A 57671-nucleotide genomic window follows, 5' to 3' on the forward strand; every position below is an offset into this window, starting at 1 on the left:
CTGTTCAACTGAACCTGCTCCCACCGGGCGTCCAGTTGGTAGGTTTCTGGCCTCTGCACCTGAATCCAGGCCACTGCGTGGTGGCCTTCATCGCCGATAGCTTCGCCATGTCCACGGTTCAACGGCAAGAGCCGGCCAGTCAGAGGATCTTCAAAGGCAAGAGTCACGGCAAACTGGCCGGGCGACGCGTCATCGGGAACAACCAGCTCTACCACGTGCTCTTTCTCCTCTAGCAGGGGCCAGTCGCTGGTAGCTGTATCGGCCGGACGGCTTCTGCTGCGCCACAGCACCGTGCCATCCGGTCCCACCAGCTGCACCAGCGCATGGTAGTCCTCGATCATTACACCTGTCGGCTCGATAAGGAGCGTGACCTGCTGGGTATCGCCAGGTACCATAACAGGTCGCTCAAAGCGATGTCCCCTCAATATGATCTGGTCATCGAAGATGGCTGCGGACCTGGGATCGTACGTCAGGAACTCGGGTGGGGTTGCTGCTCTTATGTCGTAAACCCGAGCCAGTTCCAGCCCGTGGCTTCGAACAACGTGCACAGGTTCAAGGGTGGACAAGAACGCCATCACATCATTCGAAGGCAGCCGCCTTTGCCACTTGTTGGCGTAGTGCACGGCGTAGTCGGCGCTGAACCAGTAATCGGGAGACCCGTATGGCCTTATCATCCGTGAGCCGCGCAGGAAATAGGACATGGGAGCATCGCCATACGACGAGATGACCCGCGTCTGTTCAGATCCTGACTGCTGGTTGATCCACTCGGCTGCCTCATTCAGCCCCTCTCCCCAGCCCACCCACATCACATCGGGCGCGGTTCGGCTGCCACCGAGCAATGGATTGTAATAGGTCAAATAATAGGGGAAGTGAACAAGAGTGAATATGCCGTGCAACAGGATCAAGCCTGCCAGCGCGATGGCTGCGACGAGGCCATTCCTGTGCGCCGCCAGATCGACCTCAGTGCCTTCCTGGCGGCCAGTTAAACGAAACAGCACCCAGACGGCCAGCCCCAACCAGCCAAGGAGTGCAACGGTGTCCAGTGCAGGAAACGCCGGCAGGATGTAACGGTCGAACATCTTGTCGCCGATGGACATCATGGCGATAAAAAAGAGAGCATAAAAAAATAGCGCCGTCGCGCTCCGCCGTCTCAAGGAGGAGTCCAGCGGCCAACGTCGCTGCCATATCAAGACGCCAGCCGCGACCAGGCCGATCACCGTGGCCGGCGTGGTTCGAAACAACCAGGCAACAGGATAGAAGAGAAGACCAGGGTCGGCGGTGATCTGTCCCATGAAGAAGTTCACGTGGCCCTTGTCGGAGTAGACGGTCATCCTCTCGATAATACGTTCCATTACACCGAACGAATCCACCCACATGGCAGGCCACAGGGCCACAAAGGTGATTAATGCCGCGGCGCCCCAGGCCAGGAACCCCAGGGGCATGCTTAGCGGCATCGGCTCGTCTGACCGCCGGCGGCGCAACCATTCTGCCAGAAACAGCAACCCGGCAGCTAAGGCCACGAACAACGCCGGGGTCTTTGTGAGCCCCGTCAACCCCAGGAGAATTCCTGAGGTCACCAGGATGTACCACCGCGGTCGTACATAGAGCCAGTCCAGAAACATCAACAGCGTCAATGTCGCCAGTGCGGTCAACAGGCCATCCACGTGAAGCATCCGGGAGAGGGCGACGTAGAATGGGTCCCAGGCAAAATAGAGGACAGCCAGGGCGGCAATCAAGGGACCGAACAGATCGCGGAGTGGAAGAAAACAAGCGGCAATCAGCAGCGAAATCGCCAGGACAATCCACCAGCGTCCCGCAGCAAGCAGATCCAGTGGACGGACGTTGCTGTTGTCCTCCAGCCACTCGGAAAGTTCATCGTGCAGTTCATTGTTCCAATCCAGCTGGTCTGTTGCCTGTTCAGCGTACTCGGGAAGACGTTGAAGAAAGCCCAGGGTACCTGCCCACGTGACCGTGACGCCGGGATGCTCGCGCTGATACGTGTTCTGGTATTGACCAACGGTGATCGCCTGATAGAAGTTGGCTGAGCGCGCCAACCATAGGTGTTCATCTGGCGTTGCGAAGACGTCAAGAGCCGCCGCACGGGGAATCCATGCAGCGAAAAACAACACGATGAACACCAAAGGAGTCTGGAAACGACGAAGCTGAGGGAACTCCATGCAACAGTATATCACGGCTCGCCCTACCCAACCAAACAGCACCGTTCCCCTATCGTGCCTCGTGTTCAGAATTGCTGGGCCGCTGAAAGAGACGCTTGACAACGGTCAGAACATCTGGCATACTGATTCCATCATGGCGAATCCGCTTCAGAAAGCACCATCGTTCACGAACCGGTGAATTTGTTCGTTGCCGAAAAAGGCTCCTGGAGGTCCCAACCACGTGAAGCCGGCTCCCTTTCAGTATGTTTCCCCCACATCCCTTGAAGAAGCACTGGTCAACCTGGCTGAGTATGGCTATGACGCCAAGCTGTTGGCAGGTGGTCAAAGCCTGGTACCCACCATGAATTTCCGCCTGTCACAACCAGGTGTCCTGATCGACCTCAACAACATTCCAGAGTTAGCCTTCATGAAATCGGATAGCGATGGCAGTCTGCACATTGGCGCCATGACGCGCCATCGCATCGTCGAAAACGCGGCCGAAGTGGCCCAATACGCCCCATTGCTCCATGAAACGATGCCCCACATCGCGCACCATCAGATTCGCAACCGTGGCACCATAGGTGGCAGCCTGGCCCATGCCGATCCGTCGGCCGAACTGCCCGCCGTTGCCATTGCGCTGGAAGCCCGGTTCCGCCTGCGTAGCCAAAGAGGGGAACGCTGGGTGGCAGCCAGGGATTTTTACATCGGCCTTTTCACCACCGATATGGCCATCGACGAGATACTGATCGAGGTGGCGATACCGCCGATGCCGCCCCGCAGCGGTTGGGCCTTCGACGAAGTAGCACGCCGTCCCGGTGACTATGCTATTGTTGGCACGGCTACCCAGGTCGTACTGGATGGCGCCGGTCGATGTGAGAAGGTTCATCTTGTTTTCCTGAGTGTCGGCGAAATGCCGGTCCCCGCAAAGCAGGCTGCCGCCAAACTGCTCGGACAGTTGCCCACGCCCGAGCTGATCGCGGAGGCCGCCAAAACTGCGGCTTCCCAGGATGTCGACCCGGTGGCCGATATCCATGCATCCCGAGCTTTTCGACGGCATCTGGCCGAAGTCCTGGCAAACAGAACACTGACCAGAGCCTTTGAACAGGCACTATCCAGCTGACAGCTGACTCCTTGAGGATAGACACCACAGACAATGACTGATCTGCAAACTGTCTCCGTCACAGTTAACGGCCAACCATACGAACGCGACGTCGAGCCACGCCTGCTGCTGAGTGATTTCCTGCGCCACGAGCTGCGGCTCACCGGCACCCATGTTGGATGTGAACATGGTTCCTGTGGTTCATGCACAATTCTGCTCGACGGCGACGCGGTACGCTCCTGCCTGCTGTTCGCCGTACAGGTCCACGGCCATGAGATAACGACTATCGAGGGCCTTGCACCGGAGTGGACTTCTGCCAGCGGTCTTGAGGCATTGCATCCTATCCAGCTTGCGTTTCGAGAGACCCATGGCCTGCAGTGCGGCTTCTGTACGCCAGGATTCATTTTGACCCTGGTGCCATTCCTGGAGGAGAATCCCAATCCCAGTGAAGAAGAGATCCGCCAGGCTATCTCCGGCAACCTTTGCCGCTGCACGGGGTATCAGGGTATCGTGGATGCGGTGAGGCTGGCCGCGCAGGAAATGGGGAATTTGCAAATTGCAGAAGAAACCAGAACGGACTGACGGCGAGCAATGACTACACGCTTTATCGGCAAACCACTTAAACGCAACGAAGACCCGCGCCTGCTCACGGGTCAGGCGCTGTTCACCGACGACGTCGATCTGCCTGACATGCTGCACGCGGCCTTTCTGCGCAGCGATCATGCCCACGCGCGGCTTGGCAACATCGACCTCTCGATGGCCCTTGAGGTGCCCGGTGTCGTGGCGATCTACACCGCCGAGGACATCGGTGACCTTTGGAAACCGGGGCCCCTGCTGGTGCAACCCCCTCCCATCGAAGGTCTGATCTTCAATACCCGCACCCATGTGCCGTTGGCCAGGGACAAGGTGTGTTATGCGGGCGAGCCGATTGCCGTGGTCGTGGCCGAGAGTCGTTATATTGCTGAAGACGCGCTCGATCTGATTTTCGTCGATTACGAGCCGCTGGAGGCCATTGTAGACCTGGAGCAAGCCCTGGCCGACGGTGCAGCCGTTATCCACGATGATCTGGGCCACAACCTGAATGCCCACGTAATCCAGGAAAAGGGCAACTACGCTCAGGCCGCGGATCAGGCAGACCTGATCGTAAAGAGAAGCTACGCCTACGACCGGGGAACCGCAGCCGCGATGGAAAACCGCGGCATCGTCGCCAACTGGGATGCAAAAACCGAGCAGCTGACCATGTGGGACACCACCCAGGCGCCCATTCCCATTCGCAACGGCATCGCGGCCATGCTGGGCCTTTCCGAACGCCAGGTGCGGGTTATCGCCCCCTTTATCGGCGGCGCCTTCGGCCCCAAGATCATGATGTTCTACCCGGAAGAGGTGATGCTGACCTGGATCACCATGCAGCTCAACCGGCCAATCAAGTGGATTGAGGACCGGCGGGAAAACTTCTTTGCTACTACCCAGGAGCGAGGCCAACTGCACGAGTCGGAGATCGCCCTCTCGAAAGATGGCAGGATTTTGGGCGTCAAGGATGTTTTCCTCCACGACGCCGGCGCCTATGCTCCCTACGGCCTGACTGTGCCAATCAACAGCCAATGCACGTTGTTAGGCCAATACGATATCCGGAACTACTATTCGGAGTTCAAGGCCCTTTTCACCAACAAGCCCATCGTGACACCCTATCGCGGCGCTGGCCGCCAGCATGGGGTGTTCGTAATGGAGCGATTGTTGGATGCCGCGGCCCGTGAACTGGGCATCGATCGGGTCGAGATTCGACGACGCAACCTGATCGCCCCCGACGCGTTCCCCTACAGTAACGACATCATCTTCCAGGATTTTGCTCCACTGGTCTACGACAGCGGCAACTACGAACCCGCGCTGGACCGGGCCATGGAGATGATCGACTATGAGAACTTCATCAATGAACAGCAGCCGCAGTTACGGGCCGAGGGCAAACATGTTGGTCTCGGAATCGTGACCTATGTTGAAGGAACTGGCATCGGCCCCTACGAGGGCGCCAAGGTCACCGTGGAAGCCAGTGGCCGGGTTAGCGTCGCTACCGGTATCGGCACCCAGGGGCAGGGACACTTCACCTCCTTTGCTCAAGTGGTCGCCGAACAGTTGAGCGTGCCTGTCGAAAACATCCGGCTGGTAACCGGAGATACATCGGAATTTTACTGGGGCGCAGGTACTTTTGCCAGCCGCGGCGCCGTGGTAGCAGGCAACGCCATTCATGCGGCAGCAGTGGGCGTGCGCAAGAAAATCCTCAGGAAGGCCAGCGAGGAGCTTGAGGTTGCCGAGCAGGACCTGGAACTGGTGGATGGCAGCGTGCGCGTCAAAGGTACGCCGGCCTTGGCCATTACCCTGGGTGAACTGGCGGCTCTCGCCAATCCGCTGCGCGGCGCGGTCAAGCCAGGGGATGAACCGGGCCTGGAGGCTACCGATTACTTTGGGCCAGAGCGCGGCGCCACCGCCAGCGGGGTGCACGCCATGATCGTTGAGGTGGACCCTGAGACAATGATGATCGACATCAAGAAGTATGTAGCGGTTCACGATTGCGGTACGGTGCTCAATCCGATGATTCTGGAGGGCCAGATACGGGGCGGTGTAGCCCAGGGTATCGGCAACGCGTTCTACGAAGAACTCTGTTTCGACCAGAACGGCCAGCTGCTCAATGCATCCTTCATGGATTTCCTGTTGCCCACCGCAGATACGGTCCCCCTGGTTGAAACCGACCATGTGGAGACCCCCTCACCCCTCAACCCGTTGGGCGTCAAGGGCGCCGGTGAAGCGGGGGCGATCCCGGTCGGTCCACTCTTTGCCCAGGCACTCGAGGACGCCCTGTCTGACCACAATCTGGAACTCAATGAGATCCCCCTGAGTCCCAACCGGCTGTTTGAGCTGGTTCAGAACGCCAAAAACAGGGCGCAGGGAGCAGGCGCTTAAGGAGTCGTTTTCATGCATCTTGAAGGCAGTTACATATTTTCGGCACCCCGCGAGGCAGTCTGGGAAGCGATCATGGACCCCGAGGTGATGGGCCAGGCGCTGCCAGGCGGAGAGAAGATGGAACGAACCAGCGAGTCTGAGTACCTGGGTGTCATGAACGTCCGCGTGGGGCCAGTGCAAGGCAAGTTCCAGGGCAAGGTCGAGCTAGGCGAAGTCAATCCTCCGGAAAGCTGCACGATCACTGTCAGCGGACGGGGAGCACCTGGCTTTATTTCTGGCACGGGTGCATGGCAGCTTGAAGAAGATGGCGACAGCACGATCATGCACTATGTGGGCGATGTGGACGTAGGCGGCAAAATCGCCAACGTCGGCCAGCGTCTGATGGAAAGCACGGCCAAATCGATCACCCGCCAGGGCCTGGAGTCGCTGGACGCCCAGATCCAAGCGCGGCTGGCTCCGCCGGCGCCGGCCGCTGCACCAGAGGCCGCTGCCTCCGAAACTGCACCACCACCTCCCCGCCAGGCGCCGCCCCCACCCTCCACGGCGCGGATTGCCATGGAAACCACCAAGGACGTGGCCAGCGACCTGGCCTCCGACTATATCCCCGCTGAGCAGCAAAAGAATCTCCTCTTTTTCGGCCTGGGCGCGCTGAGCATGTGGCTGTTTGTACTACTGGTGCAGTCGGTGCAGAAGCGATAGCAGACGAAACGTACGATCCCGAACGCCACCACCGGCGCCAGTGCAAGCAACAGGCTGATAGTTGGAGTCGAGGGATGGCATGTGCAGGGCGACCACAAGGGTACGTCCCTACCGCAACCTCCATTGGGCAAATATCGCAGAGGCCCGGCCCCTGGATCTGCAGAAGGGTCCCTGGGTCGGTGTGCAGGGCGACCACAAGGGTACGTCCCTAACCGCAACCTCCATTGGGCAAATATCGCAGAGGTCCGGCCCCTGGATCTGCAGAAGGGTCCCTGGGTCGGTGTGCAGGGCGACCACAAGGGTACGCCCCTACCGCAACCTCCATTGGGCAAATATCGCAGAGGTCCGGCCCCTGGATCTGCAGAAGGGTCCCTGGGTCGGGCCGGCGCCTCAACCGCTCTTGCGCCACCCGCCCAGCAACCGCCCTACCTCTGCCGTCATCTGGCTGGCATGGCGATACCGGCGCGGTGAGATCAGCTCCAGGTCGAGACAGAGCAAGAGGGTCTTGCGCAGGCCGTAGGTCAGGCCGTGCGCTTCGTAGTATTAAAACATGTGCCCCCGAGGCGATTCAGTGGGATTGAAAACCGGCCAGACGTCTCACATAAGGCAATTCTGGCACCTTGCTCGTGAACCGCTGATCTGCCGTCACATAGACCGCCGAAAGTTTCTCCGCTATGGCCGCAAATGTGGCATCATACACCGCCACATCGCTATCGCGGGCGATCTCCAAAGCGCGCTGCAAAACCCCGCTGGTGGGCGATAACCAGGTTATCTGCATGGCGAACAGGCGATACCACTTGACCAGCACGGAGGTGTCGATGACCAAAACCTGGTGGCTCATCGCTGGTCACGCCACTGGCGCAATATCTCCGTGCTGTCGACAATGAAATCATGACTCTTACCGACATGGTAGACCTCCAGTTAGCATAGATTTATTATATCAGAAATCTATATGCAGTCACTATTCAGAAACGATTCTTCACCGTAACCCCTGGTTGTTTCAGCTGAACTCCCGGCGGGCAAAGCTGGCAAGGGAGGCGGGTGGCCGGCCCAGCAGCCAGCGCAAGACGTTGGGGTTGCCGGTCAGGCCGTGCGCTTCGTAGTACTCAAACATGCGCAGCAGACTCTCCAACCGGTAGCCGTCCAGGCCACGTGCCACCGCCCCGGCCTGCCAGCCATCCAGCGGCACTTCGACCACGGTCACAGGGCGGCCCAATTCCTGGCCCAGGATCGCCGCCGTTTCGCGCTGTGACAGCGCCGCTTCCCCCACCAGTTCGTAGATGGCATCCTTGTGGCCCGGCTCCAGCAGTACCGTCGCGGCCGCGGCCCCCACGTCGTTTAGATCGACCAGAGCCAATCGCGCGTCGGCCCGGTAGGGCATGGGCAGTTCGCCCCCCTCGACGATGCGCTGCCGGTGGGCAAGCAGGTTCTGCATGTAAGGCGCGGACTGCAGGATGGTAAATGGCAGCCCCGACTGGAACAGCATCTCCTCGACCCGCAGCTTCTGCCAGTGGTGAGGCATCTCCTCGGTCTGCGGGTGAAGCACCGAGTGGAAGGCAAAGTGGCGAACATCGGCCGCCAGCGCGGCGTTGACCACTCCTTCTGCGATATCGACCTCCGCCGGATGCATGTTGGGGCAGATGTGATAGACGCTGTCGACGCCGCGGAAGGCCTGTGCCAGGGATTCCCTGTCCATCAGGTCGCCGGCGACCACCTCCTTCACCCCCAGCTCGCGTTTGACGGCCGCTTGCTGCGGGCGGCGCACCAACGCCCGAACGGCGGCATCGCCCGATCGCAGCGCCCTGATAACCGCCCGGCCAGTCTTGCCGGCTGCGCCGGTGACGAGGATCAGCGGCGACGATGAAAGCCCGTTCATGTCAGTTCGCCAGCGCGTTCAGGTTATCCAGCATTTTAGCCCAAGCCAGCAGGCGCTCATCCTCACCAAAGGCCGCCACCAGTTGCAGGCCCAGCGGCAGGCCGTCGGCTGCCTGGCCGGCCGGCAGTGTTATCGCCGGCATGCCGGCGTGGGTCCAGGGCAGATTCATGGCTGGATCACCGGTGCTCTCGATTCCTGCCGGCGCCGGTCCAGGTGCCGCGGGAGAGGCCCACAGGTCGATCCCCGCGGCGTTCATCTTTGCCTCCATCTCCTGACGCAACTGGCGGGTGCTGGCCAAAGCCCCGGTCCGCTCAGCCTCCGTGACGGTCTTGCCAATCTCGATGATCTCCGCGGTGCGCGGCCGGTAACGAGGGGCGTGGTCGGCGTACATGCCGGCATGCTCCTGCGCAAACTCGGCAAACACCAGACGCCGGTGGAGGTGGTTGATCCGTTCGATTTCCGCCAGCGCCGGCACCTTGCGAACGGCAATACCGGCCCTCTCCAGCCGGTCGAGCTGTTGCCAGAAAGCCCTCAATGCCTCCGGTTGCGCCTGGTCCAGATAGGAACCTACCGGCACGCCGAGGACCGGAAAACGGTCCTGCGGGGGAAGGGTCCGCCAATCGCGACAGAGCACCGCTGCCACTTGAGTCATCCCTGCCACATCCTGCGTGAACAGGCCCACATGGTCGATGGTCGGCGAGAAATAAACCAGGCCCTGGGTGGCAATACGATCCAGGCTCGGCTTGAAGCCAACCACACCGCAAAAGGCCGCCGGCCTGATGACCGAGCCAATCGTCTGGGTGCCAAGGGCCAGTTGGCAGAGTCCCGCAGACACAGCTGCTGCCGATCCGCTACTGGAACCACCGGGCGTATGTTTCAGGTTATGGGGATTACGTGTTGGCCCCGGCTCGTAGTAGGCAAACTCGGTCGTAACGGCCTTGCCCAGGATCAGCGCGCCTGCGTCGCGCAGTTGGGTCACACACATAGCTTCAGGACCTGCGAAAAGTTCGGCCGGCACCATGGTACCGGCTCCTGTCACAAAACCATCGGCGTGGAAAATATCCTTGACAGCCACCAAAACCCCATACAGCGGCGGCCGTCGGGCTGGTTCAGGATAACGGGCCTGCAGGGCCAAAGCCTCAGCGCGCAAACGCTGCCGCCGCGCAGGTTCGGGCAGCATGGCCGCCACCTTAGAATCGACCGTTTCAACGCGGTCGCATTGTTCATCCACGTAGGCGGGCAGATCAAGTTGGCCGCTGCGGAGCGGGGCAACGGTCTCCGCCAGGGAGGCCGGGTTGACAGTCATCAGGGACTCCTTGTTTTTTGCTTACTTCCTGTGCGGATAGGTCTTCGCAGATTGCGGGGTTTCGGAGTCTCGGAGTATCAGAGTCTCCGTGTCGCAGAGGAAGAATGTCAATATGTCACCACTTAGCTGGCTCAGACCTCTCGGTGGCCTTACCTAGCTCACGCACCGCTTGCTAGCGTCACGGTACGCGTGCTGGCGGCGTAACCGAGCCCTTCCTGCCCTTGGTATCCTTCGCGCTTCGCGTCCTTCGTGAGACTTCGCGCCTTCGTGGTCCAAACCGTCGCCGTGTCACCGCGTTCCGCCTGCTTTCGTGCTGGCGGCGTAACCGAGCCCTTCCTGCCCTTGGTATCCTTCGCGCTTCGCGTCCTTCGTGAGACTTCGCGCCTTCGTGGTCCAAACCGTCGCCGTGTCTCTGCGACCGCTGGCGCTTGACCCGCGGGTAAAGCCATACTACAATGCGTTTGCTTTGAGTGCAAGTCAGCAGACGAGCGAGGCCCTACCCAACTCGTTCTCACCAACCTTCAGGAGAGTGCCATGAAGATCTATGATCTGTCCCAACCCCTCAACCAGGATGTCTCTTTTTGGCCGTTTTATCCACCCTTCGAGGTAAAGTATTTCAAGCGCAAAGCGGAACATGGGGTGAATGCCCAGTATATCCAGACCTCAAACCACATGGGCACGCACCTGGACGCGCCGCGCCACTTCGTCACCAGCGGCAAGACTATCGACCAGATTCCGCTGGAATGGCTCTACGGAACCGGCGTGATCGTAGATATGAGCGATGTGCTGGACGAGCTGGACATCTTCACGCCCGAGATGATCGAGGAACGGGTCGAAGTTCGCGACGGGGATATCCTTTTCATCCATACCGGCTGGCACAGGTACGCCGAATTCGGCGACGAGCCGGATGAGGTAAAATATCTTCACCGCCATCCCGGTCCTCATTTTGAGATCTGCGACTGGCTGCTTGAAAAAAAGATCCACGTTTGGGGCGTCGACATGGTTTCGACCGACCATCCGATGAATCTGCCCATTGGCCGCTTTCTGGGCAAGGGTGGATTGGAGCATTGGCAGAAAGTCAGCAGCCAATGTGAAGCCAAGTTTGGTGCCGAAAACATGGAAACCCTGTTCCCCGACTCGGCCTACCAGCTCACGCATAACGCGCTCTTCCCCCACGACTGCATGCACGTGGAAAACCTTGGGGGTGCCATCGGAGCGCCCGAGCTGCAGAATCGGCGTCTCACGCTGGGCGCCTTTCCCTGGCTATTCAAGGGTGGCGAGGCGGCTTTCTGCCGGGCTGTTGCCTTTGTAGAAGAGCCCACTCAGGACGCCTGACCATGGTCAGTCAGCACGAACTGCGGCGCGGCGTTTACTACGACTCGGTGGTTTTGATGCAACTGCAGCGATCGTTGGCCTCCCTGCCCGAGGTGATTGACGCAGCGGTGGTGATGGCTACCCCTGCCAACCTGGAGATCCTGGATGCTACCGGTTTTTCGGTTCCGGCCCTCGATGCCAAACCGGAAGACCTGCTGATCGTCGTCAAGGCAGAGAGCGAACAAGCCGCATCCGCTGCCCTGTCTCAGGTTGACAACCTGCTAACGCAGCGCCGTTCGACGATCGCACAGGAATACCAGCCACGCAGCCTGAGGGCGGCAGCAGCAGCTCTGCCCGGCGCAGGATGGGTGTTGATCTCGGTGCCGGGACGCTACGCCGCCGATGTGGCCCGGCAAGCCCTGGACCTGGGAAAAAACGTCTTTCTCTACAGTGACAATGTCGATCTGGCGGACGAAATGGAGCTCAAACAGAGCGCTCGCGATCAAGGCCTGCTCGTGATGGGACCGGACTGCGGCACCGCCAACATAAACGGTGTGGGACTGGGCTTCGCCAACCATGTGCGCCAGGGTGAGATCGGAATCGTCGCCGCATCGGGCACAGGTTTGCAGGCGGTGAGCAGCGCCATTCACAATCTGGGCGAGGGCGTCTCGCAGGCCTTCGGCACCGGTGGGCGCGATCTGAAGGGCGAGGTTGGTGGAATCACTGCCCTTCAGGCATTGGATCTACTGGGCCGCGACCCCGCTACGAACACCGTCGTGCTCATCTCTAAGCCGCCAGCTGCCAGCGTGGCAACAGAGTTGCTGGCCGCCGCGCAGTCCATCGACAAGCCTGTCGTCGTCAATTTCATTGGCTATCCCTCACCGGCGCGGCACCTGGGCAATCTTCACTTCGCCGCCGGCCTGGATGAAGCCGCCCAACTGGCGGTTGATCTTACCGATGTTCCCTTTGCCGCACGCAGCTCAGAGCAACCCGCGGCTGGCTATCTGCGTGGCCTCTTTTCCGGTGGCACGCTGGCCGTGGAGGCGTTGCTTGGCCTTCAAACAACTCTCGCTCCCCTCTATTCAAACGTGCCGCTGAACCCTGAGCAACGCCTGCCCAACAGTTGGCAGAGCCAGGCTCACACCATTCTGGATCTGGGCGAGGATGAATTCACCCAGGGACGGTTGCATCCGATGATGGATAACGAGTTGCGCCTGCGGCGCCTGCGCCAGGAAAGCGCCGACCCGGAGGTTGGCCTGATCCTGATGGATGTGGTGTTAGGCGAGGGCTCTCATCCCGATCTCGCCAGCGAGCTTGCGCCGGCTATTGCCGAAGCAAGAGACCAGCGTGCAGACCTGGAAGTGGTCGCCATCGTCGTGGGCACCGATGAGGATCCCCAGGATGTGGATGCCCAGATAGCTCAGTTGAACGAGGCTGGAGCGACTCTGTTTCGCAGCACCGGGGAAGCAGTAGCCTATGTGAGCCAACGGCTGCGCCAGCCCTATCGTTATGCCTACCCGCCCATTCCGCTGGACCAGTTCGGCGCAAGCCTTTCGGTCATCAACGTAGGACTGGAATCCTTCTACGAGAGCCTGAAGGCCCAGGACGTCGATACGATCCACGTGGACTGGCGCCCGCCGGCCGGGGGCGACGAGAAACTCATGTCCATCCTGGCCAAAATGAGGAAAGAATCATGATTAACATCGAACAAGCCAATCAGAATGCCGTTGAGCGCATGACCTCGGCGCGTCCGATCCTGAAGGGGGTCGCCCCGGCGCGTGAGGTGATCCCGGGCATGCGAGACAACCTGTTATTGCATGCTGGCCCGCCAATTGCCTGGAACCAGGCCTCCGGTCCCATGAAGGGAGCCATCATCGGTGCCTTGATCTTTGAAGGCTCTGCAAGCGACGAAGCGACGGCGGAGGCCATGATCAAGGCAGGTGAAATCGATCTGGAACCCTGCCACGAACACGATTCGGTAGGCCCCATGGCTGGGGTCACATCCCCTTCGATGCAGGTATACGTGGTCGAGAATGTGACCCACGGCAACGTTGCCTTCTGCAACCTGAACGAGGGCTACGGCAAGGTGTTGCGTTACGGCGCCTTCAGCGAGGAGGTCATCGCCAAGCTGCGCTGGATGAACGATGTGTTGGGACCCGCCCTGGCCGAAGCGCTGGCATTGAGCGACGGCGGGCTTGACATGCGCGCCCTGTTGTCCGAATCGCTTCATATGGGCGATGAGGGACACAACCGCAACAAGGCCGGGTCACTTCTTTTTACCACCCGCCTGGCCTCCAACATCGCACGAGCTGTTGACGACAGCGAAACCGAGGCAGAGATCCTGCAGTTCCTCGGGGACAACGCGCTGACGGTCCTCAATCCCGTCATGGCAGCCTGTAAGGCCATGGCCGATGCGGGCCACGGCATCGAGGGCAGCACTGTCATGACCGCCATGGCTCGTAACGGCACAGAGCTGGGCATTCGTGTCAGTGGCCTGGGAGATCAATGGTTCACCGGGCCGGCCCAGGTACCCGATGGTCTCTACTTCCCTGGTTTCACCAGCGAAGATGCCAACCCGGACATCGGCGACAGCACCATCACAGAAACCGCGGGCATCGGGGCGTTCGCCATGGCGGCAGCACCCGCCATCGTCTCCTTCGTCAGCGGAACGCCGCAGGATGCCCTCAATGCCACCCTGGAGATGTACGAGATCACCGTGGCAGAGCACCCTTACTTCACTATTCCGGTGCTGGATTTTCGGGGCACCCCTGTCGGCGTGGACATCCGCCAGATCATCGAATTGGGCATACGACCCCGAATCAACACAGGGATCGCCCACCGCGAGGCGGGAATCGGCCAGGTAGGCGCGGGTCTGGCCTTGCCACCGATGGCGGTCTTCGAGCAAGCGCTGCTGGCCTTTGCGGAGACCTATCTGAGCTAGCCGTGGTCAGCGGGTTGGGATGACGGCGGACAGCAGACCGCGGACCGCTGTCTGGAAGAGGGTATTGACACGGGATCAAATCTATGCTAATATGTCGTTATACGACATATCCCCACACGACATATTGGACAATGCCATGGCGTCTTCAGTTGACATCCAAAAAAGCTTGCCTCTCACCGAGGCGACCTACTTCATCATGCTGTGTCTCACGCCGAAACCCAAACATGGCTACGCTATCATGAAAGAGGTGCAGACCCTGAGCGAAGGTCGGGTCAATCTGAGCACCGGCACACTGTACGGTGTCCTCAAACGCCTCCTGGAACAGGGATGGATTGCCCGCAGCGAGCAGCCGGAGGATTCGGAAAACGGGCGTGAACGCAAGTCCTACGCGTTGACTGACCTGGGGCGACGACTCCTATCGGCGGAAATAAACCGGCTCCAGGCCCTGGTCGCCGCCGCCGATCAACGCCCGGCAGGAGCGCTGATGTGAGCTTGCCTGCACGCCTCGCTATCTCCGTGTACATCGTGCTGCTGCGATTCTATCCACGACCCTTTCGGGCTGAGTTCGAGCAAGAGATGGCAGACACCTTCGCGACATTGGTCTGCAACACCGTTGGGAACGGCAGGTTGTCGTTGCCAATCATTTTTCTGCGTGAACTGCACGACCTGCCGAGAGCTCTCCTTCAAGAGCGTAGGCAATCCCTCAGTACTCAGGAGCTCCCGATGGCCGAAACGGATCAACGGGAAAGTGGCGACGGGACGGATAGCGAATCTCCGGACGATTTCAAGCAGGGATCCTGGCGAGACTCTCTGCTGGCCGGATTGCCCCACTTACTGCTGGCGCTGCTCATTGGATTGACAAGCCTGCCCGCCATCCGCGGTCAACTGTCACCTGGCTTGCAGCGGTTGGCGCCCATCTTCACAGGAGTAACGGTGTTGGGCATGGTGGCCGTACTTCTGGTCGGGCTGCTCAAGGCCCGCCGCGAGGGCTGGCCCCTCTGGTCGGCCAGCTGGTATCTCTACGCGATCATCCCCATCCTTATGGCGCCCATCATATTCCTTCAGGAAGCGTCCTTCGCGCGGCGGGTAAGCCTGGACCAGGCTTATCTTTACATCGCCCTGCCGCTGGTGCTCGGTTTGTTCTTCTACCTGCTGATCCGCCGCGATCGTTTCATGGCGCTGATGGCCGTACTGCCCCTGGTTGCCATACTGTGGACGCCTGTCCTGGAATTCGTGCCGTCGCCACTGCGTACCTGGCTCACCATCGCAGCCTGGCTTCTGGCAGCACTGACGGCGGCGGCCAGCGTGCGTCTGAACAATCCCGGTATTGCCATCTGGCTGGCCCTGGGCATGAACCTGTTGATCGGCCTGCCCTACGCCTACGCCCAGACCTATCTCAAGGTCCTGCCTGAGGGCACACCGGCTCATTGGTTGACTCCACCGACGACCCTGGACTTCGTTCACCGCTTTGCCCCCCATTTTCTGGGCACTGCCGCCCTCATCCTGGGGCCGGCGCTGATCTGGAAGCTGCGCCACTTGGGCCGGCAAGGAGACAATCAGGGGCTTTGGGGCTACCGGCTGGCAGCTATCGGTTTCACCCTCATGGTTGTGGGCAACCTGGCCTCATTCTGGTGGATGACAGGCCATTGGCCGTCCGGAGATTATTTCCCCTATCAGGTGCTTGTCTACGGAGGGCTGGGCCTATACCTGTTTGGCTCAATCCTGTTGCTGGCAACCACAACAACCCGCAAACGCTGGCCGGAAGCCGCGTCATCTGTCCTGCTGGTACTGGTACTCCTGGGACTGCCGTTGGTGCTGATGTTGCCCCTGCTGTTGGGCATGCGTTCCATGCCGCCGGCCATGCCCTTCGCCTTTTTGCACATCCACGACTCCCGATTGATCGTGTACGGCCTCGGTTTCGCCTGGCTGCTGCTGGCAGGGTGGCTGGCCGCTCGTCCGACTCAGCCGTCAAAAAGGGGTCCAAAACTACCCCTGGGTATGCTGGCGGCTGCGCTGGCGGCCGTCCTGCCCATCGCTGCCTTCAGTCTTCACCCGGTCCTTCACGAAATCCTCGGCTGGTCGTTCAGCGCGACCTTTCTTATCTGCTACGGTATCCTGCTGGCCGGCATCGCAGTAGCCTGGCTAAAGGGCTTTCCGCGTTGGTCGTTTCCCTACGTGGGCTTGATCCTGACGGTCACCTGGGGACAGATGTGGTTGCTCAATCGCTGGATCTGGGCACACATGGAGGATATCGGGCTTGTCGAGGCCACCTACCTCGTGCCAAAATGGCCGGTTTGGGCGCTGCTGGCCGGGCTGACTATCGCCTTCCTGGCCACGGAGGTGGTCAATGCCACCTACTGGATAGGCCAAAACGAGCTTTGGATGGAGGAAGCTGGTATCCGATTCGCCCTCAACATGGTCGTCGGCTGGGCGATCCTGATGGCACTGCTCCTGGCATCATCCCTGATTGGAACCGTGCGACGGTCGATCAGATCGATGGAGACTGTCTGTTGATTTCCCACTTGACGCCCATGCTAAAATAATGTCAACCAGAAGGGCAAGGATCTGGATTTCAGGCTGAACAGCTTCAGGTTCCCCTCCAGGCTGAATGACATGTCGACAGATTCTCATACCCACAACAGAATATTGGACAATCTGCGACGCCGTTGGCTGGCCGTGGCCACCCTTTTTGTGCTCGCGATCGTCCCGGGATTCGGGTTGGTTCTCGGAACGACGAGTCCCGCCACGGCGTTTCGCTGGGCACTGCTGGTTTCGGCGACCATCGCCTGCGAACTGTGGATTCTCTGGCATGGTTTGCCTGACAATCATCGTCCCGGCGAGGCAACCCTCTTCCCAACACTGGGCGCGGCCAATGGAATCACGCTGGCTCGAGGGCTGGCCTTTGCATTTCTGGCCGGTTTTATCGTTGTGCCCGATCCGACGGGCTGGCTGCTCTGGTTACCTGCATTGATCTACACATTGGCTGCTGCCCTCGATTTCGTCGATGGTTTGGTGGCCCGGCTGGGCGATCGGGCCACGGTTTTGGGGGAAACCCTGGATATCGAGTTCGACTCTCTCGGATTCCTGATCGCCATCAGCGTCGCCATCTGGTATGGGCAACTCCCCCTCTGGTACCTGCTGGCTGGCCTTTACCGCTATCTCTTCCTGGCTGGAATAGGATGGCGACGGCGTCGGGGATATCCCGTTCACGACCTGACCCCCAGCAGCCACCGGCGGATCGTCGCCGCGCTCCAGGTGAGTTTTGTTGCCGTTGTCCTGTGGCCCATCATCGATCCGGCCACCAGTCGCTTTGCCGCCATTTTCTTCGCCATTCCTCTTACCCTGAGCTTCGGCCGCGATTGGCTGGTAGTCAGTGGAAGGATCAACCCGGATTCTTCCGGCTATAAAGAGGCTATGAAGTTGGCAGCGACCACTGTGAATCGCTGGCTGGCGCCGCTGGCGCGGCTGGTTGCAGTGGTTACGGCTGCGTCCCTGCTCTACTCAATGACGGCGACGCAGCCGTTTTTTGCCGGGTTAGGTCTTCTGGCCCTGTTGATGCTTGCCCTGGGTGTTTTGGGCAGGTTAGCCTCGCTGTTTCTGTTGATCCCCACGGTGCTATCCTTCTCAAACACTGGGTTGACCTGGCAAAACGGCCTGCTGTTGGCTGCCCTGATCACCATCCTGCATATCGGCACAGGCGCCTACTCGCTGTTGACGGCGCCGGAAGACTACCTGCTGACCAAACCTGCCGGCAGTCGGGAGCAGGACTGACATGTCTCCACGCTGGCGTAGCCTGCTGGCACGGGTGCTGCCCTGGCTGGTGGTGCCGATTATCCTGTATTGGCTGGCTCGCACCGTTTCCCTGCAGGAAGCCTGGCAGATTCTGGCAGGTCTCGACGCACGCCTGCTATTGGCTCTCATTCTGCTCAACGTCCTTATTCTGGTGACTCTCAGTGGGCGCTGGTGGCTGATACTGCGCGCCCTGGGCCACCGGATTCCCTACCTGTCCCTGACGGGCTACCGGTTGGGCGCATTCGGCATCAGCTACTTCACCCCTGGACCCCAGTTCGGCGGCGAGCCGTTGCAGGTCGCCCTGCCGGAAAAACACAACCAGGTGCCAAGGACCACAGCAGTTGCTTCGGTAACCCTGGACAAATCGTTGGAACTCCTGGTCAATTTTGCCTTTCTGGCGATCAGCGTGGCGGTCATACTGCGGTTTGGCGTCATTTCAGCGAGCACGGGACTCCTGGCCGGGCTGGTTGCGCTGGCGCTTCTGGCGCTGCCCGTTCTTTATCTGCTGGCAATCTGGAGGGGTCGGACGCCGCTCACTGGTGCGCTGCGTCTGCTTGACCATCTGCCATTTCCAGACAATTGGCGCCCCAGGTATCGGCAAGCGAGGGATGGCATGCAGGCCAGCGAGACGCAGGTTGTAACCTTCTGCCGTGAGCAGACCGGGGTTCTGTTCCTGGCTCTGGGTGTCTCTCTCTTCAGCTGGATTGCCATGGTCGCGGAATTCTGGCTGGCCTTGCGACTCCTGGGAGTGACTCTGAGCGTTCCTCATGTTATGGTTGCCCTGGCTGCCGCTCGCCTGGCCCTGTTGGCGGCGGTGCCCGGCGCCCTGGGCACACTGGAAGCCAGCCAGGTGCTTGTTCTGGGAGCATTGGGGGTCAACCCGGCTGTCGGTCTCAGCCTGGGTATCCTCATTCGGCTCAGGGATGTGTTCGTAGCTGGAACTGGCCTGTGGTGGGGCACCCGCAAGGTGCGGGAAAGTGGGTTGAAAAGCGATCCCGCGCCGGCATCCACCCACCTTGGCGAGATAACCTGACTCCGCAATGCCGCGTTGGGGTGCAGGGCAACCTCCATCGACGGGCAAGGTCGCATCCCAATCCCGGCCTGATTCCCGAACCACCGATCATTCCCGCACAGAAAAGTCTGGCCGACAGTGTTCGGTGCCGGTTCTGACAGTTCTTGGCTCCCCTGGCCTGTTTCCTCACGACAACCTTTCTCTCCACGATAGACACTGCTGACAACCCGGGCCCACTCCACCCGCCCGCTAGACACCGCTGGCAATGCCGAAAAACCGGTCAGACCGAATCCGGATTTCTTGAGCCGAAACGTGTCCTGGTACGATGGTCGCACACAGACTGTAATCATATTATTTTGATTAAGTTCCCGAGTTGTTGGGAATCAATCCCTTGATCTTGGGACAGAGTTGGTGATAGGATGGAGCGGAACAGATCCTCAGGAAGAACTGCGTGTTATCGGAAAGGCTGAGCATTGTACAGCGGAGGAATTCACATGGGACTCTTCTTTTACAACAGAGCGACCGGTCGTGGAACGGCCGATCTATTTCGTGATGGGAAGCTGAGAGAGGGATGGTCGGCCGATGACTTCAAGGATTTCGGCCAGGGTTGGACTCTGATCGCCTCGACCCTGGACAATCTTCTTTTCTACGACCCGGTCAAGGGCACCGCTCGCCTGGCGGGCATCGCGCATCTCGGTCGGCTTGACGTTTTTCCGGGAAAGGAGACCCTGAAGGGCTTTTCGCCTGGATGGACAGCCATCACGCAGGTATCGCCGCACGAGTTGATCTTCTACGGCAAGGAGTCGGGAAATGCCGTGATTGGCCGCCTTGCCAGCGGCGATTTCAGAACCATCAGCCCAAAGATCCAACTGAAACATGGATGGTCCCACATTCAGTCGTTTCCTGGCTACCTGTTTTTCTACGACACCCAGCAAGGCCTGGCAGCCATGACACCCTACCAGGAAGCCAGTTCATTTCGGCAAGGGCTGGGTGACGTTTTTGAGATCGACCCAGGGTATTCGCACATGGTGGCGGTTTGGCAACCCACAGCGGGAACACCAGCCTGGAAACACTGGCTGCTTGCCTACGACAGTAAAACCGGCAACGGTGCTGTTTTTGAATTCAAGAATGGCAGCCTTGTCAAAACGCAGGATCTTGCCGGTGCGTTCTCCAGCGGGTGGGACTCCATCGCAGCGAGTGACGGCCACCTGTTCTACTACCGCCGCGACGGGATCGGTGCGGCAGGAAGGATCGATACATGCAGGCCGGCGCCCGCGGCTATATCCTCAAGGGAGCCGATAAGGCGGATATCCTGCGCGCAATCCACGCGGTGCACGGTGGTGAGGCCATCTTCGGGCCCTTCATCGCCCAGCGGCTGGCGCAGTACTTGCTCCGCACTCAGCCATCCAACCGTCACTCCCCCATTTCCCGAGCTTACCGATCGGGAGCGAGAGATCCTGGATCTGATCGCCCGGGGGCAGAGCAACGTCGAGATCGCCGATTACCTGGTCGTGAGTCTGAAGACGGTGCGCAATCACGTCTCCAACATCCTCAACAAGCTGGAGGTAGTCGATCGCGCCCAGGCGATGGATGTGGCCCGGCGCAAAGGTCTGGGGCCAGGGCGCAGGTAGGGCGGACCATCAACCAACTCGACCAGGTCAGTCCCCGATGGTGGCCTTGCGTTCCAACTGCTCCCGCAGGAAATCGAGCCAGGCCTCCATGCCCTCTCCCGTCTTGGCAGAGACCCTGAACACCCGGGCCCCAGGCCGCACCTGCTGGATATTGCGTTCCAGCAGGGCCACATCGCATTCCACAGCCTCGGCCAGATCCATCTTGTTGATGATGACCACATCGGCGGTGTTGATGAGGGTGGGATATTTCAAGGGCTTGTCTTCCCCTTCGGTGGTGGCGATCAGCATGACGCGCAAATCCTCGCCCAGATCGAAGTCGCCGGGACAAACCAGGTTGCCCACATTCTCGATGAAAAGAAAATCCAGCTCAGCCAGGTCCCAATCGCCAATGGCATTGGCAACCATATCGGCTTCCAGATGGCACATGGTGCCGGTGAGAATCTGTTTGGCCAGCGCACCGCTTTCGGCCAGGCGGGTGGCGTCGTTTTCGGTGGCCAGATCGCCGGTGACGGCAGCGGGCCGATAAGCTGGGGTCAGCTCTGCCATGGTCCGGCGCAGCAATTCAGTCTTTCCCGAGCCGGGGCTACTCACCAGATTGGCCACAAAGACGCCCTGGCGGGCAAAGTCCTCTCGCAAGATCTGGGCGAGCTGATCGTTTTTGCTGAGGATCCTTTTCCTTACCTCGAGGATGCGGGGTTGACTCATAGGTATCTCCATTTGCCTGTCATTATTACATTGCTCCGGATGCTGTGATCAGAGTCTCTTGCATCAGGCCGCACCCTTCGATACAGCTTTGGCTCCTTCGTCGCCAATGCCTACTCAGGATGCTCAGCTCCTGTTCCCGCTGCCTTGTAAATCCATTCGTCGAAAAGCATGCTGAGTGAGCGATAGTCCGAATCCAATCCCCTTTGGTCACTCTTAACACACCTGCGCAGAGCCGCAGGCGCTGGGTACGATCTGCCTAACTCCAGTTAAGCGCTTACTCAGCTTTATGCCAATCCTTGCCGACCGAAGACCGCTGACCGCCGCCGGAAGACCACCGTTCACCGACCACCATCAGCCGTCTGCTGTCCGTGGTCCGCCGTCTTCTGAGCACATTGTATTGGAAAAGAAGCCGTTGGCAAAACAATTGGAACAGTGTGATCTGGCTACGGAAGAAACTCAGCGTCAGCCGGCATGCCTGGCTTGAGGGTGTGCCCGGGGTTCTCGAGGCTGATTTCGACCGCAAAAACCAGGTTAACCCGCTCTTCTGCGATCTGTACATTCTGTGGGGTGAATTCAGCCTCATTGGCAATGAAGGTCACCAACCCCTCAAAAGGCCGCTTGACGGAATCGACGGTAACACGCGCGGTTTGTCCCAGTTGTACTTTGCCGATCAAAGTCTCAGGGATGAATACTCGCAGTGTGACTTGATCCAGATCGGCCACACTGAGCAGGATGGCACCCGGAACGGCAATTTCGCCAGGTTCAGCCGCACGGGTGCTGATTAGACCAGCGCGGGGAGAGGTCAAAGCCAGGTTGGCGCGTTGATTTTCAAGAGAGACCCGGCCGCTCTCGGCCACTCGCACCCAGGCCTCTGCCACAGCGATGTCCTCCGGCCTCGGTCTCTTTTTCGCCGCGGCCAATTGCGCATTGGCCAGTGCAACAGCTGTCTCGGCCATCCGGTGTTCGGCTTCGGCCTGATTGGCTTGAGTTTGCAGAGCGACGGGGTTATTATATTGTTCCCAGAGATGGGCCAACTGGGTTCGCAGCGCCTGCAGATTCGCATTGGCCAGTTGAACGCTGACGTCGGCAGCCTTGCGATGCTTTTGGATGATTTGGTGGTTGAGTTTTCCAAATGAACTCTGGTCACGGGCCGCGTTTTCTTCCTGGATGACGGCGCTTTGTTGTTCCACCTCGGCGAATTCAATTGCCTTCTCCGCCTGTATTATCTGCGCCTGAAGGTCCCGGATCGGAACGAGCAGGTCCTGCGGTTCTTCCTTCATACGCAATAGCTCTTGCCAGATCTGGTAAGCACCGTCCTTTAATGCTTGCGCCTGGGCCACTTCGGCTACGGCCACGGCAATATCTGCCGGCTGGGGCATTGCCTTTGCCGCGACCAGGTTTTCTTGCGCTGTCGTGATGGCTGCCTCAAGTTCGACCCGTTGCGCTTCCAGTTGGCTGTCGTCGAGCTGTACCAGCAGATCACCTGCCGCCACTTCGGTGCCTTCCAGCGCAAAGACGTCGACGATACGCCCGCCCGTTTCCGACGTGATGAGAACCGTCTTGGCCTCGATGACGCCGGAGCCAACGATTTTCTGTTCAACTGGAGAGGTCGCGGCATCGGCCTGGACATAGTAGTTTGCGTACCAATAATAACCGCCTGCGGCTATGGCAAGGATTGCTATCAAAAAAAGGGCCTTCTTCACTGCTTTTCTTCCTTCGCTAGATTCTGATGGAGACTGCGCTCTCCATCAGAATGATCCAATTCTACCTTCATTGAGACTCGGCTTCCACAAACACGACGTCAGCCGGAACGCCCGGTTTGAGCTTGTGGGATTCATTGGATAGGGTGATCTTGATGGCATAGACAAGGCTCACGCGCTCCTCCTGGGTTTGGACGTTTTTGGGAGTAAACTCGGCCTCGTTGCTGATGTGCGTAATGAACCCCTGGAACACCTCCTGGGGATGGCTGTCCACTGTCACCTCGACCCTCTGCCCCTCTCGTAGACGACCATAATCGGACGCCGCCACGTATACCGTCAACCTTAGCTCATCCAGGTCAGCGACAGTCAACAAGGCGATTCCGGGAATAGCGACTTCACCCTGATAGGCTGTTTTCTTCACGACCACGCCGTCGATGGGCGAACCGATAGTGAACTTTTTTGCCTGGGTCGCCAGCGTATCCAATTGCGTGCGGGCCTGGTCCCGGCGGGCTTCTAGAACGCTGATTTGGGCTTCCGGAATAGGCGCGCCCAATTGCTCCAGCCTGGCTTGTGCTACCTCAACTGCGGCGACTTTGGCATGGTAATTGGCCTCTGCCTGGGCAACGAGCAATTGGGCCTGGAGCGGCTCCCCCTTCAGTTGTGTCAGGGTATCGAGCTTGCGCACAGCCGATGCATGGGCGGCTTCAGCGCCTTCCCAGGTGATGTATCCTTGCCAGAGATCCATGGTGGCCAGATTCCAATCGGCGGAGACCTGGTAGTCGTTCCCGATCGGATATTCTTGATATAGATCCCAATATTCTCTGGCGACATCCTCCTGCAAGTCGATGGCGTCCCGCAGGTACGCGGCCTGCTCCATCTGGAGACGGGTAATCTGAACCTGGCTGCTGGCAGCGTCGATCTGCGCTTCCATTTGCTGGGGGGTATCGCGCAGGAGAATGGCATCTTGCCAGGCCTGTTCGGCAGCGTCGCGTTGGGCTTCGGCCGAGGCGATGGCGGCTTCAGCCACAGCGATCGCTTCCGATGGCGTCCCAGCCTCGAGTTGATCCAACTGGGCCTCGGCCAGAGCGATCCGCGCTTCGATCTGTTCTTTCTGAGCGCCAAGAACAGAGTCTTCGAGAAAGACCACGGGTTGCCCCTGCGTCACCGCATCTCCTTTTTCGACGGCCAGGCGCTCGATACGTCCGCCGGTTTCAGAAGCGATTGGAACTTCGTGGGCTTCGATAAACCCGGAGGCAGTCAGGAGCAGTTCTTCTTTCTGCTCGTCGGTTTGCAGAACCTCTACGCCCTCCAGACCGAAATCGACCAACACCTGCTGCCACTCTTCAGGGTTATTCGAGAAGTACCAATAGCCGGCAGCGCCAGCGATGACCATAATGAGTAGCAAAATCAATAGGGGGAGGAGTTTGGATTTCATGGATTAATCTTCCTAACGAACACTGGCGATAAAAACATCTTCCAACGATGGGACAATGCGATCGATCGACTGTACCGGGATTTGTTCGTCAGCAAGGGCCTGGGCGATGCGTTCGCTTTGCGCTTTGGCGTCAGCGTCTTGGGTCGTCACGACATGGATCTGAGCGCCGTACAATGCAACTTCTGCAAACAGGTCCATCTCACGCAAGATATGGATCGCCTTATCGGGTGTGGCGCAATCAATTTCCAACACCTCGCCGGGCATGCGGGTTTCCTTGATTTCTTGCGGTGATCCCTGGGCTACCAGACGCCCACGTTGGATGAAAGCCAGATTTTGGCAATGCTCCGCTTCATCCATGTAGTGGGTGGTGATGAAATGGGTTGTACCCCCTTCGGCCAACTCGTAGAGCAGGTCCCAGAAGGCGCGGCGGGAAATGGGATCCACGCCTGCGGTGGGCTCGTCCAGAAACAACATGTCGGGTGAGTGAATGATGGCCGTGCCCAGGGCCAGGCGTTGTTTCCAGCCGCCAGACAGATTCCTGGTCAATTCCCGCTCGCGACCCTCCAATCCGGCCATGTGCAGGATGTATTCTTTGCGTTGGCGCAGCCGTTTTCCGCTGACGCCGTAGATGCCGCCGAAGAAGTTGAGATTCTCCTCAACCTTCATGTCGTTGTAGAGGCTGAATTTCTGGCTCATGTAGCCGATACGCTGCCTGATTTCACCGATCTGGCGGACGGTGTCAAAGCCCAGGACGGAAGCAGTGCCTTCGGTGGGACGCAGCAAACCCAGTAGCATGCGCATGGTGGTTGTCTTCCCGGCGCCGTTGGGGCCTAAGAAGCCGAAGATCTCGCCGCGGGGATTGGCCAGATTCACACGATCCACCGCCACAAAGTCGCCGAATTTCTTGGTGAGGTCTTTCGTCTCGACAGCCAGCGCTCCAGAGTCTGTCATGATTCATCCTCCCCCTGTTCTTCTCTCTGCCGCTGTGCTTCTTCCCGCCGCACCAGCGAGATGAACGCTTGCTCCATGCGAGGTTTGGTGGTGCGCATGTTGCGAACATCGATTCCCGCCTGGTTCAGCGCCGCCACAATGGCATTCTGGCGCGTAGCCGCTTGATCGACGAAAACATGCAGCAGATCGCCGTAGGTCTGAACCTCCAGCACGCCGGACAGGGGCTCGACCACCGCCTTCGCTTGCCGTAACATGCCAACGCTGCGGCTCGAGTCAGAAACAGGTTTGAACTCCAGCAATTGGCCGGGAAGAAGACTTTTGATGGCCGCAGGTGTGTCGCACTCGATCAGGTGGCCTCTGAACATCAATCCAACGCGCGAGCAGCGCTCCGCTTCATCCATGTAGGGTGTACTGACCAGAATCGTGACGCCCTGGATATGCAACTCGGTGAGGATGTCCCAGAATTCGCGGCGGGAAACAGGATCAACGCCGGTCGTTGGCTCGTCCAGGTAGAGGATGTCCGGTTCGTGGATGAGCGCGCATGCCAGGGCCAGCTTCTTCTTCATCCCGCCCGACAGGTGTCCGGCCCGCCGGTCGGTGAATTCGGTCAGGCGGGCGAACGCCAACAGCTTCTGGATGCGCTGGCGGCGCACTTGGCCCCGCACCGAAAAGACATCGGCGAAGAAGTTGAGGTTTTCGATCACGCTCAGGTCGTTGTACATGCTGAATTGCTGGGCCATGTAGCCGATGTAGGGCTTGATGGATTCACTCTCTTTCTTCGTGTCGTAACCCAGGACGGATGCGCTGCCGCTGGTGGGGTTCATGATGGCAACCAGCATGCGGATGGTGGTCGTTTTGCCGGCGCCATCGGGCCCGACGAGACCGAACAACTCCCCTTTCTCAATAGCCAGATTCAGGCCATCCACGGCAACTGTGTCGCCGAACTTCCTGACCAGCTCTTTTGTTTCGATGATGAAGCCGTTTTCGTTGGACATTTGAGTCAGTCCCACTGCTGGCGACCGAGGAACCAGATCGCGGTGGGGATGACGACGATGCCAATGGCTAATCCGGCCAGAATCTGCGGCCAGATCACATCCAGACCAACGCCTTTGAGCAAAATAGCCCTGAAGATGATCATGAAATGGTAAATGGGAAAGATGTTGGCCAACTCCTGAAGCAGTGGGGGCATGTTTTCCACCGGCACGCCATAACCGGAGAAAAAGAATTCGATCATCACCCACATGAAGGCCAGCAGCATGCCCTGGATCTGGGTGCGCGCCTGGGCCGAGATCATCAAGCCAATGCTGAGTTCGACGAAGAGGAAGATGGAGGCCGAGCCAAGTAGCAGTGCCCACGAGCCGCGCATGGGTACGCCAAAGCCGAACATGGCCACCAGCAGCATCAGGATGAAGCTGGTATAGGCCAAAATAAGAGGCGGAATGGCTTTGGCGACGATCAATTCGACACGGCGAATCGGCCCCACCATCAACTGCTCCAGGGTCCCCAGTTCTCGCTCGCGGGCAATGGAGACAGATGCCAGCATCAAGCCGATGGCAAAGAGAATCAATCCCAGCTCTGAAGGCACGGTGTAAATCGATTTTTTTAGTTCTTCGTTGAAGCGCACCCGTGTTCGTGGCTGTACCAGGGACAGGACAAGCTCGTTCCCCCCCAGCCACTGGGTCAGGATGTCCAAGCCCTCCTTTTGCACAGTTCCTTCCAGGGCAGCCAATTCAGCCTGCGCCGCAATTGGATCGGAGCCATCCAGAATAAAGCCCAGGGTGGCGGTTTCGCCGGCAGGTGTGCTCAGTTTTTCTCCATACCCGACCGGAATGATCAGGGCTCCGACCACATCGCCATTCTCCACCAGAGCATTGACGGCGTTGACGTCATCTAAATAATGGGTGAAGTCAAATGTCTCGGTGGTCGCCAATTTGGCCAACAGTCTTCGACTGGCAGAGCTGCGGTCCAGATCAACAACGGCGGTGGGCAACTGATCGATGGGGGCTGCTGTGGACCAGGCGACCATCGACATTTCCGCCAAAGGGCCAAATACCACAAACAGAATCAGAATGGGCAGACGAATGATCTGAATTAACTCTTTGACGATCAACGTCCAGGTGCGGCGGATCATGCCTCAGCCTATCTTCTTCTTGAACAAGAGAATGGAGAACAGGGTCATGACCACGAAGACGCCCAACATGAGCGCTGCCTGGGGCCATAGCGCGTCCAATCCCTGGCCCTTGATCATCAAACCCCGCACGATGGCGACAAAGGGTGTGGAGGGGATGAAAGACGCCTCCATCCTGACCATATCGGGAAAGGCGGAGACCGGGAAAAAAATACCGCTGAGAAAGAAGGCGGGGAAGATGAAGATAAGTAATCCGCCAATGGCAGCGGCGGCCTGTGTGGGCAGAAAGATGGAGATGAGCAGAGCCATACTGAAGGCGGCGAGGAAGAAGATGGTCGTCATAAACAAGAACAGCGGGAAACTGCCGCGGAAAGGCACGTCGAAAATGCTGACCGCAGCAGCGGCGCACAAGATGGCGCTGATAAGGCTGAAAAACACATAGGGAATGATCTTGCCGACCAACAACTCCCCCCGACTTAGAGGAGTGGCGAAGATAGCCTCCAAAGTGCCCAGCTCCTTTTCCCGCACCAGAGATGTCATCACGGCCAGCGCCGGCAGGTTAAGCACCAGGGCCAGGAGGGCGGGCACGATGCCGACCTGGTTACTGAGGTTGGGGTTGTACCAGGTGCGGACTCGGAGATCGATGGGTTCCTTGATCGCCGCCAAAGCGCCTGTCCCAGCCTGTCTGCTGAGTATCTCGATCGCCACATCGTAGCCAAAAACCATGCTGCGGCTGAGGATGTGGTTCATGGCGAACTCGGCTGTTGCCGGGTCGGTTCCATCCACCAGCAACTGGATATCGGTCGGCCGGCCCGCCTGGAGCGATTCGGAGAATTCTGGCGGGATGACGATCACGGCCTTGACCAGACTGCGGTCGAACCAGTCCTCGATCTGGGCGTAGCTCTCTGCCGGTTGGCCCACCACCAAATCCTGGCTATTCGAGAGCATCGTCACATAATCCCGTGAGTAGACGCCCCGGTCGTAGTTGAGCAGCGTGATGGGAACCTCTTTGATGTCAACTGCCAGCGCATAGGCGAAGATGATCATCAGGATAACCGGAATGAGCAGGAGTAATAAGAAGGTGGTGCGGTCGCGCAGGATGTGACGCGTTTCCTTCATCATCACGGCGTAGGTCTTTGCCAGACTCATGGCTGTGGCTCCCGCCCAGGTTCTGCACAGAGACCAGCCAGGAACATCTCGGAGAAGAATTCGGCCACGCCGCGCCAATCGAACTGATCAGCCAGGATTGGTCTGTATAAAAACAAGCCATCTCCCGCGGCCATGAATGTGATGGCGACATTGCGGGCATTGACTGGCTTGAATTCACCGCTGGCCACCCCTTGCTCGACGATGGCGGCAATCGCGTCGACCAAAGGCATCATCATCTCCTGAAGCGCTTCGGTGACTTCGGCATCGTGACGCGTCTCGGCATAGAAGTCGATAAAGACGTTGATCAACGCATCTTCGGTATCCATGATCTCGACAAACAGAGCCAAGAGCGTTTTGATTTGGTCTGCCGCGGTGGGAGCCTGCTGAGCCGCCCCCATCATCTCCCCCACCATTTGCTTGAAGTACCACTCCGCCACTGAGATGAGGATGGCCTTCTTGTTCTTGTAGTGCCAGTACAGGCTTCCCTTGCTCATGCCGCTCTCGGCCACAATATCATCCATCGTGGTCAGGTAATAGCCTTTGCGAGAGAAACATACGGTGGCGGCCTGAAGGATCTGATCCCGGCGCGCGGCCATGCGCGCTTCCTTTTTTCCTGCTGTCGAAGTCATCTGAATCTATCTGTTTTTGATGTAGCGCATCAGCCAGAGCACGAGCAATACGCCCAATAATGGTTCGATGATCGCCGCCAGGAACAGCATCAGTTGGCCCATGTTGGGAAACAGCGTCGGCACAATGTACCAATCCATCAAGCCCACCACGATGGCTGTGGCCGCGCCGGCAATGAGATCGCCGTTCAATCCGTATGGACGGTCGCCCTTGAATAGGCTGGTGGCGTAGTAGCCCAGGCCGAGGCCCATGATGATCCAGATAGCGAAGAGGATAAGCAGACTACCCATTGTTACTCTCCTTCGAGACGCCAAGAGAAAAAACTGCTAGACTGACCGGTCAGTCTAGCAACAATAATACGCCCCAATGGCAGCATTGTCAAGATGACTTTCGCCGGCGCCACGGATGATCGTCTCCATGGCCAGCGCGGCCAACAGCAATCCCAGGACGCGATCGGCAACCTCCAGGGCCTTGATGCTTTTCAGTGGGTTACGAAAACGGGGAATTGCCACCACGGGAACCAAGGGGTAGAATATCAGTTGGCACTCTCTGCCAAATCCTGTGAAAGAATGGCGCTGATGATGGATCCTGCACACAACGACGATACTGAACGCAAACTGCAACCGCTCCACCTGGGCGCCGCCTACTACCCCGAACACTGGCCCGAGGAACGTTGGCCCGAAGATGTTGCCCTGATGCAACGGGCCGGATTCAGCGTCGCTCGTTTGGGGGAGTTTGCCTGGTCGACCCTGGAGCCTGACGAGGGAGAGTTCGACTTCGATTGGCTCGACCGGGCCATCACCCTGCTGGCAGATCATGGAATTGCCACCGTGCTGGGAACGCCCACAGCAGCGCCGCCCGCCTGGCTGATCTCCCGCTACCCGGACATTCTACCCATCGACGACAGGGGCCAGCAGGTTCAATTCGGCAATCGCACCCATTACTGTGTCAACTCGCCACAGTTTCACCGGGCAGCCGCTCGCATCGCTGAAAACATGGGCCGCCACTTCGGGGCCAATCCGCAGGTCATCGGCTGGCAATTGGACAATGAGTATAGCCGCATTTGCTACTGCGACCACTGCCGCCAGGTTTTTCAAAACTACCTGCGGGAACGTTTTGACACCCTCGATGCACTGAATGAGCGATGGTCAACCCGCTATTGGAGCCAGACCTACAGCGACTGGTTCCAGATTCCCCTGCCCATCGGGGATCATAATCCAGGCTTGCGCCTGGCTTTCCAGCAATTCATCACGGAGAGCTACCGGCGTTTCCAGCAGGTGCAACTGGCTGTCCTGTGCCCTCATCTACCCGATGGCATTTGGGTGACCCACAACTTCATGAAGTGGTTTGATGGCTACGACCATTACATCCTGAGCGAGGATCTGGACCTGGCATCCTGGGATTGGTATGTCAGCACCGGGCACAACGACTTCCGGGAGTCCGGGGCAGCCCACGACCTGGTGCGGGGTTACAAGCGCAAGAACTTCTGGTTGATGGAAACCCAACCGGGCAGCGTGAACTGGGGCGGAATCAACAAGGCGCTCAATCGAGCTGAGACCCGTCTGCTGGCGTGGCACGCGGTGGCCCACGGCGCCGATGCCATACTCTACTGGCAGTGGCGATCTGCCCTGGGCGGGCAGGAACAACTCCATGGAACCCTGGTTGATCAGTCAGGGAAACCCCGGCCTCTATATGATGAAGTGCGCTGGATCGGCCATGAGTTCTCCCAGGTCGGCCATTTGCTGGCAGGCTCCACGATCAAATCCCAGGTGGCAATCCTGCACGATTTCGACAGTCGTTGGTCTATGCAGTGGCAACCCCACCACCGGGATTTCGACTACGTCGAACACCTGCTGCACTATTATCGCCCGCTGGCAGCGCACAACGTGGGCGTCGACATCCTGTCGGCCGATGCCGAGTTAGACGACTACCGCCTGGTGATCGTACCGGCGTTGACCATCGTAACCGCCGAAGGTGCAGAAAGGCTGCGCCAGCATGTCAAGCGGGGTGGTTATCTGGTACTGACCCTTCGGACTGGAATCAGGGACCGCTACAATGCCCTGTTGCCCATGCGACCACCGGCGGGATTGACGGAACTGGCGGGGGTGGAGGTCGAGGAATACTTCGCCCTGGAAAAACCGATTCCTGTGGAGGGCAATCTGGTGAGCGGCAAGGCCCATATCTGGGCCGAACGAATCACACTGCTCAACGATTCGTCGGTTGTGTCCATGCGATTCGGGGTCTCCAACGGATGGCTGGATGGCCAACCCGCGGTCACGGTTACCCCCCATGGCCGTGGCATGGTCTACTATTTCGCCGCCTATCTCGACGAGACTTCTCAGGCAAAATTCATGGGACACATCGCCCGCACTGCGCTGGTACGCTCCAAATGGAAGGCTCCCGCCGGCATCGAGGTGGCCCGGCGTGTAAGGCCAGACGGCCAGGAGATATGGATCGCCCTCAACCATGAGCTGATGAACCAGCGTTTGCCATTGCCATGGCCCGCCTACGATCATTTGCGCTGCTCCCGATTCGACGGGGAGCTAGCGCTGGGGCCCTATGCTGTGGCCCTCTTGACACAGATCAAGGACGACGCGTGATCTTCGCCCTCATCCAACGGGAATCCACGCCAAAAACAAAGCAACATCCGAACGTTTAGCACATTCAGATGTTGCCATGTCAATTCCACGAAGCAAGCATCAGCGAAGATACAAAGACGTCGCCTTATACTGGGGGAGGTGGGACCCCTATACCGAAAAGCCCGAGCACCCAGTCGAGTAGCCAATAGACGACAGAAATTGCTATCGCCGCCACAATGGCGCCAACAAAACCGTTGACTTCCAACCCGGGGAGGAAGCTGCCACTGAGCATCAGAACGACGGCCGAGATGATCAGTAAGACAACTGCGCTCAAGAACCCGCCTCCGAAGGTAATACCCAAAATACTGAACAACCACATTATGATAGCGCTGACCACGGCAATCACGATTGCGGCAATGATCGCACTTCCGAAACCGTCGACCGAGAGTCCGAGATTGAGCTTATCCACAATTATGAGGACAATTGCGGCTACCACCGCTGCTATCACGGCTCCCACAAGAAATTCTATCATGTGAAACACTCCTTCCTATTTGCGTGAGATGGCTGAAAAGCCAATGCTCGCTTGTTTTTTATTATATCACGCAAACTGAGAATTGTCGAGTTTTTTTCATTGCTGCCAAAATTCGGTTGAACGCAACTCCAGCTCGTAACCCTTTTGAATTGCAGTGCATCAAATTATTCGGTTCCTTCAAGCACTGCGACAGTGCTTTTTCTGTTAGGGAATGCCAGGAACCCCGAAAATAATCACACATCACATTTTCACTCAGGAGAAAGAAAAAAACATGGACAAAAAGACTCTGTTGGCCGGTATTGCCGGATTTCTGATCGGCGTCGTGGTTCTGGGCGTGGTCGCCTTCGTGGCGGCGCCGGGGATCATGATGGTCGAAGACGCCAGCCCTTTGAGCTACGAAAACACCGTCGAGGCAGTGCTGGATGCTACTGCTGAACAGGGTTGGAAAGTACCAGCGACGCATGAAATCAGCACGGCCGTCAATAAGGCCGGTTACGATGTGGCGCCCGTGACGGTTATCGAACTTTGCCAACCGCATCACGCTGCTCGAGTGCTGCTGGAAGATGATGCGCGGATTGTAACCTCGATGATGCCCTGCCGAGTCTCGGTTTACGAGACCAGTGATGGGCAAGTGGTAGTCTCGCGCATGAATACTGGCTTGATCAGCAAACTGTTCGGCGGCACTGTAGCGACTGTGATGGCCGATGCCACCGCCGATACGGAAGTGATTCTCTCGTCCGTTCTCAACTGACGAAATCGATCACCAGGATCAAAAGGCCGGAGCGAAAAACTCCGGCCTTTTTTTGTACGCCCGGCATGGGCGATAGCTAGGAGGTGAAAGTTCTCTGCGGGCGTTGATCCGACGAACCGCGAGTCAAAGGCAACTGCGCAAGTGTGAGCGACCGTGGAGAGGAAGCCGGAGACGAAGCCTAGACTTGATGGAAAAGAACTGCGTAAGAGGCGTGGAGCGCCGGGTGAGCTGGCAAGAGACAGTGAAGCCCCAAAGGATCAAAGCGGCTGCACGTAAACGCAGCAAGGATCAGGCGAAAGTTATCGAACCTTATCCGGGGAGATCTGGTTGGCCTGCGGGCGGATCAGAAGTCAGCAGAGGCCATAGTAGTCGATGGAGTAACGACCATCCAGGGCGGTTGGGGAAACCCAGCTACAGGGCGAAGGGCTAAACGGAAGAGGAGTTGAGTGGAAAGGAGAAGGGAGGCGGTAGAGCAGTCGAAACCTGGCAGGACCAGGCAGGGCGTGGAAGTAACGCTGAAGGCGCGAGGTAAGGGCTCTGGGCGAAGGCCGCCACCGGATCGAATGGAGAGAGAAATGACTCAACACGAAGGTAAAGGACTGTGGGAAGCGATCTTCAGTCGAGGGAATCTGTATGCAGCGCTGCGCCGCGTAAGAGGAAACGGCGGATCGCCAGTTGTGCCCACCATGCCTATGGCGTGTGTCCCTCGGGCAGCGGCGGGACGACCGCGCGAATCATGCAGTCTTCTTCCGTACCTGCCGGCACCACCGGGTACGCGGTCCCGACGTGTGGCAGCGGAACGCTCGTGAGCGGCGGAGGGTTCGCGGCGCGGGACGACCTCATCATCTACAGCAGCTCGGGCCCGTACTCAGGAGATGAGTGGCGGGTGTACGTCAAGAACACGCATCCCAGCTACGATCGGTTACTTTTCGGCTACGCCATCTGCCTGTCGCTGCCAGAGCATACGGTATACCACCTGTACCTTCCTCTAGTTGCAAAAGGTTACGTTCCTTAGCGCTCTCTTTGTCATAGCCCCACGCCCTGTCGGCGATTCTTTCTCTAAGGCGCCGCATAACCCGTCGCTTTGTCTCCCAATGGTCAGGCTGTGGTAGCTGCGGAAGGTTGAGGTAGGTTTGCCAATCGTGCGCCACTGACGTATAATCCTTGTGTGATTTTCATCGAAACCCCGCTATTCACGAAACTGATCCAGGACTTTGTCTCCGACGAAAGCTATTCCGAGCTTCAGTAAGTGCTGATCTTTCGTCCTGATGCAGGTCGTCTCATCCCAGGTGGAGGTGGCTTGCGCAAAATACGCTGGCGCATGCCTGGTTCCGGCAAGCGGGGAGGACTGCGAATCATCTACCATTGGGATGTGCCAAACGACACCACGTACATGCTGTTGGCATACCGAAAGAGCAGGAAAGAGGATTTGACGCCGGATCAACTCAAGCTTCTGCATGATCTAGTGAAGGAATGGCTGGCATGAATGAACAGGATTTTGAAAATCTGGTAGAAAGTATCAAACAGGCAGGTCAGATCAAGCGAGGTGAGCTACAGCCTGGACGCCAGTTTGAGTTCTCGCCACTCGACATCAAGGAGATAAGAAACAAGCTCCACAAATCTCAAAGCGAGTTTGCGCTGATGATCGGAGTGAGCCTATCAACACTGCAGAACTGGGAACAGGGAAGGCGCAAGCCAGTGGGACCAGCCCGTGCCCTACTGCAAGTTGCTAACAAGCACCCAGAAGCAGTTCAAGAGGCGCTGTCCTCGCCATAGTTTTATTCGGTGCCAGGCGCACCAACTTCCAGTGCCCTGCCACACACGGTCTGGAGCCGACCGGGGGATTGGTGCGCTCGGAGAGGTCTCGGATGCGAGGTCGAGTGGATTGAGCAACCTTGTGTGTCGTCCCCCCGGCGGCTCAGCCAGGTCACTGGGCGAGACGCTCGCTGCGCTCGCATCTCGCCTAATGGCGCGCCAGGGAGTTCCGTTATGTAAGAGAAAATCGGTATGGGAACACTGAAAGACATAGAGGTGCTTTACCGCGGCGACATCTACGACATGGCATGTTTGCTCCTGAAGATACACGATGCGAAAGACAAGGGCACGAATCGCCGGTCACGTCACACCATGCACGGTTTAGCGACCACATACGCTATGATAACTGATGTCAGCCCGGATAGAATTCGGGAGATTTTCAAAAGGCACAGCGTGGTACACTTCGGGCAAATCACCAGCGATGAAGGGTGGCAAGCATTGACTCTGGCGCAGAAACTCGGCGTGCGATTAGTTCCCCCCGACGATGCCCAAGTCACATTGGCGTTCGACTGGACGATGCAGCAAGAACGCGCCGCCGCTTACGATAGCTTCTACCTGGCACTGGCCAAGACGTTGCACAGTGAGCTGTGGGCGGCAGATAAGCGGTTGGTCGATGTCGCCGGGGTATCTTGGATACACTTGATACCTGACGCTCTATAAAGACCGTTGATGAAGCTCGCACAGCTTTTTGCAATGAAAATGCCATACGGTTTTTTGACCCCGACCATTCAGAAGTGGTGCGGATTGGTCGCAGTGGTCTGAAAAGTGAGTACTTCGACTATGGACCCGGCGACATTCCAGGGCAGGGCCGCCGGCAGATCTATGAACTCGACTTGCCCAATCAAGTTCTGGAACAGGTTTACTGGAAGAATGCCCTTCGAATTCTGGGGTTGAATGGAGACCACGAGTGACAATTGACAATTAGCCAGGGTCTTCCACAGCATCGTAACACTCAACTCAACAAGGTGCGAATAAACAGGACGCGACGGCCCGGCTCGGCGAAAGGCTGCGCGCACAAGGAGGGCGCCTGTTGTGGTATGTCTGCTGCCAGCCGCCCATCCCCAACACCTTCCTCCATTCGCCCCTGGTGGAAGGCCAACTGCACGGGTGGCTGACCTATTTCCTGAAGCTCGATGGATTCCTGCGTTGGAGTTTCTGCCTGTGGCCAGCGGATCCGTGGAAACAGGTAAGCTGGCGAGCCCCAGGCTGGCCGGCAGGGGATATGTACTTCGTGCTGCCCGGTAAGGATGGTTTCCCGGTTGAAACCCTGCGCTACGAAGCCCTGCGCACCGCGGTGCAGGATTTTGAACTTATCAAGCTGGCAGCTCGATCACTGCCCCCGGACCAGGCCGAGACTGTGATCGGCGAGGCTTTCGGGTTGATTCTGAGAACCAGAGATATCCAGGATTTTGCAGAGGTAGATACGGTAAATGCAGAGAGCCTCTATTCTCTCGATCCCGCTGATTACACGGCTGCCCGTCGCATCCTGTTGGCTGCCATCGAAAGCCACAATAACGAACACGAATGGCTTGGTTCATTATGATGACCGATTTGCTCGTCAGGTTGTATGATCTGGAAAATGACTGGACCTTCATCGCCGATCAGGCCAGACTCGGTCACATTATCCGCAAGCCCATCGGCCCTGAGAAGCAGTTGATCGTAGATTGGGTGCGAGCCAAATTTTCTGACGGCTGGGCGAGTGAAACCGATATTGCCCTTGCCAATTTTCCGTTGAGTTGTTTTATCGCCCAAAAACAAGGCGTTTTGCTCGGATTTGCATGTTACGATGCCACAGCATTGGGTTACTTCGGTCCCATTGGGGTAGATGACTCTTACCGAAACCTGGGGATTGGAAAAGCGCTTCTGGTGGCTTGCATGCTGGACATGAAGCTGAAGGGCTACGGCTATGCTATCATCGGCAGCGCGGGTCCTACAGAATTCTATTCCAGCACATTAAACGTCATTGAGATACCAGATTCAACCCCGGGTTTGTGGAAATACTGGCTGAAGAGATAGTTTGCTTGAAATATGGAGGAGTACGATGGAAAATTCACCCTCGCTTTCTGACGCGACACGAGTGGCACGACTGCAACCACCTGCTGACGTTGTGCGCATGGTGTTGGATACCGACACCTATAACGAAGTCGATGACCAGTTTGCTTTGGTGTATGCGCTGCGATCCCCGGAATGGGTAAAAGTAGAGGCGATCTATGCCGCACCCTATAGCCACCACTCGACCAGCCCCGCTGAGGGCATGGAACTCAGCTATAAAGAAATTTTACGGCTGCTGGAACTTTTGCATATATCACCGGATGGTTGGGTCTTCAAAGGGGCGTCCGGATACCTGAAACCTGGCTTGCAGCCCCGGGAAAGCCCGGCTGCCATCGATCTGGTGGCGCGCGCGATGAACACTCCAAAGGATGATCCGCTTTACGTGGTGGCGATTGGCGCTATCACCAATGTAGCCTCTGCCATCTTGATGGAACCCCGGATCATCGAACGGATTGTGGTGGTCTGGTTGGGGGGGAACGCGCTTCACTGGCCACATACCAGAGAGTACAATCTGGGGCAGGATGTTCCGGCAGCCAGATTGGTTTTCGACTGTGGCGTGCCGCTGGTGCACATCCCCTGTGAGGGGGTAACCACCCACCTGGCAACGACCATTCCCGAGCTGGAGCGATATCTACAAGGCCACAGCGCCATCGGTGATTACCTGGTCGATATTGTTCGGAACTATGAGACCGATCATTTCGGCTGGTCGAAGGTAATCTGGGATATCGCTACGATCGCTTATCTCATCGATTCTGCCTGGGTGCCGGCGCCTCTTATCCACAGCCCAATTCTCACCGATCAGGTCACCTGGAGTTTCGACCGATCGCGTCATCTCATTCGTTCAGCCGCCTTTGTTTACCGCGATCCCATCTTCCGGGATTTATTTACGAAGCTACAAAAAACTGCATAAGTAGCTGTTTGAAAAGGGGTCGAAGGTCTCCCCAGGCCGCTCGAAAGCTGCAATTCAGGCCTGGAAACCCGCCTGATGCCGCGAAGCACACTTTGAAGACCCAACAAGCCCATGAACAAGACTTTTCAAACAGTTTCTAAGAAAAATCTTCTCCAGTGGAGTTGTTCATGACTGCCGATTACCAACATCTAGGAATCTACAGCGATTGGGTTGCAAAAGCCCAGGAACAGCAAACGCTCTACTCACGAATACCACATGGCCCCGAAACCCAGCGAAAAGTGCGCCATGTCTTGGGATTCACCTCCCTCTCTGAAAACCCGGCAGATGTGCAGATCGAAGCCCGTTGGGAACGTGACGGCGTGGCCGGAGAAGTGGTCTCCTGGTCGGTCGGGTATGGCCCGCGCAGCGAAGCATGGCTGTTGAAACCGGCCAATGCCGATGGCCCCCTTCCGGGCGTTGTTGCTCTGCACGACCACAGCGGGATCAAGTATTACGGCAAAGAGAAAATCGCCGCCGGACCGGTGCCGGTGAGGCCCAGCCTGGCTCCGTTGTGGGACCTGGAATACGGCGGGCGGCCATATGCAAACGCTCTGGCCAAAGACGGATTCGTCGTGCTGGTACACGATACCTTTACCTGGGGCAGCCGCCGCTTCCCGTTCCAGGCCATGCCTCAAGAACTCAGGGATTCGGTCACTGTTGCAGATGATTCGCGCCTCTCCTGGCGGCAGGGAAATTATGGGACCTCACGTGAGGCGTCTCAATACGATGAGGCGGCTGCGCTGCATGAGCACCTGGTGGAAAAGTATTGCCGCCAGTTGGGCACTACCTATGCTGGCGTCATCAGCCATGAAGACCGGATTGCGGTGAATTATCTGCAGTCGCGCCCTGATGTGATCGCAGAACGAGTTGGATGTATTGGGCTTTCCGGCGGCGGCTGTCGTTCCGGGCTGCTGCAAGCGACTTGCGATCAAATCAAGGCAGCCGTAGTGGTGGGCATGATGAGTACCTATGAAGCTTTGCTGGATCGCCATATTGCCTCACACACCTGGATGCTTTTCCCAGACGGTTGGGCGCGCTATGGCGACTGGCCTGACCTGGTGGCCTGCCGCGCCCCCTCCCCCCTGTTGGTACAGTACGATTTGCACGACGAGCTGTTCCCTGTGGCTGGAATGCGGGCAGCAGACAAGCGTCTGGCCGAACATTATCGCCAGGCTGGCCATCCCGACGCCTACCAGGGTGAGTTTTATCCCGGACCTCACAAGTTTGACCTGGAGATGCAGGCATCGGCGTTTGCCTGGTTGAAAAGGCAATTGCGCGCATGATGGTATTGTTACCCGGGACGGACTTCTTGCATCTAATATCTTCGATACCCTGATCGCCTGCGATCTCACACCCAATATGCAAGGAGACTCCCCTTATGGATAATATGATCATCGATTTCCCCGGTGGCGCCCGCGTCGACGCCCACTTTGGCCCCTTCAGTATAGTGACTGACCAACCACCTGTTGCCTCAGCCCCCACCCCTTTCGCTACCTTCCTGGCCTCCCTCGGCACCTGCGCCGGCATCTACGTGCTCGGCTTCTGCCAGCAGCGCGGCATCCCAACCGACAATGTCCGTATCGTGCAAAGCCTGGATTCCGATCCCGTCACGCGCCTGACCACCAAGATCAAGCTCGATATCCAGCTTCCAGCGGAATTCCCGGAAAAGTACAAAAAGGCGGTGATTCGCTCGGCCAGCCAGTGCGCGGTCAAGAAGCATATCGAGAACCCGCCCGCGTTCGAAATTTCCACGTCAACCAACGGCACCTGAAAAGGACTGCACTTGGTGAAAAAGGATGAGTGCCCGCAATGTCATTGTCAAAAGCAACAGAGTTCCAGAACATCCTCATCCTGGGCGGTTACGGCAACACGGGATGGCCTATCGCCGAACTGCTCTTGCAGGAAACAGATTACCGGGTGGTGGTGGCTGGGCGGAACCAGGAGAAGGCCGAGATTGCGGCCGCTGCACTCAACAGCCGTTTCGGCGGTGACCGGGCGGCGACCGCTGTTGTCGACGCTGCCAATGCAGAGAGCCTGCGCCAGGCCATGACCGACGTTGGTCTGGTGGTCGTGGCCTCCAGCACGGCCGAATACGTGGAGAACGTCGCCACGGCCGCGCTGATCGCGGGCATCGACTATTGCGACGTGCAGTATGCCACCGCGAAACTGGGTGTCTTGCAGGGGATGGCGGAACGAATCCAGGCGGAAGGCCGTTGTTTTATCACCGACGGCGGATTCCATCCCGGCCTGCCGGCGGCGCTGGTGCGCTACATCGCCCCCCGTTTCGACCAGCTCGACAGCGCCAGGGTGGGCAGTGTCATCAAGATCGACTGGAGCGGCCTGGAGTTCAGCCCTGCTACCATGAAGGAGATGTTGACGGAATTTCTGGACTTCGAACTGCTGGAGTTCAAGGAAGGTGAGTGGCGAAAGGCCAGTTGGTGGTCCATGTGGAAACCGCTGACCATGGACTTCGGCCCCCCCTTCGACCGGCAATACTGCGTGCCCATGTTCCTGGAGGAAATGCGTTCGCTGCCGGAACGCTACCCATCCCTGCACGAAACCGGTTTTTTTGTCGGCGGCTTTAACTGGTTTGTCGACTGGATCGTCATGCCGGTGGGGCTGCCCTTGCTCAAGCTGTCGCCCGATCGGATGGCGCGGCCGGTGGGCAACGTGATGGAATGGGGGCTGCGACGCTTCTCAAGACCGCCATACGGGACACTTCTGAAACTGGAAGCCGAGGGACTGAGTGCGGGCAAACGACAACGCATCGACCTCACTCTCTCCCATCCCGACGGTTATCTGTTCACCGCCATCCCGATGGTGGCCTGCCTGCTGCAATACCTGGATCGATCAGCCAGACGCCCGGGGCTGTGGCTGCAGGCACACATCGTCGAACCGGAACGGATGATGGCCGACATGGAGCGGTTAGGTATCGCCGTGCAGATGGAGCGTAGAGTGGCTGTTTGAAAAAGTGGTGAAAGTTTCCCCAGGCCGCCGTTGTGCCGGCTGGTCCCATTGCCCGTTCCGGAATTGTACTGTATAATTGAGTGCAGGCTCCCTCCGTCCCGTGACTTTCTTGAATCCATGAGCCTGAAAAGATTATCTATTGGAAATGGCGAGATGGGGCGCTGGGAAATCCTGCTTTTCCGTTTTGGTGCGAATGCACCGTCATCAACCATATTCTCTCATCGTCATATTGGAGGCAAAATCATGACCGACAACAGATCCTGGTGGCTGCACCTGATCGAGGCCATCGTAGCCCTGGTCCTCGGACTGTACATACTGATCTCTCCAATCGGCGCCAGCACAAATCTCGGACTGGCCCTGGCCCTCTTCCTGACCGTTGCCGGCCTTGTGCAAACCATCAGTGGCCTCTGGCACAGCGGTAGGTCCGGCACCAAAACCGACATGGTTCGTGGCTTGATCGGCCTGATCGGTGGCGGCGTTCTGCTGCTCCTGTATTTTATGGGTTGGATAGGTCTTACGTCGGGCTACACCATCCTGGCCATCGTGCTGATTCTCTTCGGTGCCGTGGGCCTGTACGAACAATTCTTTGACCGCGGCAGCAAACGACTCAGCTGGATGGCGGTGATCGTCAATGGCCTGCTGCTCCTGCTGGGTGTCCTGGTGTTTGTCTTCCGGACTCAGGAGGCCGACATGGCCCAGTGGGCCGGGATCATCCTGGTTGTCATCGGCCTGGGCATGGGTGCCTATGCGCTTTTCGTGGAGCGGAATGCCGAATCTGAGCCGGAGCCGGAAAAGGTCACAGTTCAACCCGAGAAACCGCTGATCGAACCGGAGGAGCCGCCGCCGAGCACGGAAGTCTAGTAGTTTGCCACTCCTGTTCAGCACGTCGTGGCCAACGAGCCACGGCGTGCTGAATGCTTTCTATCACCCCTCAGCTTAGTCCCCCGCAGGCCCTCTCTGCGCATCAGGCTCCGACTTTCGTACAGCGATCCCAGATTTCGCCAGCATCATATCACGTGTCTCCACGAGGAATCGTCTGCGAGGACATAAGTCATTCCGAATCCAGGTGAAGGAATGGCGAATGGATCCCTTTTTCTGACGCGGAGTTCCCATCCTCAGATGCGAACCTGCACACAAGAGTCGTCCTCTCGAAAGCGAATGAATAAGCCCGCAGGCCGACCAGGCTTGCGGGCTCTTTTTATCTCCGGCGGAGAATTTACCAGGCGTAGGCCATAGGCGCTTCGCCGCCAGGGCCCGGGAAAATCTCATCCAGCTGTTTCAGCACATCCTCATCCAGGGTGATTTCAGTAGCGTGTACCGCACTTTCGAGCTGTTCGATGGTCCGCGGACCGATGATCGGAGCGGTAACCACTGGATTGTGCAGCAGCCATGCCAGGGCAACCGCCGCCGGAGGCTCACCCATTTCCCGACAGAGTCCCTCGTAGCGTTCAAGCTTCTCCCGATTCTCCTCAACCCTCTTCTCAAACTCCTCACCGGTGCGCCGGCCAGTCTCCAGCTTTTCAAGAGCACCGCCCAACAGCCCGCCGGCCAGGGGACTCCAGGGGATCAGTCCCAGACCGTAGTGCCTGCATGCCGGTATGACCTCCAATTCGATCATCCGGTTGTCCAGGTGATAGATGCTCTGCTCGCTGACCAGGCCCATCATGCCCCGCTTCGATGCCTCCTGGCAGGCAGTGGCGATGTCCCAGCCGGCGAAATTACTGGAACCCACATAGACCACCTTGCCCTGCTTGACCAGCGCATCAAAGGCCTGCCAGGTCTCATCCCAGGGGCAATCGAGGTCGATATGGTGCATCTGGTACAGATCAATCCAGTCGGTCTGCAGACGTCCGAGGCTTCCCTCGCAGTGTTTTTTGATCTTCATGGCGGAGAGACTCTGGCCGTCCGCGTTTGGTTCTGACAGATTGGCCTTGCGGGTCACAGGATTGTAAACCTTGGTGGCAAGGACCACCGCATCGCGCCTGCCCCCACCCTGCGCAAACCATCGACCAATGATCTCCTCGGTTGAACCATGTTCCACAGCCCATCCGTAGACGTCGGCTGTATCGAAAAAATTGATACCCAGCTCGAGCGCCCGGTCCATGATGGCAAAGCTCTCTTCTTCTGTGCTGTGCCAACCGAAGTTCATGGTTCCCAGGCAGAGATTGCTGACCAGAACCCCGTGCTTTCCCAAGCGTTTGTGTTCAACTGGCATAATCTTGTTCCTTTCGTGTTATTGGATCTTGTTTTGACAACCGAGGTCTTTCCGTCCCGTGTCGTCGATCAGAATGAAGTCGTCGTGTGGTTTCTCTTACACACCTCCTGAGTCTCCTGCGGCAATGCGAGGGATACTGCGTCCCCCATCCAGCACGAAAGTATGGCCGGTAGCCATGGCGAAGGCAGGGGCACAAAGCAGACACACCATCTCAGCAATCTCGGAGCGCGTCACCAACCGGTTCATAGGTGTGGCGGCTATCGACCGTTGTACAAGTTCATCTGATGACATATCCTCGTTGTCGCCGATCAGATCGGGCGCCAGCGCAAAGACCTGGACCTCCGGTGCGAGTTCCAGAGCCATGGCTTCTGTCAGGTATTGAATTCCCGCCTTGGCAAGGCCATAGACGGAATGGCTACGATGGTAAAGGTCGGTAGCTGCGATATTGATGATCTGACCGCCCCCCTGTTCCTTCATACTGCAGCCAACCAGTCGGGACAGCATGAACGTTGCCCGGACATTGCCCGCCAAAACTCGGTCAAAATCATTCAACGACAGTTCGAGAAAGGGCCTATCCGCATAAGGGCCGACGTTGTTGACGAGGATGTCGGCGCGGCCCATCTGCTGTCGGGTTTCAACCACCAGGTGTTTTGCCTCTTCCGGGCACGTGACATCTGCCTGAATCGGCAGAGCCCGCACCCCCATCGCCTCCAATTCAGCGCACAAGGTGCTGGCCGCCTCGTGGGACCGGTGGTAGTTGACGATTACATCAGCACCATAGGTGGCCATCCGGCGCGCGATGGCCGCCCCCAATGCGCGAGATGCTCCCGTTATCAGACAGACCCTTCCCCTGAGCGCATCTTCTTGCAAAACCTGAGACGTCGAGTTCATGAGCACCTCCTGCACGGATACTCTGGCGGGTTTTGAGGTCGGTGGCCTGGAAGAGAGTTGAGGCACTGAGATTAGCTCTGTGTCGCTGTTGCTAGTTTACACCTATCACCCGGGGGAGTCAATCAGAGCAGAGAAAGGGGGAATCGAAACAGGGATCCATCAAACGCTCTTGCAAACGTTTCCCCAAACGGTCCTCTAACGGAAATCCGATAGGCTGTGGGTGCAGTCGAGCCAGCCAACGGCGGGTCGAAATCCCAGGCTCAATGCGAGACGAAATCGGGACGATTTGAAACACCTTTAAGGAGAAACAACCATGAAACAGGCACGTTTTTTGCTCACGGTCGTTGCGTTGCTGATGGCCCTGGCGCCAGCAGCGGTACTTGCTCTTGACAGCGGAAACTACAGCGGCGACGACCTCTACGATCCCGCAGCCACCCCCCCGGAACTGGGACTGGTTGCATCGGTCAACAACTTCAGCGGCGATGACAGCTACGACCCTGCCACCCAATCGACCAGCCAGCACCGAACCTACGATGATGTCACGTCGGATGCAGTGCAGGAGCTGGCATCCGCTGAAGATCTGAGATGGCTTGACCGTCCTGTGGACGGCGACCAGGGCTACGATCCTGTATCCAGTGGCGGCATAGCGCTGCGATCCAAACCTCACTACTCATTGGTACCGCCGGCAACAACCGACCCAGGCTTGATCGCCATGTACGAACTGGCATGGGACGAGAACCTGCGCTGGCTTGACCGCCCGGTTGCCGGCAACTTGAGTGACGACGACAGCTACGATCCCGCGACCGGGGCCGATAGCGACGCAGCCCCGCTTGACCCAGAGGTCGATGAATTCGGAATTCCCAACTCTCAGAGCGCCGGCGATGCATCCCACGATCCCGGTGTCGACGAGTTCGGCATTCCCTTTACCCAATAAGATACCCGCCGAAATAACCTTTCTCCTGGAAAGCTGATTGGCCAGAAAGGCCGACAGAAAAAAGAACCCATCCGCTGTCGGCTCCGCCGAACAGCTTCCAGGAGAAACTCACCAAAACGAATCAAAAACCCCAGTTCCCATGCAGAAGAAAAAACCATCATGTCTTTTTACAACTTCAGAGAGTTGCGCGAAACTCCAGGAAACTTATCAAACTGTCTTGCGACCAGTTGTGTTTATCGGGTTACCGTTACCCTGCTGGTTGCCATGCTGCTTTTGCAACCGATTGGTCCGCGGGAAACATCAGCTTCCGGACCCGAAGAGGCACCCCTGCCACCGGAGATTATCCAGTCCGATTCCGGCATCGCCATTGCAGCCAGGTCGGGGGCCACAATCGATTTCAGGGTCAACAACGGCAAGCCAATCAAGGGCAACTCCCCAAAAAAACTCGTACTGCCCTACCTGGTTCTTTATCGTAACGATCAGCTAAGCGCCCCGGCGGAACGAACTCTGTTGGTAACTGTGCAGGATCTTTCGGCGTCGCCCTTAACGGCAACCATCGTGCTGGAGCTGGAGACTGAACACGCGGACCCTGACGCCAAAAATGATACGCATCGCCCAATCGTCGTGTGGCAGGAATCGCGGGAGATCGCCAATTCTGATGAGGTTGTTACCTTTGTCCACCGCTTCGACGCGACGACGCCATCGGAATCGTTATCGATCACAACGCCAACGGACTATTATGGACTGAGAATCTCGTTTTTCGATCACCAGGCGGCCGAACCTTCTGAGATCATCGAAATCGACCACGCATTCTTGCTGGAGAATCAGTGGGTCGCCCAGCTTCCAAAGGTCCGGGAGGAAACGCCCGGCGCGGCACCTGACGCGCTGATTATCAACTTCTGTGACATGTTCCCATTTCAAAAGGACAATTGGCAGCCGGCTGGCCGGCTGCTTCGGCAGGATGTCCCCAGGTACGTGGCAACTGAACTCGTCCCTGCCATGATCGAGGCCGTCCGCCTGCAGAGCAACGATTGGGGCTTCACCTGGCACGAAGCCTGGACCAGCTGGCGTTCCGGGCCTGACCGTGAAAATCTGAGCGTAGCCCTTTCCGATGGCGAGACCTGGTTCCATGGCGTGGCTCCGGCCCGGGCCAACTCAACCATTTCCATACGCGTCACGGGAGGGTCGAACACATCCTACGACACACTGACCGACGGAATCGTGGCTGCGTTTCATCATGAACTGTTCCACAGCTTGCAGCGCAGCCTCCACCAGGCTCTGGGCGGCAACGGTGACATCAATGGTCTTGAGGATGCCTGGGATTTTTTTATCGAGGGAACGGCCGTGATGGTAACCTCGGTGGCCCAGCCAGAGATTGAATTCAGCCGGTCATTTGGCTATCGGGCCTATGCCGCCCGCGCCAATGCTTTCCTGGGTGGAATCGGTTCGTCGGACAGCAGATTGAACACCAGCTACGAAGAACTCAATCCCTATCAGGCCGCGCTTTTCTGGCGCTTCCTCTACGAAAAATGTGGAGGTATGGCCAATGGCAGGGAAGATCCCGGCGCAGGCATGGCGATCATCAAGAATGCACTGGCAGCTCTGTTCGACGGCGGCACGATAGATATCGCCACATCGGCTGAACTGGTCACACAGATGAAGAGCGTCATGGATCGGGCGCTGGAGCGCACCCCATCCTGCCCCTTCAGCACCTTCGAGGATAGCCAGCGCCAGTTCTCTATCGCCCTCTACACGTTACGACTGGACCGTGGACGATGCCAACAGCCGGGCCGATCGGATGGGTGCGAACTTTACGACCCAAACCATCTTTACAAGCAGCCATCGACCAGCAAGTTGGTTTTCACGGGAGAACCATTGGTTTTTGGCCGGGAGAGCCAGCCCATTCCCGCCGGGATTCCGAACAGCTTCGGCATGGATTTTGTCGAGATCAACCTGGTGCCGGGAATAACTGAACACTCCCTGGCGATTGAGCTATCGGGGGAACAGACAGGCGCTGCGGTATTTGACCTTCAGGTCCTGGAGATCATCAATACGAGCGGCGATACCAGAGATTTCGCCACAGCACGTGCCGTACAGTCAGCAATCAAAGATGGAGTTCGCCGGCATATCGTCCTGTCACCGGCTGAAGAGACCACCGGATTGGCCCTTGCCATCACTCGAGTGGACAACTTTGAGCAGCTCGATGCCGCGGGCGTCTATACCCTTTCAGTGGAATTAGTTCCCGCGGGAGCTTGATCGTTAAGTTTGGCTGTTTGTGCTGGCACCTGCCAATCGCCATGGGCGCTGAGCCAACACATTGACCGCGCCCCGCTGCCGTTGGACCCAACCCCGCACGGCCAACAGGGGCAAGTTCCGCCAGACGCGCCGGTACTTGATGGCCACTGCAGGTCGAATGATGACGTCGATCATGCCAAACTCGTCCTCCAGAGTCAGGAACCAAAAGCCCTTGGCCGTCGGTGGGGCCTGAAGCACGGTCACCTGCCCCGCAATCCATACCCACTGACCATCGCGGCAATCGTGCAAATCCCGGCTGCTAAACACCCCCTGCTCCCGCAGCCTGGCTCGGTGATGGGCCATCAGGTGCTCGTCGGCTGAGACTCCCAACACCTTCAATTGTTCTGCCAGGGCCTCCAGGGGGCGAAGGGGAGGCAGCTCGGCAGGTGCCGGATCGGGCTTTTCGTCCAGCAACAATGTATCCCGCTCGTAATCCAACAGGCCCAACTGCCACAACAACCCGCGGCGTCGGGTTGTTGTGTGGCAGCTATCAATGGCGCCTGCCAAAATAAGCCGTTCCACCAGGAGACGCGGCAAGCGGGTACGGCGGCAGAAGTCAGCCAGCGACGAAAAGGGTCCATCCCGACGCGCCAACAGGATGCGCTCGCCGCCCTGTTCCCCCACCCCCTTGATCGAAGCCAGCCCAATGCGGATAGCCCCGTCCGTCAGTTGGTACGCCACCCCACTGCCGTTGATATCCGCCGGCAATATGGAAATGCCGCGGCGTTTGGCGTCGTTGATCAGGACAGCGGGACTCCAGAAGCCCATCGGCTGATTGTTCAACAGGGCGGCGTAGAACGCTCCGGGGTGATAACATTTCAACCAGGCGCTCTGGTAGACGATTACGGCAAAAGAAGCCGCATGACTCTTGGCAAAGGCGTAGCCGCCAAAAGCCTTGAGCTGTTCGAAAACAGCCTCGGCCACGTCTATAGGCACCCCCTTGCCTTCCGCCCCTTCCAGAAACACCTTTCGCAAGCGCTCCACCCGGTCCACACCATTTTTGTGGCCCAACGCCCTGCGCAATAACTCCCCCTGTCCGCCGCTGAAACCGGCAAAGTTGCGCGCGATCTTCAGCACCTGTTCCTGGAACACGATCACCCCCAACGTCTCGCTCAGCGCAGGCTCCAGCAGAGAATGCAGGGTAGTGACCGGTTCCTCACCCCAACGTCTGCGCAGATAGGGTTGCACCATGTTGCCCTGGATCGGACCGGGGCGAATGAGGCTGATCTCCACGATCAGATCCTCGAAAGATCGAGGTCGAAAGCGGGGCACCAATTGGGCCTGGGCCCGACTCTCCACCTGGAAACAGCCGATGGTGTCGCCGCTGCAGATCATGCCGTATACGGAAGGGTCGTCGAAGCTGAGGCGGTCCAGATCGGGACGCTGTCCCGTCTCCTCCACGATATCACAGGCATCCTCCAGGACCGACAACATGCGCAGTCCCAGCAGATCGATCTTGACCATCCCCGCTTCTTCCAGGGACTCCTTGTCCCACTGGCAGACGGTGCGATCCTCCATTGTCGCCGGTTCCAATGGCATGATCTCTGGCAACGGTCTCCTGCTCAGGACAAACCCACCGTTGTGAATGCCCAGGTGGCGGGGCAACCCATGGATCTCGCTGCACAATTGCAACATCAACTGCCAGGACTGGCTATCCACATGGTCGGCGAAAAGGGCCAGATCCCGCCAGGCTTCATCGAGACCACGACGATCAGATGCACTGGCCAGCGTGTCGATCAATTCCCGGGGAAACCCCAATGCCTTGCCCACATCCCGCACGGCGCTACGCTGACGAAAGGTGACCAGCGTACAGGCCATGCTTGCGTGTTCCCGGCCGTAACGCTGGTAGACATACTGAATGACCTCCTCCCGCCGGTCAGCCTGAAAATCGATGTCGATATCAGGTAAGGTGGCCCGTTCCTCCGAGAGAAATCGTTCGAAAACCAGATCGTGCTCCAGAGGATCGATGGGCGTGATGTGAAGCAGGAAGGCAACCAGTGAGTTGGAGGCGGATCCCCTGCCCTGGCAACGAATACCCTGCTCCCTAGAAAAGCGCATGATATCCCACACAATCAGAAAATAGTTTACCAACCCCAATCGCTGAATGACGGCAAGCTCATGATCCAACATCCACCGGACCCGCTCAGCCGGTTCTGAGCCGTAGATTTTGGACATTGCCGCCTGGCAAAGCTGTCGCAGGTAACCCCCGGCATCCAATCCTGATGGCACAGGAAAGCGAGGCAAGTCTTGCACCCCGTGCTGAAGAGTCAACTGGCAACGCCGGGCGATTTCCAGTGTACTAACCAGCGCATCAGGCCGATCGGCGAAGAGCTGGCTCATCTGCTCCACACTCTTGAGATAGGCCTCGCTGTTGCCCCGCCGCAAATGATGGCTGGTGTCCAAAGTCGCACGATGGCGGATAGCCACCAATACATCCTGCAAACAGTGCCCATCCCGGCTGGCATAGTGGATATTGTTGGTCGCCACCAGCGGCAAGCGCAGCCCATCAGCCATTGAGATAAGCGCCCGGCTCAAGCGTTCATCCCCTGGTCTGAGCTGCCGCTGCAATTCCACAAATAGACGGTCAGGTCCGAATAGCTCATGCAAGCATCGAGCCGATTCATGGGCAGCCTCCATCTTCCCCGCCAGCAATAAACTGGCAATCTCCCCTTGCCGGCAGCCTGAGAGAGCAATCAGGCCGGCGCTGTGTGCGGCCAGGTGGTCCCAGGTGGCTTCCGCCTTGCCCTTTTCGCAACGCATACGAGCCGTTGTAATGAGTTGGCTCAAGTTTGCATAGCCTGTATCGTCCTCAGCCAGCAGGGTTAGATGACGGCCTCCGGTCAACGTCAATTCCACCCCAACGATCGGCTTGACGCCAGAGCCAGAGGCTGCTCGCCAGAAATCGACGACGCCGTACAGCCCATCGTGATCTGTGAGGGCCATGGCAGGCATCTCCAGCTCAGCAGCGCGCGCGATCAACGCCGCAGGCCGTGAGACGCCATCCAGCAATGAATAGCAGGAATGACAGTGCAGCTCGGCATACATCTCAATCGTACACCCGCTCCAGGTACCAGGCATCCTGTAGCAAATCACGATACAGCACACAGAGCAGACCGTCGGCCGTGGCCACCTGAAAATAGTGGCGCCAGATCTGCCCCGTCCCCTCCGCTGCCTCAGGGAGAGCATCCAGGTCCCACCATTGATCGTGCAAGACCCATTGGTCGACGACGCCATGAACCTGTATCTCCCTGCAGCGCCAGCGAAAGACAGCCGGCCGGTCAGCACTCAGTGCCACAGCGACGGGTGTGCCCTCGGGCCAGAGACGGGTCATCATTCATTGCCTGTGCTGCCTGGCCATTCGGTCAACACGAAACGTTTGGCCGCCAACCGGTTCTCCGGATCCACCAGGACAGCTCGTCGAAAGCAATGGCGTCCGTAACGGACTGCCAGCCGGGCGAGATGCGCGTCCGCTTCCATTTCCTGCGAGTTGGACCAGAGGCTAAGCTGATGCACCGATGGGGAAGTCAGATTGCTCAACGTCAGCACCAGATCGGAAACCGGGTCATGATAGCTCAACCCGCCAAGTAATGTCTCGCTCAAACGGGTCAGGCGCCCTGCATCCGCCGTGGGTTCGGCCAGCCGGCGTCCGCTAACAAGAGACGCCCCATCCACACAGGTCACCTGTAGATCCAGCTGCCCGGCGCGTAAAAATACCCTCGCCAATCGATCACTCAACAAGCCCATTAAGTGAGTAGCCGCAGCAATCAGCGGTTGGAGATTATCGATGGACGGTTCAAATTCCCAGGCAGCCATCTCGCTGCGTTCCCTGTGACCAGGAATCACGGGCCGGTCGTCCTGTCCCCGAGCCAGACGGTGGGCCAGCTGGCCCTCCCATCCAAATTGCTGAAGAACTGCCCGCGACGGCAAGCAGGCAAACTGGCCCAACTGGCGCAGGCCAAACAGATTGAGCCTGCGCCGGGTCTCGTCGGTGATGGGCAGGTAAGCCACCGGGAACCTGCTCAGAAAGCTGCGCTCCGTACCGGATGTCAACACCAGCACCCGGTTCAAGCCCAGACAGAGGGAAGCGATCTCGGCAGAAAACTTGTTAGCCGCAACGCCAACAGTCGCTTCCAAACGGAGTTCGTCGGCGATTAGCGCGCTCTGTCGGCGGCAGATGCGCTTCGCCTCTACATCTTGATCGATGCCACTAAGATCCAGATAGGCAGCACCTGGCTGGGCAGGCTCGACAGCGGGCAATTGACTGTCGAGAAGCGCCGTTGCCGTTGCCGCAGTTTGTCGATACAGGCTCAAGCGAGGCGGCAGGAAAATAGCCTCAGGGCATAACCGCTCGGCGTGACGCACTGACACGCCAGGCCGCACCCCCTCCGCCAGAGCCTCAAGCGAACAATCCATCACGCGGGCTGGGTAGTGTTCACTGGCGATCACCAAAGGCTGTTCGGCCAGTCGGGGGTGCTCACGCCGCTCAACCGCGACCGCCAGGTGGGGAATCACCAGATAGGCCACACGGCCGGACGCGCTCATCGTCACATGCATAGAATGTAATCGAGCTGGGGATCAACGCCAGCTGGCGTTGATCCCGCTTTCACGCACCAGCGAATCTTCATATCCCCGTACGTGCAACCCATTCTTTGCAACCTCCTCTCTCGGCCAGCCGTTCTGCATTCCCCACAATCCCGACGCCAACCACCCATCGATGGAGAATGGGTCGCAGCAACTTTCGCCTACCGGCAAGCCATTCTTTGCGTAGCAATGAGCCGGACAATGGCCGAAGCTCAACAGAAACAGAACATACGTTCCATTTATTATACACGATACGCGGCCAAAAACAAACGACAACGAACAGGTAAACAAGGACCAAGGGAACAAGTAAATAAGTAAATAAGTAAATAAGTAGACAAGTAGACAAGTGTGGCTGCGCAACCCCGGAGCGCTTTTGTTCGCCTTCATGCCCCATGGTACAATTCGATGGTCTGGCCCGCAACCGATAACGAGATCAAGCGAACGGAGAAACGCTACCACCAACCATGCAAAACATACTCAGTGCAGGTTTCGTCTGTGGGGACCTGGTGCTCAGGCCCGTCGATAAGTTACCCCCTACCGGTGGCAATCGTTTCGTCGACGATGCCAGGCTGACCATTGGAGGCTGCGCGGCCAACGCAGCGGTGGCGTTTGCCCGACTTCTCAGGCCAGTGGGAGGCAGCTCCGCTCTTCTTGGCCGGGTGGGGGATGATGCCCTGGGCCAATCCCTGATCGATCAGCTCACCCAGACAGAGGTGAATACGAGCTATCTGCAATCCACTCCCGGCGTGGCAACAGCCATCAACACGGCTCTGGTCTCCAGCACGGGTGAACGCAGCTTCTACGTCTTCCCCGGCGCCTGCGACCACCTCTTTGCCGATGACCTGAGCGACGAGCGTCTAAGTCGATTCGACCACCTGCATTTGGCCGCCATCGGCGCACTGCCCAATTTGGCCGGGAAAACCGCCGCCGATGTTGCTCGTAGAGCCCGCGCGCTGGGTTTGACAGTCAGCCTGGACGTTACGCTCAATCCACCCCGTGACATCGCCGCCGATGTACGTCCTATCCTTCCTTTCGTAGACCTCTTTTTGCCCAACCTGACCGAGGCTCAGGCGATCCTGGAAAAAACGGCCCTGGACGACCTGCTAGATCAAGCATTGGCAGATGGCGTTGGCCTGGTGGGAATCAAACAAGGGGAGGCCGGATGCACGCTGGCTACTGAAAAAGAGCGCCTTTCTCAACCAGCATTTGACGTCCCGACATTGGATACATGCGGCGCGGGTGACTCATGGTCTGCGACAGTCGTATACGGTTGGAAGGAGGGATGGTCGCTCAATGCCATGGCCCGGATTGCCAATGCAGCAGGTGCGCTTTGCTCTGCCATCCCGGGATCTACCCTGGGTCTGACCGATGCCAAAACGCTGCGGTACTTCGCCGCCCGAACTCGCCTCCGCTAGGGATCAAAAGATCCAAATTGCCACTGTTTGCGGAAAAGGTTACAATAGGGGCCAATATCTTCCATTCAGAAAGGATCATCGATGACCGTTGATTTCCTCGCGCAGCAGCAAGCTTATGCCGATTTGATTATTCATGGTGGGGTTAACTTTCAGCCGGGCCAGGGGTTGCGCGTCCGGGCCGAGCTGGGACATCGGGATTTTGTCCGTCTTCTGGTTGCCGCAGCCTATGATGCTGGCGCTCGCCACGTGGACGTGATGTGGACCGATCCTATCACTGCCAAGGTCCGCTTTGAGCATATCGATCACGATTACCTCGGTTACCTCCCGGAGTTTGAGGTTGCCCGCGCTCACGAACAACTGGATGACCGCTGGGCCCTGGTATCCCTCACCGGGGATGAATACCCCGACGCCTTTGAGGAGATCGATCCTGCCATCATGCGCCAGGATCGGCTTGGGCGCATCCAGAAGCTCAAATTCTTCCAGGAACGGGTGATGAACAATGAGATATCCTGGTGTGTGGCCAGCGTGCCCGTTGCACCCTGGGCGCAAAAGGTGTTTCCCGACCTGGACGCCGACAGTGCGCTCCAGCGCCTTTGGCAGATGGTATTGTATACCTGCCGCGCTGACCAACCTGATCCAATGCAGGCCTGGGCCGACCACGACGCCAACCTGAAAACAGTTGCGGCCTTCATGGACCGCCACCAGGTCCGATCGATCCGTTTCCTGGATGAGACGCCCGGGCCCGATGGCAGACCATCATCCGATTTGACGGTTGGCCTGACCGATGCCCCCAATTGGAGTTGTGGTTCCTCCGACAATGCTGAGGGCCGTCCTTTCTTCGCCAATATCCCTACGGAGGAGATCTTTACATCGCCCCATAAGGATAAGGCCGAGGGCTGGGTTCGCACGTCCAAACCAGGCTTTCCTTTCGAAAGGGAGCTGCTCGATGCCTACTTCCACTTTGAAAATGGCCAGGTGGTCGAGTGGCACGCTGAAAAAGGACAGGACGCCCTGGATCAGATGTTTGAGATGCCGGGCGCACGCCAGCTGGGCGAACTGGCCCTCGTCGATGTGCGCTCACCTATCAATCAGAGTGGTCTGATATTCCACAACACGCTCTTCGACGAAAACGCCGCCTGTCATATTGCTTTCGGCCGCGCCTACCCCGAGGGGGTTAAGGACGGCAACAAAATGACCCAGGAAGAGCTGGAAGAGATGGGGGTCAATGCGGCGGACACGCATCAGGATTTGATGATAGGCACCGATACGATGACAGTCATCGGCATCTGCGTGGACGGCAGCGAAGTTTTGATCATGAAGAACGGCATGTTTGTCGACGAGGTAGTCGCCTGACACCTGTCTGAGGACTCGATGTTACTCTGAGTTGACTAAAGCGCACGATGTCTTCTGGCACGTGGGCAGCGAGAAGCCTGAAAGAAACGAGCACCAGCCATGCACATCAAGATCGACGTAAACGGCGAGAATCGTGAACTGGAAGTTTTGCCCGACGATACCCTGTTAACGATATTGCGCCGCGCCGGACTTTACAGCATCAAACATGGCTGTGAGACCGGCGAGTGCGGCGCCTGCGCCATACTCCTGGAAGGCACGCTGGTCAACTCTTGCACCCTGCTTGCAGCCCAGGTGGACGGCAAACGAATTGAAACGCTGGAAGGTCTGGCACCCGAATTGCCCGGGCAGCGGGGAGACATGCACCCTCTTCAGCGGGCCTTTGTAGACACCGGCGCCATCCAGTGTGGCTATTGTACGCCCGCCCAGATTCTGGCCGCCAAGGCTCTGCTCGAAAAAGAACCGACCCCGACGGATGGACAGATTCGGCAGGCTCTGGCGGGCGTTCTGTGCCGCTGCACTGGTTACATCAAGCCGGTTGAGGCGGTCCAACGGGCTGCTGCAGTGCTGCGGGGCGAGGAGGTACCGCCGGTGGAGGGGCCAGCCACCATCCAGGCTTCAGACAATCTTTTCATGCCACCGCAGGAGCCGCTCGATCCCCCTGCGCCCGCCCCCAACGGCAAGGCGGTAGACACCCGCACCAAGCCCAAGATTCTGGTTGTCGTTCCACCTGAAACCCAGGTCGTCAACAAGCCTGAAGTCAAGGTAGATGCCGTAAAGCTTGCCAAGGGCCGTCCTGTCTTCAGCGACGATCTGGAGCTTCCTGGCATGCTCTACGGAGCCTTGCTCACCAGCCCCCATGCCCATGCCCGAATCCGTACGATCGATACGAGTCGGGCCGAGCAGCTGCCGGGTGTCCATGCGGTGTTGACCCACAAAAATGTGCCGCGGGTCATGCACGCTTCTGGTGGGCAAAGCTATCCCAACCCCCATCCTTACGATCAGGTCGTATTGGATAACAAGGTTCGCCACTACGGGGATCGAGTGGCTGTGGTAGCTGCCGAGACCCCCGAGATCGCCCAGGAAGCCCTGTCGCTGATCAAGGTGGACTATGAAGTCCTGCCTGCGGTGCTTGATCCGGTGGCTACCATGCAGCCTGGTGCGCCGGTTATTCATGACGAGCCCGATGCCATCGGAATACACGATGCTCAGCGGAACATCGTGCACCAACTGGATGCCAGTTATGGTGACATGGAGGCGGGTTTTGCCGCTGCCGACCATATCTTCGAGCGTGAATACCGCACCCACCAGGTGCAGGCGGCCGCCATCGAGCCGCATGTCTGCATCACCTGGTGGGACGAGGATGACCGCCTGGTGGTTCGTACATCCACCCAGGTGCCCTTTCACGTGCGTCGCATGCTGGCGCCCCTGATCGGCCTGCCGGTGCGCCGGATTCGGGTCATAAAACCGCGACTGGGCGGTGGATTCGGCGTTAAACAGGAGCTGCTGATCGAGGATCTGTGCTCGTTGTTGACAATTGCCAGCGGGCGTCCCGTTCGTATCGAGTATACCCGGGAACAGGAATTCACCAGCTCGCGCAGTCGCCACCCGCAGGTTCTGCGCTACAAAACAGGCGTCCGCAACGATGGCACCCTGACCGCCATGCAACTTTACATGATCGGCGATACGGGCGCCTATGGTACCCACGGGCTGACCGTCCAGATGGTTGCCGGTTTCAGGGGTTTGACAACCTACAAGGCCGACGCCTTAAGCTGGCAGTGTGACGTCGTCTACACCAACCGGCCAACGCCAGGCGCCTACCGCGGTTATGGTGCGCCCCAGGCCCTCTTTGCGCTGGAAACACACATGGAGGAGATCGCTGTTGCTCTCGACATGGATCCGGTTGACTTCAAACGAAAGAACTGGGTCAATGAGGGCGACGAACTGGTGCTGGCCCGTGCCATGGGCGAAGGGCGCGAGGGCTTTGAGCAATGGGTGCACAGCTCCGGCCTGGAACAGTGCGTGCAATCTGGCATGCAGGCAATCGACTGGCAGCGCCGCAATGATACCAAATGGCGGACGGTGCCCGGTAAGCCCCATCTGCGCCGCGGCCTCGGTTTCGCGGTCTGCATGCATGGCTCAGGCATCGCGGGTCTGGACATGGCTGCCGCCAGTATCAAACTCAACGACGATGGTTCCATCAACCTCCTGGTGGGTGCAACTGATCTGGGCACCGGTTCGGATACTGTCCTGGGCCAGATCGCAGCAGAGACCCTGGGCGTGCCGTTGGAAGATGTGATCGTCTATTCTTCCGATACTGATTTCACCCCTTTCGACACCGGAGCGTATGCCAGCAGTACCACGTACATTTCAGGCGGCGCCGTTCTCAAAGCCGCCGAAGAGATTGCTGAGCAGATACTCAAGCATGCGGCCATCCACTTCTTCCCCAAGGTAGACCGGGAGCGTCTGTGGCTTGAGGACCGGCAGGTGTGCGCGCCGGGAGGCGAACGGGTATCCCTGGAGACGGTAGCCTTGCACGCAACCCATCAGGCTGACCAGCATCAGATCATGGCAACTGCCAGCCATATGAGTTATCAAAGCCCGCCGCCTTTTGCCGCTCAATTCGCCGAGATCGAGGTCGATGTACAGACCGGTGAGGTAGTTGTCAAACAACTGGTCATGGCGGTGGATTGCGGCGTTGCCATCAATCCCATCACCGCGGCGGGACAGGTGGAGGGAGGCATGGCCCAGGCGCTCGGTTACGCCCACAACGAGGAAATGGCATACGACGACGAGGCGCGCCTCGTTACCACCGACTTCCGGACCTACCCGATTTACCGGGCCGATGAGATGCCCGAACTTGGCGTCATTC

The 57671-nt window shown here is 58.3% G+C and carries 50 protein-coding genes (1 of these 50 running past the window's edge); 30 read left to right on the top strand and 20 right to left on the bottom strand.

The genetic code is table 11. The annotated features are described in order from the left end of the window. A partial coding sequence (locus U9R25_13415; protein MEA3336904.1) for a glycosyltransferase family 39 protein occupies positions 1-2177 on the bottom strand: 2177 nt, incomplete at its 3' end. A gap of 220 nt (positions 2178-2397) precedes the next feature. On the opposite strand from U9R25_13415, the gene U9R25_13420 reads away from it, so the two are divergent. From U9R25_13420 to U9R25_13435, 4 genes are read left to right on the top strand one after another with little or no spacing between them, the layout of a single operon-like run. Further along, a complete protein-coding gene (locus U9R25_13420) occupies positions 2398-3276 on the top strand; it encodes a xanthine dehydrogenase family protein subunit M (GenBank protein ID MEA3336905.1) in 879 nt (292 codons plus the stop codon). A 33-nt stretch (positions 3277-3309) separates the two neighbouring features. Beyond that, positions 3310-3837: a (2Fe-2S)-binding protein gene (locus tag U9R25_13425; protein MEA3336906.1), complete on the top strand. Its 528-nt coding sequence runs from the start codon at positions 3310-3312 to the stop codon at positions 3835-3837. A 9-nt stretch (positions 3838-3846) separates the two neighbouring features. Further along, positions 3847-6207 carry a xanthine dehydrogenase family protein molybdopterin-binding subunit gene (locus U9R25_13430; protein MEA3336907.1) on the top strand — a complete coding sequence of 787 codons (2361 nt, stop codon included), beginning with the start codon at positions 3847-3849 and terminating at the stop codon, positions 6205-6207. A gap of 12 nt (positions 6208-6219) precedes the next feature. Next, complete coding sequence (locus U9R25_13435) at positions 6220-6906, top strand: carbon monoxide dehydrogenase subunit G (GenBank protein MEA3336908.1); 687 nt, start codon at positions 6220-6222, stop codon at positions 6904-6906. Positions 6907-7474: 568 nt separating this feature from the next. Here U9R25_13435 and U9R25_13440 read toward each other — a convergent pair. The 3 genes from U9R25_13440 to U9R25_13450 all read right to left on the bottom strand — a co-directional run bounded on the left by U9R25_13440 (position 7475) and on the right by U9R25_13450 (position 10088). Beyond that, complete coding sequence (locus U9R25_13440) at positions 7475-7747, bottom strand: hypothetical protein (GenBank protein ID MEA3336909.1); 273 nt, start codon at positions 7745-7747, stop codon at positions 7475-7477. Positions 7748-7906: 159 nt separating this feature from the next. Continuing rightward, positions 7907-8782, bottom strand: coding sequence for an NmrA family NAD(P)-binding protein (locus tag U9R25_13445; GenBank protein ID MEA3336910.1), 876 nt, complete (start codon positions 8780-8782; stop codon positions 7907-7909). 1 nt (position 8783) lies between these two features. Further along, the gene (locus tag U9R25_13450) at positions 8784-10088 is read right to left on the bottom strand and encodes an amidase (GenBank protein ID MEA3336911.1); all 1305 of its coding nucleotides are present in this window, start codon (positions 10086-10088) and stop codon (positions 8784-8786) included. A 534-nt stretch (positions 10089-10622) separates the two neighbouring features. On the opposite strand from U9R25_13450, the gene U9R25_13455 reads away from it, so the two are divergent. The 8 genes from U9R25_13455 (at position 10623) to U9R25_13490 (ending at position 20778) form a co-directional block, all read left to right on the top strand. Further along, positions 10623-11423: a cyclase family protein gene (locus U9R25_13455; GenBank protein MEA3336912.1), complete on the top strand. Its 801-nt coding sequence runs from the start codon at positions 10623-10625 to the stop codon at positions 11421-11423. Between the two features lie 2 nt (positions 11424-11425). Next, entirely contained in the window at positions 11426-13099 is a 1674-nt protein-coding gene (fdrA, locus tag U9R25_13460; GenBank protein ID MEA3336913.1) for an acyl-CoA synthetase FdrA, read from the top strand. After that, a complete protein-coding gene (locus tag U9R25_13465; protein ID MEA3336914.1) occupies positions 13096-14343 on the top strand; it encodes a DUF1116 domain-containing protein in 1248 nt (415 codons plus the stop codon). Before fdrA ends, U9R25_13465 begins: the two co-directional genes overlap by 4 nt. A 136-nt stretch (positions 14344-14479) precedes the next feature. Then, positions 14480-14833: a helix-turn-helix transcriptional regulator gene (locus U9R25_13470; protein ID MEA3336915.1), complete on the top strand. Its 354-nt coding sequence runs from the start codon at positions 14480-14482 to the stop codon at positions 14831-14833. Between the two features lie 233 nt (positions 14834-15066). Beyond that, positions 15067-16857 (top strand): hypothetical protein, encoded by a 1791-nt coding sequence (locus tag U9R25_13475; GenBank protein ID MEA3336916.1) that lies wholly within the window; start codon positions 15067-15069, stop codon positions 16855-16857. A 99-nt stretch (positions 16858-16956) separates the two neighbouring features. Beyond that, positions 16957-18114, top strand: coding sequence for a CDP-alcohol phosphatidyltransferase family protein (locus U9R25_13480; protein MEA3336917.1), 1158 nt, complete (start codon positions 16957-16959; stop codon positions 18112-18114). Between the two features lies 1 nt (position 18115). Beyond that, positions 18116-19168: a lysylphosphatidylglycerol synthase transmembrane domain-containing protein gene (locus U9R25_13485; GenBank protein ID MEA3336918.1), complete on the top strand. Its 1053-nt coding sequence runs from the start codon at positions 18116-18118 to the stop codon at positions 19166-19168. Between the two features lie 473 nt (positions 19169-19641). Beyond that, on the top strand, positions 19642-20778 hold the full coding sequence (locus tag U9R25_13490; GenBank protein ID MEA3336919.1) for a response regulator transcription factor: 1137 nt from the start codon (positions 19642-19644) through the stop codon (positions 20776-20778). A gap of 27 nt (positions 20779-20805) precedes the next feature. Here U9R25_13490 and hypB read toward each other — a convergent pair whose 3' ends face one another. The 10 genes from hypB to U9R25_13540 form a co-directional block, all read right to left on the bottom strand. Continuing rightward, positions 20806-21483 carry a hydrogenase nickel incorporation protein HypB gene (hypB, locus tag U9R25_13495; protein ID MEA3336920.1) on the bottom strand — a complete coding sequence of 226 codons (678 nt, stop codon included), beginning with the start codon at positions 21481-21483 and terminating at the stop codon, positions 20806-20808. A 443-nt stretch (positions 21484-21926) separates the two neighbouring features. Further along, positions 21927-23186 (bottom strand): efflux RND transporter periplasmic adaptor subunit, encoded by a 1260-nt coding sequence (locus tag U9R25_13500; protein ID MEA3336921.1) that lies wholly within the window; start codon positions 23184-23186, stop codon positions 21927-21929. Between the two features lie 67 nt (positions 23187-23253). Beyond that, entirely contained in the window at positions 23254-24618 is a 1365-nt protein-coding gene (locus U9R25_13505) for an efflux RND transporter periplasmic adaptor subunit (protein MEA3336922.1), read from the bottom strand. A gap of 12 nt (positions 24619-24630) precedes the next feature. Continuing rightward, positions 24631-25569 (bottom strand): ABC transporter ATP-binding protein, encoded by a 939-nt coding sequence (locus U9R25_13510; GenBank protein MEA3336923.1) that lies wholly within the window; start codon positions 25567-25569, stop codon positions 24631-24633. Further along, complete coding sequence (locus tag U9R25_13515; GenBank protein ID MEA3336924.1) at positions 25566-26564, bottom strand: ABC transporter ATP-binding protein; 999 nt, start codon at positions 26562-26564, stop codon at positions 25566-25568. The genes U9R25_13510 and U9R25_13515 overlap by 4 nt, the downstream gene beginning before the upstream one ends. Positions 26565-26569: 5 nt before the next feature. Next, positions 26570-27700: an ABC transporter permease gene (locus tag U9R25_13520; protein MEA3336925.1), complete on the bottom strand. Its 1131-nt coding sequence runs from the start codon at positions 27698-27700 to the stop codon at positions 26570-26572. 3 nt (positions 27701-27703) lie between these two features. Continuing rightward, positions 27704-28846, bottom strand: coding sequence for an ABC transporter permease (locus U9R25_13525; protein MEA3336926.1), 1143 nt, complete (start codon positions 28844-28846; stop codon positions 27704-27706). Continuing rightward, positions 28843-29475 carry a TetR/AcrR family transcriptional regulator gene (locus U9R25_13530; GenBank protein ID MEA3336927.1) on the bottom strand — a complete coding sequence of 211 codons (633 nt, stop codon included), beginning with the start codon at positions 29473-29475 and terminating at the stop codon, positions 28843-28845. Before U9R25_13530 ends, U9R25_13525 begins: the two co-directional genes overlap by 4 nt. 6 nt (positions 29476-29481) lie before the next feature. Further along, positions 29482-29763: a hypothetical protein gene (locus U9R25_13535; protein MEA3336928.1), complete on the bottom strand. Its 282-nt coding sequence runs from the start codon at positions 29761-29763 to the stop codon at positions 29482-29484. 54 nt (positions 29764-29817) lie between these two features. Then, entirely contained in the window at positions 29818-29985 is a 168-nt protein-coding gene (locus U9R25_13540) for a hypothetical protein (protein ID MEA3336929.1), read from the bottom strand. Positions 29986-30051: 66 nt separating this feature from the next. Here U9R25_13540 and U9R25_13545 point away from each other — a divergent pair, with 66 nt between their 5' ends. After that, on the top strand, positions 30052-32073 hold the full coding sequence (locus U9R25_13545; protein MEA3336930.1) for a beta-galactosidase: 2022 nt from the start codon (positions 30052-30054) through the stop codon (positions 32071-32073). A 124-nt stretch (positions 32074-32197) separates the two neighbouring features. On the opposite strand, the gene U9R25_13550 is transcribed toward U9R25_13545, so the two are convergent. Next, positions 32198-32584: a phage holin family protein gene (locus tag U9R25_13550; GenBank protein MEA3336931.1), complete on the bottom strand. Its 387-nt coding sequence runs from the start codon at positions 32582-32584 to the stop codon at positions 32198-32200. 271 nt (positions 32585-32855) lie between these two features. Here U9R25_13550 and U9R25_13555 point away from each other — a divergent pair, with 271 nt between their 5' ends. The 12 genes from U9R25_13555 to U9R25_13610 all read left to right on the top strand — a co-directional run bounded on the left by U9R25_13555 (position 32856) and on the right by U9R25_13610 (position 41979). Then, a complete protein-coding gene (locus U9R25_13555) occupies positions 32856-33335 on the top strand; it encodes a DUF302 domain-containing protein (GenBank protein ID MEA3336932.1) in 480 nt (159 codons plus the stop codon). A 1300-nt stretch (positions 33336-34635) separates the two neighbouring features. Beyond that, on the top strand, positions 34636-34821 hold the full coding sequence (locus U9R25_13560; GenBank protein ID MEA3336933.1) for a hypothetical protein: 186 nt from the start codon (positions 34636-34638) through the stop codon (positions 34819-34821). Beyond that, on the top strand, positions 34818-35111 hold the full coding sequence (gene nadS, locus U9R25_13565; GenBank protein ID MEA3336934.1) for a NadS family protein: 294 nt from the start codon (positions 34818-34820) through the stop codon (positions 35109-35111). Before U9R25_13560 ends, nadS begins: the two co-directional genes overlap by 4 nt. A gap of 231 nt (positions 35112-35342) precedes the next feature. After that, positions 35343-35810 (top strand): type II toxin-antitoxin system VapC family toxin, encoded by a 468-nt coding sequence (locus tag U9R25_13570; GenBank protein ID MEA3336935.1) that lies wholly within the window; start codon positions 35343-35345, stop codon positions 35808-35810. A gap of 77 nt (positions 35811-35887) precedes the next feature. Then, positions 35888-36061, top strand: a complete 174-nt coding sequence (locus tag U9R25_13575; protein ID MEA3336936.1) for a hypothetical protein — start codon at positions 35888-35890, stop codon at positions 36059-36061. Between the two features lie 119 nt (positions 36062-36180). Continuing rightward, a complete protein-coding gene (locus tag U9R25_13580) occupies positions 36181-36693 on the top strand; it encodes a DUF4091 domain-containing protein (protein MEA3336937.1) in 513 nt (170 codons plus the stop codon). After that, positions 36675-37166 (top strand): GNAT family N-acetyltransferase, encoded by a 492-nt coding sequence (locus U9R25_13585; protein ID MEA3336938.1) that lies wholly within the window; start codon positions 36675-36677, stop codon positions 37164-37166. Before U9R25_13580 ends, U9R25_13585 begins: the two co-directional genes overlap by 19 nt. A 25-nt stretch (positions 37167-37191) precedes the next feature. Beyond that, positions 37192-38112 carry a nucleoside hydrolase gene (locus U9R25_13590; protein MEA3336939.1) on the top strand — a complete coding sequence of 307 codons (921 nt, stop codon included), beginning with the start codon at positions 37192-37194 and terminating at the stop codon, positions 38110-38112. Between the two features lie 167 nt (positions 38113-38279). After that, complete coding sequence (locus tag U9R25_13595; protein ID MEA3336940.1) at positions 38280-39434, top strand: acetylesterase; 1155 nt, start codon at positions 38280-38282, stop codon at positions 39432-39434. 95 nt (positions 39435-39529) lie between these two features. Further along, on the top strand, positions 39530-39922 hold the full coding sequence (locus U9R25_13600) for an OsmC family protein (GenBank protein ID MEA3336941.1): 393 nt from the start codon (positions 39530-39532) through the stop codon (positions 39920-39922). A 38-nt stretch (positions 39923-39960) separates the two neighbouring features. After that, positions 39961-41118: a saccharopine dehydrogenase NADP-binding domain-containing protein gene (locus U9R25_13605; GenBank protein ID MEA3336942.1), complete on the top strand. Its 1158-nt coding sequence runs from the start codon at positions 39961-39963 to the stop codon at positions 41116-41118. A gap of 243 nt (positions 41119-41361) precedes the next feature. Then, positions 41362-41979 carry a DUF308 domain-containing protein gene (locus U9R25_13610; protein MEA3336943.1) on the top strand — a complete coding sequence of 206 codons (618 nt, stop codon included), beginning with the start codon at positions 41362-41364 and terminating at the stop codon, positions 41977-41979. Positions 41980-42334: 355 nt separating this feature from the next. Here the strand turns inward: U9R25_13610 and U9R25_13615 are convergent, their stop codons facing one another. Next, positions 42335-43333, bottom strand: coding sequence for an aldo/keto reductase (locus U9R25_13615; protein ID MEA3336944.1), 999 nt, complete (start codon positions 43331-43333; stop codon positions 42335-42337). A gap of 96 nt (positions 43334-43429) precedes the next feature. Beyond that, on the bottom strand, positions 43430-44224 hold the full coding sequence (locus U9R25_13620) for an SDR family oxidoreductase (protein MEA3336945.1): 795 nt from the start codon (positions 44222-44224) through the stop codon (positions 43430-43432). A gap of 313 nt (positions 44225-44537) precedes the next feature. Here U9R25_13620 and U9R25_13625 point away from each other — a divergent pair, with 313 nt between their 5' ends. Both U9R25_13625 and U9R25_13630 read left to right on the top strand, forming a co-directional pair. Then, positions 44538-45158, top strand: coding sequence for a hypothetical protein (locus U9R25_13625; GenBank protein ID MEA3336946.1), 621 nt, complete (start codon positions 44538-44540; stop codon positions 45156-45158). Between the two features lie 159 nt (positions 45159-45317). Further along, positions 45318-47414 carry a hypothetical protein gene (locus U9R25_13630; protein ID MEA3336947.1) on the top strand — a complete coding sequence of 699 codons (2097 nt, stop codon included), beginning with the start codon at positions 45318-45320 and terminating at the stop codon, positions 47412-47414. A 3-nt stretch (positions 47415-47417) separates the two neighbouring features. Here U9R25_13630 and U9R25_13635 read toward each other — a convergent pair whose 3' ends face one another. Genes U9R25_13635 through U9R25_13645 form a run of 3 tightly spaced genes read right to left on the bottom strand, consistent with a single transcriptional unit; the run spans position 47418 to position 51995 of the window. Next, positions 47418-50531 carry an error-prone DNA polymerase gene (locus U9R25_13635; GenBank protein MEA3336948.1) on the bottom strand — a complete coding sequence of 1038 codons (3114 nt, stop codon included), beginning with the start codon at positions 50529-50531 and terminating at the stop codon, positions 47418-47420. Beyond that, positions 50500-50787, bottom strand: a complete 288-nt coding sequence (locus tag U9R25_13640; GenBank protein MEA3336949.1) for a DUF6504 family protein — start codon at positions 50785-50787, stop codon at positions 50500-50502. Before U9R25_13640 ends, U9R25_13635 begins: the two co-directional genes overlap by 32 nt. Beyond that, positions 50784-51995, bottom strand: a complete 1212-nt coding sequence (locus U9R25_13645) for a hypothetical protein (GenBank protein ID MEA3336950.1) — start codon at positions 51993-51995, stop codon at positions 50784-50786. The genes U9R25_13640 and U9R25_13645 overlap by 4 nt, the downstream gene beginning before the upstream one ends. A 503-nt stretch (positions 51996-52498) precedes the next feature. Here U9R25_13645 and U9R25_13650 point away from each other — a divergent pair. The 3 genes from U9R25_13650 to U9R25_13660 all read left to right on the top strand — a co-directional run. Next, a complete protein-coding gene (locus U9R25_13650; protein ID MEA3336951.1) occupies positions 52499-53449 on the top strand; it encodes a carbohydrate kinase family protein in 951 nt (316 codons plus the stop codon). Positions 53450-53530: 81 nt separating this feature from the next. Continuing rightward, positions 53531-54802 (top strand): aminopeptidase, encoded by a 1272-nt coding sequence (locus U9R25_13655; GenBank protein ID MEA3336952.1) that lies wholly within the window; start codon positions 53531-53533, stop codon positions 54800-54802. Between the two features lie 99 nt (positions 54803-54901). Further along, positions 54902-57671: the 5' portion of a molybdopterin cofactor-binding domain-containing protein gene (locus U9R25_13660; protein ID MEA3336953.1), read on the top strand. It continues 173 nt past the right edge of the window; the window shows 2770 of its 2943 coding nt (coding positions 1-2770); its start codon is at positions 54902-54904; its stop codon lies off the right edge, out of view.

Source organism: Chloroflexota bacterium (genome assembly GCA_034717495.1).
Lineage (GTDB): Bacteria > Chloroflexota > Anaerolineae > JAAEKA01 > JAAEKA01 > JAYELL01.

Bases quoted from the DNA above. Each gene is read 5' to 3' on its own strand.
- U9R25_13425 (MEA3336906.1), top strand. From the start codon at position 3,310: ATGACTGATCTGCAAACTGTCTCCGTCACAGTTAACGGCCAACCATAC.
- U9R25_13430 (MEA3336907.1), top strand. From the start codon at position 3,847: ATGACTACACGCTTTATCGGCAAACCACTTAAACGCAACGAAGACCCG.
- U9R25_13435 (MEA3336908.1), top strand. From the start codon at position 6,220: ATGCATCTTGAAGGCAGTTACATATTTTCGGCACCCCGCGAGGCAGTC.
- U9R25_13440 (MEA3336909.1), bottom strand. From the start codon at position 7,747: ATGAGCCACCAGGTTTTGGTCATCGACACCTCCGTGCTGGTCAAGTGG.
- U9R25_13445 (MEA3336910.1), bottom strand. From the start codon at position 8,782: ATGAACGGGCTTTCATCGTCGCCGCTGATCCTCGTCACCGGCGCAGCC.
- U9R25_13450 (MEA3336911.1), bottom strand. From the start codon at position 10,088: ATGACTGTCAACCCGGCCTCCCTGGCGGAGACCGTTGCCCCGCTCCGC.
- U9R25_13455 (MEA3336912.1), top strand. From the start codon at position 10,623: ATGAAGATCTATGATCTGTCCCAACCCCTCAACCAGGATGTCTCTTTT.
- fdrA (MEA3336913.1), top strand. From the start codon at position 11,426: ATGGTCAGTCAGCACGAACTGCGGCGCGGCGTTTACTACGACTCGGTG.
- U9R25_13465 (MEA3336914.1), top strand. From the start codon at position 13,096: ATGATTAACATCGAACAAGCCAATCAGAATGCCGTTGAGCGCATGACC.
- U9R25_13470 (MEA3336915.1), top strand. From the start codon at position 14,480: ATGGCGTCTTCAGTTGACATCCAAAAAAGCTTGCCTCTCACCGAGGCG.
- U9R25_13475 (MEA3336916.1), top strand. From the start codon at position 15,067: ATGGCCGAAACGGATCAACGGGAAAGTGGCGACGGGACGGATAGCGAA.
- U9R25_13480 (MEA3336917.1), top strand. From the start codon at position 16,957: ATGTCGACAGATTCTCATACCCACAACAGAATATTGGACAATCTGCGA.
- U9R25_13485 (MEA3336918.1), top strand. From the start codon at position 18,116: ATGTCTCCACGCTGGCGTAGCCTGCTGGCACGGGTGCTGCCCTGGCTG.
- U9R25_13490 (MEA3336919.1), top strand. From the start codon at position 19,642: ATGGGACTCTTCTTTTACAACAGAGCGACCGGTCGTGGAACGGCCGAT.
- hypB (MEA3336920.1), bottom strand. From the start codon at position 21,483: ATGAGTCAACCCCGCATCCTCGAGGTAAGGAAAAGGATCCTCAGCAAA.
- U9R25_13505 (MEA3336922.1), bottom strand. From the start codon at position 24,618: ATGAAATCCAAACTCCTCCCCCTATTGATTTTGCTACTCATTATGGTC.
- U9R25_13510 (MEA3336923.1), bottom strand. From the start codon at position 25,569: ATGACAGACTCTGGAGCGCTGGCTGTCGAGACGAAAGACCTCACCAAG.
- U9R25_13515 (MEA3336924.1), bottom strand. From the start codon at position 26,564: ATGTCCAACGAAAACGGCTTCATCATCGAAACAAAAGAGCTGGTCAGG.
- U9R25_13520 (MEA3336925.1), bottom strand. From the start codon at position 27,700: ATGATCCGCCGCACCTGGACGTTGATCGTCAAAGAGTTAATTCAGATC.
- U9R25_13525 (MEA3336926.1), bottom strand. From the start codon at position 28,846: ATGAGTCTGGCAAAGACCTACGCCGTGATGATGAAGGAAACGCGTCAC.
- U9R25_13530 (MEA3336927.1), bottom strand. From the start codon at position 29,475: ATGACTTCGACAGCAGGAAAAAAGGAAGCGCGCATGGCCGCGCGCCGG.
- U9R25_13535 (MEA3336928.1), bottom strand. From the start codon at position 29,763: ATGGGTAGTCTGCTTATCCTCTTCGCTATCTGGATCATCATGGGCCTC.
- U9R25_13545 (MEA3336930.1), top strand. From the start codon at position 30,052: ATGATGGATCCTGCACACAACGACGATACTGAACGCAAACTGCAACCG.
- U9R25_13550 (MEA3336931.1), bottom strand. From the start codon at position 32,584: ATGATAGAATTTCTTGTGGGAGCCGTGATAGCAGCGGTGGTAGCCGCA.
- U9R25_13555 (MEA3336932.1), top strand. From the start codon at position 32,856: ATGGACAAAAAGACTCTGTTGGCCGGTATTGCCGGATTTCTGATCGGC.
- nadS (MEA3336934.1), top strand. From the start codon at position 34,818: ATGAATGAACAGGATTTTGAAAATCTGGTAGAAAGTATCAAACAGGCA.
- U9R25_13570 (MEA3336935.1), top strand. From the start codon at position 35,343: ATGGGAACACTGAAAGACATAGAGGTGCTTTACCGCGGCGACATCTAC.
- U9R25_13585 (MEA3336938.1), top strand. From the start codon at position 36,675: ATGGCTTGGTTCATTATGATGACCGATTTGCTCGTCAGGTTGTATGAT.
- U9R25_13590 (MEA3336939.1), top strand. From the start codon at position 37,192: ATGGAAAATTCACCCTCGCTTTCTGACGCGACACGAGTGGCACGACTG.
- U9R25_13595 (MEA3336940.1), top strand. From the start codon at position 38,280: ATGACTGCCGATTACCAACATCTAGGAATCTACAGCGATTGGGTTGCA.
- U9R25_13600 (MEA3336941.1), top strand. From the start codon at position 39,530: ATGGATAATATGATCATCGATTTCCCCGGTGGCGCCCGCGTCGACGCC.
- U9R25_13605 (MEA3336942.1), top strand. From the start codon at position 39,961: ATGTCATTGTCAAAAGCAACAGAGTTCCAGAACATCCTCATCCTGGGC.
- U9R25_13610 (MEA3336943.1), top strand. From the start codon at position 41,362: ATGACCGACAACAGATCCTGGTGGCTGCACCTGATCGAGGCCATCGTA.
- U9R25_13615 (MEA3336944.1), bottom strand. From the start codon at position 43,333: ATGCCAGTTGAACACAAACGCTTGGGAAAGCACGGGGTTCTGGTCAGC.
- U9R25_13620 (MEA3336945.1), bottom strand. From the start codon at position 44,224: ATGAACTCGACGTCTCAGGTTTTGCAAGAAGATGCGCTCAGGGGAAGG.
- U9R25_13625 (MEA3336946.1), top strand. From the start codon at position 44,538: ATGAAACAGGCACGTTTTTTGCTCACGGTCGTTGCGTTGCTGATGGCC.
- U9R25_13630 (MEA3336947.1), top strand. From the start codon at position 45,318: ATGTCTTTTTACAACTTCAGAGAGTTGCGCGAAACTCCAGGAAACTTA.
- U9R25_13635 (MEA3336948.1), bottom strand. From the start codon at position 50,531: ATGCCTGGTACCTGGAGCGGGTGTACGATTGAGATGTATGCCGAGCTG.
- U9R25_13640 (MEA3336949.1), bottom strand. From the start codon at position 50,787: ATGATGACCCGTCTCTGGCCCGAGGGCACACCCGTCGCTGTGGCACTG.
- U9R25_13645 (MEA3336950.1), bottom strand. From the start codon at position 51,995: ATGAGCGCGTCCGGCCGTGTGGCCTATCTGGTGATTCCCCACCTGGCG.
- U9R25_13650 (MEA3336951.1), top strand. From the start codon at position 52,499: ATGCAAAACATACTCAGTGCAGGTTTCGTCTGTGGGGACCTGGTGCTC.
- U9R25_13655 (MEA3336952.1), top strand. From the start codon at position 53,531: ATGACCGTTGATTTCCTCGCGCAGCAGCAAGCTTATGCCGATTTGATT.